At 61.5% G+C, this 55,336-nt stretch carries 56 protein-coding genes (1 of these 56 cut by a window edge); 24 read left to right on the plus strand and 32 right to left on the minus strand.

Translation table 11 applies throughout. The features are described from left to right. Positions 1-128 precede the first annotated feature (128 nt). The 5 genes from PMI26_RS13150 to PMI26_RS13130 form a co-directional block, all read right to left on the minus strand. Positions 129-380, minus strand: coding sequence for a YfhL family 4Fe-4S dicluster ferredoxin (locus PMI26_RS13150; RefSeq protein ID WP_003195146.1), 252 nt, complete (start codon positions 378-380; stop codon positions 129-131). A 206-nt stretch (positions 381-586) separates the two neighbouring features. Further along, the gene (gene coaD, locus PMI26_RS13145; protein WP_007975368.1) at positions 587-1,066 is read right to left on the minus strand and encodes a pantetheine-phosphate adenylyltransferase; all 480 of its coding nucleotides are present in this window, start codon (positions 1,064-1,066) and stop codon (positions 587-589) included. A gap of 115 nt (positions 1,067-1,181) precedes the next feature. Then, positions 1,182-2,777 carry a GMC family oxidoreductase gene (locus PMI26_RS13140; protein ID WP_007975369.1) on the minus strand — a complete coding sequence of 532 codons (1,596 nt, stop codon included), beginning with the start codon at positions 2,775-2,777 and terminating at the stop codon, positions 1,182-1,184. Between the two features lie 156 nt (positions 2,778-2,933). Next, on the minus strand, positions 2,934-3,479 hold the full coding sequence (locus tag PMI26_RS13135; protein WP_007975370.1) for a hypothetical protein: 546 nt from the start codon (positions 3,477-3,479) through the stop codon (positions 2,934-2,936). Between the two features lie 28 nt (positions 3,480-3,507). Beyond that, the gene (locus PMI26_RS13130; RefSeq protein ID WP_007975371.1) at positions 3,508-4,938 is read right to left on the minus strand and encodes a coniferyl aldehyde dehydrogenase; all 1,431 of its coding nucleotides are present in this window, start codon (positions 4,936-4,938) and stop codon (positions 3,508-3,510) included. A gap of 145 nt (positions 4,939-5,083) precedes the next feature. Here PMI26_RS13130 and PMI26_RS13125 point away from each other — a divergent pair, with 145 nt between their 5' ends. Continuing rightward, a complete protein-coding gene (locus PMI26_RS13125) occupies positions 5,084-5,755 on the plus strand; it encodes a TetR/AcrR family transcriptional regulator (RefSeq protein WP_007975372.1) in 672 nt (223 codons plus the stop codon). 34 nt (positions 5,756-5,789) lie between these two features. Beyond that, complete coding sequence (locus PMI26_RS13120) at positions 5,790-6,644, plus strand: sulfurtransferase (protein WP_007975373.1); 855 nt, start codon at positions 5,790-5,792, stop codon at positions 6,642-6,644. Positions 6,645-6,774: 130 nt separating this feature from the next. On the opposite strand, the gene PMI26_RS13115 is transcribed toward PMI26_RS13120, so the two are convergent. The 8 genes from PMI26_RS13115 to PMI26_RS13080 all read right to left on the minus strand — a co-directional run bounded on the left by PMI26_RS13115 (position 6,775) and on the right by PMI26_RS13080 (position 16,491). Next, positions 6,775-7,614: an AraC family transcriptional regulator gene (locus PMI26_RS13115; protein ID WP_007975374.1), complete on the minus strand. Its 840-nt coding sequence runs from the start codon at positions 7,612-7,614 to the stop codon at positions 6,775-6,777. Positions 7,615-7,617: 3 nt separating this feature from the next. Then, positions 7,618-8,610, minus strand: coding sequence for a hydrolase (locus PMI26_RS13110; protein ID WP_007975375.1), 993 nt, complete (start codon positions 8,608-8,610; stop codon positions 7,618-7,620). A gap of 97 nt (positions 8,611-8,707) precedes the next feature. Continuing rightward, positions 8,708-10,153, minus strand: coding sequence for a M16 family metallopeptidase (locus PMI26_RS13105; protein ID WP_007975376.1), 1,446 nt, complete (start codon positions 10,151-10,153; stop codon positions 8,708-8,710). Next, positions 10,146-11,492: a M16 family metallopeptidase gene (locus PMI26_RS13100; RefSeq protein ID WP_007975377.1), complete on the minus strand. Its 1,347-nt coding sequence runs from the start codon at positions 11,490-11,492 to the stop codon at positions 10,146-10,148. Before PMI26_RS13100 ends, PMI26_RS13105 begins: the two co-directional genes overlap by 8 nt. Positions 11,493-11,661: 169 nt before the next feature. Continuing rightward, entirely contained in the window at positions 11,662-12,900 is a 1,239-nt protein-coding gene (locus PMI26_RS13095; RefSeq protein ID WP_007975378.1) for a M16 family metallopeptidase, read from the minus strand. 144 nt (positions 12,901-13,044) lie between these two features. Further along, positions 13,045-13,653, minus strand: a complete 609-nt coding sequence (rsmD, locus tag PMI26_RS13090; RefSeq protein ID WP_007975379.1) for a 16S rRNA (guanine(966)-N(2))-methyltransferase RsmD — start codon at positions 13,651-13,653, stop codon at positions 13,045-13,047. After that, on the minus strand, positions 13,653-15,143 hold the full coding sequence (locus PMI26_RS13085; protein WP_007975380.1) for a M16 family metallopeptidase: 1,491 nt from the start codon (positions 15,141-15,143) through the stop codon (positions 13,653-13,655). The genes rsmD and PMI26_RS13085 overlap by 1 nt, the downstream gene beginning before the upstream one ends. Continuing rightward, positions 15,136-16,491, minus strand: a complete 1,356-nt coding sequence (locus PMI26_RS13080; RefSeq protein ID WP_007975381.1) for a M16 family metallopeptidase — start codon at positions 16,489-16,491, stop codon at positions 15,136-15,138. The genes PMI26_RS13085 and PMI26_RS13080 overlap by 8 nt, the downstream gene beginning before the upstream one ends. A 343-nt stretch (positions 16,492-16,834) precedes the next feature. On the opposite strand from PMI26_RS13080, the gene ftsY reads away from it, so the two are divergent. From ftsY to rpoH, 4 genes are all read left to right on the plus strand, one after another. Next, a complete protein-coding gene (gene ftsY / locus PMI26_RS13075) occupies positions 16,835-18,367 on the plus strand; it encodes a signal recognition particle-docking protein FtsY (RefSeq protein WP_007975382.1) in 1,533 nt (510 codons plus the stop codon). Further along, a complete protein-coding gene (gene ftsE, locus PMI26_RS13070; protein WP_007975383.1) occupies positions 18,364-19,035 on the plus strand; it encodes a cell division ATP-binding protein FtsE in 672 nt (223 codons plus the stop codon). The genes ftsY and ftsE overlap by 4 nt, the downstream gene beginning before the upstream one ends. Continuing rightward, positions 19,032-20,054 (plus strand): permease-like cell division protein FtsX, encoded by a 1,023-nt coding sequence (ftsX, locus tag PMI26_RS13065; protein ID WP_007975385.1) that lies wholly within the window; start codon positions 19,032-19,034, stop codon positions 20,052-20,054. The genes ftsE and ftsX overlap by 4 nt, the downstream gene beginning before the upstream one ends. Positions 20,055-20,174: 120 nt before the next feature. Next, positions 20,175-21,029: an RNA polymerase sigma factor RpoH gene (gene rpoH, locus PMI26_RS13060; protein ID WP_007975386.1), complete on the plus strand. Its 855-nt coding sequence runs from the start codon at positions 20,175-20,177 to the stop codon at positions 21,027-21,029. A gap of 160 nt (positions 21,030-21,189) precedes the next feature. Here rpoH and mtgA read toward each other — a convergent pair whose 3' ends face one another. Next, a complete protein-coding gene (gene mtgA, locus PMI26_RS13055) occupies positions 21,190-21,912 on the minus strand; it encodes a monofunctional biosynthetic peptidoglycan transglycosylase (RefSeq protein WP_007975387.1) in 723 nt (240 codons plus the stop codon). Positions 21,913-21,986: 74 nt separating this feature from the next. Here mtgA and PMI26_RS13050 point away from each other — a divergent pair, with 74 nt between their 5' ends. The 4 genes from PMI26_RS13050 to trmB all read left to right on the plus strand — a co-directional run bounded on the left by PMI26_RS13050 (position 21,987) and on the right by trmB (position 24,229). Further along, on the plus strand, positions 21,987-22,355 hold the full coding sequence (locus PMI26_RS13050; RefSeq protein WP_007975388.1) for a DUF423 domain-containing protein: 369 nt from the start codon (positions 21,987-21,989) through the stop codon (positions 22,353-22,355). A gap of 83 nt (positions 22,356-22,438) precedes the next feature. Further along, entirely contained in the window at positions 22,439-22,639 is a 201-nt protein-coding gene (thiS, locus tag PMI26_RS13045; RefSeq protein ID WP_162130286.1) for a sulfur carrier protein ThiS, read from the plus strand. 60 nt (positions 22,640-22,699) lie between these two features. Further along, on the plus strand, positions 22,700-23,494 hold the full coding sequence (locus tag PMI26_RS13040; RefSeq protein ID WP_007975390.1) for a thiazole synthase: 795 nt from the start codon (positions 22,700-22,702) through the stop codon (positions 23,492-23,494). 9 nt (positions 23,495-23,503) lie between these two features. Beyond that, positions 23,504-24,229, plus strand: a complete 726-nt coding sequence (trmB, locus tag PMI26_RS13035; RefSeq protein WP_007975392.1) for a tRNA (guanosine(46)-N7)-methyltransferase TrmB — start codon at positions 23,504-23,506, stop codon at positions 24,227-24,229. Between the two features lie 131 nt (positions 24,230-24,360). Here trmB and PMI26_RS13030 read toward each other — a convergent pair whose 3' ends face one another. From PMI26_RS13030 to PMI26_RS12985, 10 genes are all read right to left on the minus strand, one after another. Continuing rightward, the gene (locus PMI26_RS13030; protein ID WP_007975393.1) at positions 24,361-24,684 is read right to left on the minus strand and encodes a DUF3392 domain-containing protein; all 324 of its coding nucleotides are present in this window, start codon (positions 24,682-24,684) and stop codon (positions 24,361-24,363) included. Positions 24,685-24,693: 9 nt separating this feature from the next. After that, positions 24,694-25,899, minus strand: coding sequence for a radical SAM family heme chaperone HemW (hemW, locus tag PMI26_RS13025; RefSeq protein ID WP_007975394.1), 1,206 nt, complete (start codon positions 25,897-25,899; stop codon positions 24,694-24,696). Then, positions 25,896-26,492 carry an RdgB/HAM1 family non-canonical purine NTP pyrophosphatase gene (gene rdgB, locus PMI26_RS13020; RefSeq protein ID WP_007975395.1) on the minus strand — a complete coding sequence of 199 codons (597 nt, stop codon included), beginning with the start codon at positions 26,490-26,492 and terminating at the stop codon, positions 25,896-25,898. The genes hemW and rdgB overlap by 4 nt, the downstream gene beginning before the upstream one ends. Continuing rightward, entirely contained in the window at positions 26,489-26,923 is a 435-nt protein-coding gene (locus tag PMI26_RS13015) for a DUF4426 domain-containing protein (protein WP_007975397.1), read from the minus strand. The genes rdgB and PMI26_RS13015 overlap by 4 nt, the downstream gene beginning before the upstream one ends. A gap of 26 nt (positions 26,924-26,949) precedes the next feature. After that, a complete protein-coding gene (gene metW / locus PMI26_RS13010) occupies positions 26,950-27,570 on the minus strand; it encodes a methionine biosynthesis protein MetW (protein WP_007975398.1) in 621 nt (206 codons plus the stop codon). A gap of 7 nt (positions 27,571-27,577) precedes the next feature. Beyond that, positions 27,578-28,717, minus strand: a complete 1,140-nt coding sequence (metX, locus tag PMI26_RS13005; RefSeq protein WP_007975399.1) for a homoserine O-succinyltransferase MetX — start codon at positions 28,715-28,717, stop codon at positions 27,578-27,580. A gap of 180 nt (positions 28,718-28,897) precedes the next feature. Next, complete coding sequence (locus PMI26_RS13000; protein WP_007975400.1) at positions 28,898-29,194, minus strand: DUF167 domain-containing protein; 297 nt, start codon at positions 29,192-29,194, stop codon at positions 28,898-28,900. Positions 29,195-29,198: 4 nt separating this feature from the next. Further along, complete coding sequence (locus PMI26_RS12995) at positions 29,199-29,789, minus strand: YggT family protein (protein ID WP_007975402.1); 591 nt, start codon at positions 29,787-29,789, stop codon at positions 29,199-29,201. Positions 29,790-29,799: 10 nt separating this feature from the next. Further along, entirely contained in the window at positions 29,800-30,618 is an 819-nt protein-coding gene (gene proC, locus PMI26_RS12990; protein WP_007975403.1) for a pyrroline-5-carboxylate reductase, read from the minus strand. Positions 30,619-30,653: 35 nt separating this feature from the next. Continuing rightward, the gene (locus PMI26_RS12985; RefSeq protein ID WP_007975404.1) at positions 30,654-31,340 is read right to left on the minus strand and encodes a YggS family pyridoxal phosphate-dependent enzyme; all 687 of its coding nucleotides are present in this window, start codon (positions 31,338-31,340) and stop codon (positions 30,654-30,656) included. A 56-nt stretch (positions 31,341-31,396) separates the two neighbouring features. On the opposite strand from PMI26_RS12985, the gene PMI26_RS12980 reads away from it, so the two are divergent. Then, complete coding sequence (locus tag PMI26_RS12980; RefSeq protein ID WP_007975405.1) at positions 31,397-32,431, plus strand: type IV pilus twitching motility protein PilT; 1,035 nt, start codon at positions 31,397-31,399, stop codon at positions 32,429-32,431. 133 nt (positions 32,432-32,564) lie between these two features. Here PMI26_RS12980 and PMI26_RS12975 read toward each other — a convergent pair whose 3' ends face one another. Beyond that, positions 32,565-33,185, minus strand: coding sequence for a C40 family peptidase (locus PMI26_RS12975; protein ID WP_007975406.1), 621 nt, complete (start codon positions 33,183-33,185; stop codon positions 32,565-32,567). A 251-nt stretch (positions 33,186-33,436) separates the two neighbouring features. Between PMI26_RS12975 and PMI26_RS12970 the strand changes: the two genes are divergently transcribed. Beyond that, complete coding sequence (locus tag PMI26_RS12970; protein WP_007975407.1) at positions 33,437-33,856, plus strand: NINE protein; 420 nt, start codon at positions 33,437-33,439, stop codon at positions 33,854-33,856. Between the two features lie 90 nt (positions 33,857-33,946). On the opposite strand, the gene PMI26_RS12965 is transcribed toward PMI26_RS12970, so the two are convergent. The 7 genes from PMI26_RS12965 to gshB form a co-directional block, all read right to left on the minus strand. Then, complete coding sequence (locus PMI26_RS12965; RefSeq protein ID WP_007975409.1) at positions 33,947-35,218, minus strand: dihydroorotase; 1,272 nt, start codon at positions 35,216-35,218, stop codon at positions 33,947-33,949. After that, positions 35,215-36,234 (minus strand): aspartate carbamoyltransferase catalytic subunit, encoded by a 1,020-nt coding sequence (locus PMI26_RS12960; RefSeq protein WP_007975410.1) that lies wholly within the window; start codon positions 36,232-36,234, stop codon positions 35,215-35,217. Before PMI26_RS12960 ends, PMI26_RS12965 begins: the two co-directional genes overlap by 4 nt. 27 nt (positions 36,235-36,261) lie before the next feature. Next, positions 36,262-36,765: a bifunctional pyr operon transcriptional regulator/uracil phosphoribosyltransferase PyrR gene (pyrR, locus tag PMI26_RS12955; RefSeq protein ID WP_007975411.1), complete on the minus strand. Its 504-nt coding sequence runs from the start codon at positions 36,763-36,765 to the stop codon at positions 36,262-36,264. A gap of 79 nt (positions 36,766-36,844) precedes the next feature. Beyond that, positions 36,845-37,282, minus strand: a complete 438-nt coding sequence (gene ruvX, locus PMI26_RS12950; protein ID WP_007975412.1) for a Holliday junction resolvase RuvX — start codon at positions 37,280-37,282, stop codon at positions 36,845-36,847. Continuing rightward, positions 37,282-37,854 (minus strand): YqgE/AlgH family protein, encoded by a 573-nt coding sequence (locus PMI26_RS0129660; protein WP_015097200.1) that lies wholly within the window; start codon positions 37,852-37,854, stop codon positions 37,282-37,284. The genes ruvX and PMI26_RS0129660 overlap by 1 nt, the downstream gene beginning before the upstream one ends. A 182-nt stretch (positions 37,855-38,036) precedes the next feature. After that, a complete protein-coding gene (locus tag PMI26_RS12945; protein ID WP_007975414.1) occupies positions 38,037-38,936 on the minus strand; it encodes an energy transducer TonB in 900 nt (299 codons plus the stop codon). Positions 38,937-39,000: 64 nt separating this feature from the next. Further along, positions 39,001-39,954 carry a glutathione synthase gene (gene gshB / locus PMI26_RS12940; protein ID WP_007975415.1) on the minus strand — a complete coding sequence of 318 codons (954 nt, stop codon included), beginning with the start codon at positions 39,952-39,954 and terminating at the stop codon, positions 39,001-39,003. 346 nt (positions 39,955-40,300) lie between these two features. On the opposite strand from gshB, the gene pilG reads away from it, so the two are divergent. The 12 genes from pilG to PMI26_RS12880 all read left to right on the plus strand — a co-directional run. After that, positions 40,301-40,705, plus strand: coding sequence for a twitching motility response regulator PilG (pilG, locus tag PMI26_RS12935; protein ID WP_007987791.1), 405 nt, complete (start codon positions 40,301-40,303; stop codon positions 40,703-40,705). 57 nt (positions 40,706-40,762) lie between these two features. Then, complete coding sequence (pilH, locus tag PMI26_RS12930; protein ID WP_007975417.1) at positions 40,763-41,128, plus strand: twitching motility response regulator PilH; 366 nt, start codon at positions 40,763-40,765, stop codon at positions 41,126-41,128. 10 nt (positions 41,129-41,138) lie between these two features. Continuing rightward, positions 41,139-41,678 carry a chemotaxis protein CheW gene (locus tag PMI26_RS12925; protein WP_007975418.1) on the plus strand — a complete coding sequence of 180 codons (540 nt, stop codon included), beginning with the start codon at positions 41,139-41,141 and terminating at the stop codon, positions 41,676-41,678. Positions 41,679-41,830: 152 nt separating this feature from the next. Further along, the gene (locus PMI26_RS12920) at positions 41,831-43,891 is read left to right on the plus strand and encodes a methyl-accepting chemotaxis protein (RefSeq protein ID WP_033047955.1); all 2,061 of its coding nucleotides are present in this window, start codon (positions 41,831-41,833) and stop codon (positions 43,889-43,891) included. 37 nt (positions 43,892-43,928) lie between these two features. After that, the gene (locus PMI26_RS12915; protein WP_007975420.1) at positions 43,929-49,943 is read left to right on the plus strand and encodes an Hpt domain-containing protein; all 6,015 of its coding nucleotides are present in this window, start codon (positions 43,929-43,931) and stop codon (positions 49,941-49,943) included. Next, positions 49,936-50,397 carry a chemotaxis protein CheW gene (locus PMI26_RS12910; RefSeq protein ID WP_007975421.1) on the plus strand — a complete coding sequence of 154 codons (462 nt, stop codon included), beginning with the start codon at positions 49,936-49,938 and terminating at the stop codon, positions 50,395-50,397. The genes PMI26_RS12915 and PMI26_RS12910 overlap by 8 nt, the downstream gene beginning before the upstream one ends. A 247-nt stretch (positions 50,398-50,644) precedes the next feature. Beyond that, a complete protein-coding gene (gene mdcA / locus PMI26_RS12905) occupies positions 50,645-52,315 on the plus strand; it encodes a malonate decarboxylase subunit alpha (protein ID WP_007975422.1) in 1,671 nt (556 codons plus the stop codon). Further along, on the plus strand, positions 52,315-53,190 hold the full coding sequence (locus PMI26_RS12900; RefSeq protein WP_007975423.1) for a triphosphoribosyl-dephospho-CoA synthase: 876 nt from the start codon (positions 52,315-52,317) through the stop codon (positions 53,188-53,190). Before mdcA ends, PMI26_RS12900 begins: the two co-directional genes overlap by 1 nt. After that, on the plus strand, positions 53,190-53,489 hold the full coding sequence (locus PMI26_RS12895; protein WP_007975424.1) for a malonate decarboxylase subunit delta: 300 nt from the start codon (positions 53,190-53,192) through the stop codon (positions 53,487-53,489). The genes PMI26_RS12900 and PMI26_RS12895 overlap by 1 nt, the downstream gene beginning before the upstream one ends. Further along, positions 53,482-54,333: a biotin-independent malonate decarboxylase subunit beta gene (locus PMI26_RS12890; RefSeq protein WP_007975426.1), complete on the plus strand. Its 852-nt coding sequence runs from the start codon at positions 53,482-53,484 to the stop codon at positions 54,331-54,333. Before PMI26_RS12895 ends, PMI26_RS12890 begins: the two co-directional genes overlap by 8 nt. Continuing rightward, the gene (gene mdcE, locus PMI26_RS12885; protein WP_007975427.1) at positions 54,330-55,136 is read left to right on the plus strand and encodes a biotin-independent malonate decarboxylase subunit gamma; all 807 of its coding nucleotides are present in this window, start codon (positions 54,330-54,332) and stop codon (positions 55,134-55,136) included. Before PMI26_RS12890 ends, mdcE begins: the two co-directional genes overlap by 4 nt. Further along, positions 55,130-55,336, plus strand: partial view of a malonate decarboxylase holo-ACP synthase gene (locus PMI26_RS12880; RefSeq protein WP_007975428.1) — the 5' end (the start) only. Its footprint extends 414 nt past the window's final position; the window shows 207 of its 621 coding nt (coding positions 1-207); it begins with the start codon at positions 55,130-55,132; its stop codon lies off the right edge, out of view. The genes mdcE and PMI26_RS12880 overlap by 7 nt, the downstream gene beginning before the upstream one ends.

Consider the following 55,336-nt stretch of genomic DNA (forward strand, 5'->3'; position numbering starts at 1 on the left):
AATGTTGACTGACACACCGCTTTTCGCGAGCAAGCCCGCTCCCACAGGGGATTTGTGTACGGCGCAGGTCCCCTGTGGGAGCGGGCTTGCTCGCGAAGAGGCCCGAAAGAGCGCTGAAAGCCTGAAAATCAAGCCTTACCGGTAATCTTCCGATATTTCTCCATCAACTGTTCTTCAGTCTCCGGATGGGCTTCGTCCAGTGGAATGCAATCCACCGGGCAGACCTGCTGGCACTGCGGTTCGTCGTAGTGGCCGACACACTGGGTGCACAGGTTCGGGTCGATCACGTAGATCTCTTCGCCCTGGGAAATGGCGGCGTTCGGGCACTCGGGTTCGCAGACGTCGCAGTTGATGCAATCGTCGGTGATGATCAGGGACATGCTAACTCCAGCCGGGGCGGCAGGCCCGGGCGCAATAAACCAATGCGTGTAATTGTGCCGCATTGGCGCCCGTGTTGCACGCAGGTGCGACGCACTGTAGGAGCCAGCCTGCTGGCGATGAAGCCGAGAACACCGCGGGGTGTCAGGTTTCCCGCGTTATCGTTGACGTCCATCGCGAGCAGGCTCGCTCCTACAGTATTGCGGGGTTATTTCTTGAAGCGCTCGGTCAGGGCGTCCGCCACCGCAGGGTGTACGAACTTGGTGATATCGCCACCCAGGGCCGCAATTTCACGGACCAGCGTCGAGGAAATGAACGAATAACGCTCGGACGGGGTCAGGAACAGGCTTTCCACATCCGGCGCCAGTTGGCGGTTCATATTGGCCAGCTGGAATTCGTATTCGAAGTCCGACACCGCGCGCAAACCACGCAGGAACACGTTGGCATTCTGCTCTTTGGCGAAATGCGCCAGCAGCGTCGAGAAACCGACGACTTCTACGTTCGGCAGATGTTTAGTGACCTCGCGTGCCAGTTCCACCCGTTGTTCCAGAGGAAACAGCGGGTTTTTCTTCGGGCTGGCGGCGACGGCGATGATCACGTGATCGAACAGGCGCGAGGCGCGTTCGACCAGATCGCCATGGCCCTTGGTAATAGGGTCGAAGGTACCTGGGTACAACACTCGGTTCATCGCGTCGTCCTGGCGGGAATCCGTTGGGGAGTCGGATGGTATCGCAGCCTTCCCGGTCGGCCAAGTCGCCTGTTGGGTAAGAAAGCACTATAGACGATGGGAATAATCGTCATTTTCATGGGTTTTTTAAACGCTCGGCCAGGGAAGTCGCCAGTTGTGCCGTCAGTCCGTAGACCGACAATTGCGGATTGGCGCCAATGCTGGTGGGGAACAGCGAGCCGTCGTGGATCGACAGATTGCCCAACTGATGGTGTCGACCGAGGCTGTCGGTCACTGCGTTTGTCGGGTCTTCACCCATGGCGCAGCCGCCCATCACATGGGCACTGCCCAGGCGCGTGCGATACAGCTCCAGGCTCAGGCCATCGATCAGCGTACGGGCTTCGGCGAGGGTCTTAACGTAACGGGCGTCGGCGTGCATCGGCATGACGGCCCTGGCGCCACCGGCAAACTGGATCTCGGCCATGCTGTGGAATGCCCGGCGCAAGCCATCCCAGGCGTAAGGCGAGAGCTGGTAATCCAGCACCGGCGTGTCGTCGCTGCGCAATTCGACGCTGCCACCGGGGCTGTCCGGGTGAAAGCCGTCCCGCAGCAACGCCAGCATGGCGTGGGTATGGGGCAGATTGGCCATGTGTTGCGAATTCTCCTGACCGAAACCGCCGAGCAAGGTGGCGGCCAGCGCCGGATGCAATGGCGGGACCTCCAGTTTGAAGGACATCTTGCCCGTGGTGCCGTCCTGCCACTGGAAATGGTCGGAATAGATCGACTGCGGCGCGCCGTAGAACGGGTTGACGAGTTCGTCGAACAACGCGGCGGACATGTTCACCGGGTGCAGGAACGTACGTTTGCCCAGGCGCTTGTGCGGGTCGGGTGCCCCGGAGCGCATCAGCAAGGCCGGGCTGTTGATGCCGCCACCGGCCAGCACGAAATGCCGCGCCTTGACCGTGATGGTGCGCCCGGTTGGTGCGACGCAGCGTTCATCCATCGCCGAACAGTGCAGGCCGGTGATCTTGTCGCCGCTGATCGTGAGTTTTTCGGCGCGGGCCAGGTAAAGCAGCTCGCCGCCTTTTTCCAGGGTCGCCGGAATGGTGGTGACCATCATCGATTGCTTGGCGTTGGTCGGGCAGCCCATGCCGCAGTAACCGAGGTTCCAGCAGCCGCGAACGTTGCGCGGGATGACGTGCCAGCTGTAACCCAGTTCCTGGCAGCCCTTGCGGATCACATCATTGTTGGCGTTGGGTGGCACCATCCAAGGCGCGACGCCCAGGCGCTGCTCCATTTTCTCGAACCATGGCGCCATTTCCGCCGGGCTGTGACCCTTGACGTTGTGCTCTTTGGCCCAGTGTTCGAGGGTCGGCTCCGGGGTGCGGAAACTGGAGGTCCAGTTGATCAGCGTGGTGCCGCCCACCGCCCGACCCTGGAGGATGGTGATTGCGCCATCCTTGCTCATGCGGCCGATGCCTTCCTGATAGAGGCTGCTGTAGGCCTGGTCTTCAAGCAGCTTGAAGTCGCTGCTGGTCTTGAGCGGGCCTTCCTCGATCAGCAGCACTTTGTAACCGGCCGCGCTGAGGATTTCGGCGGTGGTGCCGCCGCCGGCACCGCTGCCGATGATCGCCACGTCTGCTTCGAGTGTCAGGTCCTGGGTCAGTTGTGAGCCGTTGTAGGTTTTCCAGCCTCGGGCCATGCCTTCGCGAAACGGATCGGGTACGGGCATCTTCGGGTTCTCTTTTTATTATGGTTCAGGTGCTGTGGTGATAAGACTGACGCCTTCGCGAGCAAGCCCGCTCCCACAGGATCAAGTCGTTCACAAAAGGTGCAGCCACCTCAACCTTGTGGGAGCGAGCTTGCTCGCGATGGGGTCGCCACGGTCTCAAACGGTTGGCGGCCCGGGATACCCGCAATGCGCCCACGATTCCTTGCGGCCGTACCAGGCCATCATCACCAGTTGCAGCAAAGAGCTGTGGCCCATGCGCAACAGGCTCAACGAGCTGTTTTCCCAACGATCGAGGAATTGCCGGATATCGTCGGCGCTGGCGTTTTCCCAGCTGCCCCAGATTCCGGTCAACGGTCCGCGGGTGACGGCCATGCCCAGCACATCGAACAGTTGGCGGGTCAGTTTGAGCATTTCCGGCGACAGATGCGCGAGGTTGTAATCCAGGCTTTCAAGTGTGCCTTCGACAGCCTCGGGCATCCGTTCGGAGGTCACGGCGCCATTGAGCATGACCGGAATCAACGCTCGCAAGAACAGCAGGTCGCCGCTGCGCAGCGTGACGAAGCCACTGGCCGGGACGCTCGCCGAACAGCCGCTGAGGCTGGCGCCCAACCCGGCAGTGGCGAGAAAGGCGCTGGCGCCGAGGCTGAATTTAAGCAACCCGCGCCGTGACAGCGCGGGTGTATCGGACAGACTGGGATTCATTCTTGTTATTTCCCGGCGGTGATGATCGTTAGCGGATGAACAGCTTCTGGATCAGCTTCTGGATCGATTTGCCATACGGCGGGTAAATCAGTTTCGCCGCGTTGAACCGCTGCTTGATCAAGACACCCTTGGCCTTGCTGAAGGTCAGGAAGCCTTCATGGCCATGGTAGTGACCCATGCCCGAGGCACCGATGCCGCCGAACGGCATGTCGTCCTGGGCGACGTGCAGCAGTGTGTCGTTCAGGCACACGCCGCCGGAGTGGGTTTCGTGCAGCACGCGCTGTTGTTCGCGCTTGTCATAGCCGAAGTAGTACAGCGCCAGTGGGCGCGGGCGTTGATTGATGTAGGCAAAGGCCTGGTCCAGATCCTTGTACGGCACGATCGGCAGCAGCGGCCCGAAGATTTCGTCCTGCATCACCGTCATCTCGTCAGTGACATTGAGCAGCAGGCTATGGCTCATGCGGCGGCCCTGGCCTTGGTCGAACAGCGGCATCAGCAACGCACCCTTGCTGGTGGCGTCGCTGATGTAGCCGTTGAGGCGCGCCAGTTGTCGCTCATTGATGATCGCGGTGTAGTCCGGGTTGTCGGCCAGCGTCGGATAAAACCCGCGGACGGCAGAGCGGTAGGCTTCGACGAAACCTCCCACGCGATCCTCCGGCACCAGCACATAGTCCGGGGCCACGCAGGTCTGGCCGGCGTTCAGGGTCTTGCCGAAGGCGATGCGTTCGGCGGCGTCCTTGAGCGGTACATCGCGGGAAACGATGGCCGGGGACTTGCCGCCCAGCTCAAGGGTCACCGGGGTCAGGTTTTCCGCAGCGGCGCGCATCACGTGTTTGCCGATGCTGGTGGCGCCGGTGAACAGCAGGTGATCGAACGGCAGACGTGAAAACGCCACGCCAATGTCTGCCTCGCCAAGGACCACGCACACCAGGTCTTCGGGGAAGATACGCGCCAGCAGTTGCTTCATCAGCAGGCCGGTCGCGGGGGTCGACTCACTGAGCTTGAGCATCACCCGGTTGCCCGCCGACAGCGCGCCGACCAACGGACCGATTGCCAGGTACAGCGGGTAGTTCCACGGCACGATGACCCCGACCACGCCCAGCGGTTGGTAAACGACTTTGGCAGAGGCGGGCTGGAAAGCGACACCGACCTTGCGCCGCGAAGCTCGCATCCAGCCCTTGAGGCGTTTGCTGGCGTAATGGATACCGTGCAGGCTGGGCATCAGTTCGGCAACCAGGGTTTCATCGGCGCTGCGATGGCTGAAGTCCTGGCTGATCGCGTCGATCAAGGCCTGGCGTTCGCTGTTCAATAAATCCTTCAGGGCCTTGAGCCATTGCTGGCGCTGCGCGGCGGGTGGCATCGGGTTGGCGGCGTAGGCAGCACGCTGGGCGTCGAACAGGGCCTGAAGCTCTTCCAGCGGCTGCTGTAGGTTTTGCAGGTAGGAAATGTCAGCAGTCATGGTCGGCTCCGGATTTATTGTAATGAAGTACTTTTTAGAGTCTATGCTCTAAAAAGTCAAATGACATCCTGGAACAGCTTTGTTTTATCCGCTCGCGGATAGATCTAAGATGCCCGTCAACGCACTCTGAATTTAAGCTCAAGCCATGGCCCCACGGATCAAAACCAGCGAGCGCATCGTGCAGAACAGCCTGGAGCTGTTCAACCAGCAGGGCGAGCGCAGCATCAGTACCAACCACATTGCTGCCCATATGGAAATTTCCCCGGGCAACCTGTACTACCACTTCCCTAACAAGCAGGCGATCATCGCCGTGCTGTTCAGCGAGTACGAAAGCCTGGTGGACAGCTTCCTGCGCCCGCCCCAGGGCCGCGCCGCCACGGTGGAAGACAAACGCTTCTACCTCAAGGAGCTGCTGTCGGCGATGTGGCGCTACCGCTTTCTGCATCGCGATCTCGAACATTTGCTCGACAGCGATCCGGACCTCGCCGACCGCTATCGACGTTTCTCCCAGCGTTGCCTGATCCAGGGGGCGGCGATCTACGAAGGTTTTGTCGCCGCCGGTATCCTGGAGATGGACAAAGTGCAGATCGAATCCCTGACGCTCAATGCCTGGATCATCCTCACGTCCTGGGTGCGCTTCCTGTGCACCACGCGGGAGAACTCCAGCCACTTGAGCGAACAGGCCATTAAACGCGGGGTTTATCAGGTGCTGGTGCTGGAAGCCGGGTTCGTCACGGATCAGTCCCGCGATGCGGTCAAGGCCTTGTTCGAAGAGTTTTACGTGCCCCTGGCCCAAGCGCTCGAGGAAGTGTCGTAGGATCGACGTCTGATAAAAATCACAGGAGCCCGTTATGCCCATTGCGCAACTGATCAGCCCGCAAGCACTGGACCTGAAAAAGGACCAGCCGGGGCTGGTGATTCTGGATTGTCGTTTTGCCCTTGAAGACCCGGATTACGGTCAGCGCAGCTATGCCGAGGGGCACATCGCCGGTGCGAGCTACGCCGACCTCGAGCGAGATCTGAGTGGCGTGGTGGTCAAGGGCGTGACCGGGCGCCATCCGCTGCCCGAGCCGGCGCAACTGATCGAGCGCCTGCAGGCCTGGGGCATCAACGCCGATAGCGAAGTGGTTCTGTACGACGACGGTCCGGGGGCCTATGCGGCGCGGGCCTGGTGGTTGCTGGCCTGGTTGGGCAAACGCGACGGTGTATTTATCCTCGATGGTGGTCTCAAGGCCTGGCACGCGGCCGGTTTGCCGCTGAGCCTGGATGCGCCGGCGATCACTCGTGGATCCTTCACCGGCAGTCCTGACACGGCATTGCTGATCAGTGCCGAACGGCTGCAAAAGCGCCTCTCCCGGCCGGAACTGACCCTGCTCGATGCCCGCGCACAGCCGCGTTTCAAGGGGGAAGTGGAACCGATCGATCCGATTGCCGGGCACATTCCCGGCGCTCAATGTGCGGCGTTTACCGACAATCTGGGCAGTGACGGGTGTTTTCTGCCGGCCGATCAGCTCAAGCAGCGCTTTGCCGCAAAACTGGGCGATCGTTCGCCGAAGGATCTGGTGGCGTACTGCGGTTCCGGCGTGACGGCGTGCCACAACCTGTTTGCGTTGTGTCTGGCCGGTTATCCACTTGGCTCGTTGTATGCGGGGTCGTGGAGCGAATGGATCAACGAGCCGACGCGGGGCGTTGCCACCGGCGAATGAGCACCACGAAACCTTGTGGGAGCGAGCTTGCTCGCGATGGGGCCATCACATTCAATATTGATGCTGATTGTAAGCCGCCATCGCGAGCAAGCTCGCTCCCACAGGGATGGATGGTGTTTGTGAGATCTAGTTAAGCCTCGAGTCCCCGTTTTGCACTGCGATACGCCCCCGGTCCAACCCCATACACCTGCTTGAACTGCCGACTCAGGTGGCTCTGGTCGGCAAACCCCAGTTGCATGGCGACTTCCAGCGGCAGACAACCACTCTGCAGCAACGCCCGCGCCCGGGCGATGCGCTGTTGCATCAACCAGGTGTGCGGCGGCATGCCGGTGGCCCGGCGGAACACCCGGGCGAAATGGAAGGGCGAGAGGTTGACCGCCGCCGCCAACGTCTCCAGTGAGGGCGGCGCTGCCAGTTGCGCGTGCAGCAACTCCTTGGCCAGGCTCACGGCCCGGTGTTCCTTGCCGGGTTTACCGGCATCGGGCACCGCCGCGTGACGCTGCAATAGCGACAGCACCAGTTCGCGCCAGACCGTTTGTTGCTGCAAGGCGGTGGCGGGGCTTTCCAGCAAGCGATGGAGTTGGCAGAAGCCGTTCACCAGATCCTGGTCGCGATACAGCGTGGCACCGAAAGCCGGCAGGTGGTGGGTCGGCAGTTCGAGTTCGGCCAACAGCGAGGTTATCTGCCCGCTGTCCGGATAAAACGCCCGGTAAAGCCAGCCATCCTCGGTGCCTTTGTGGCCGGTGTGCAATTCGTCGGGGTTGATCAGCACCAGCGTGCCGCTCCCCGCGAGGTGTTCGGCACCGCGATAGCGATACCGCTGGGCGCCGGCCATGATCATGCCGATCACATAGCCGTCATGCACGTGCGGGGCGAAACGATGATCGATGTAGCGGGCGGACAACAACTCGACCCCGGCCAGGGGCGGGGTTTGCCAGAAGTGGATTGACTCGCCCTGGTCAGCGTCCATGATTCAAGCGCGCCCCGTGGCGGCCAGCCACTCGGGGATGCGCCGTTCAAGGTAGTAACCCGGTTGCCTGAGCGTGCCGTCGACGAAGCCGACATGCCCGCCCTTGGCTTGCAGCTCGAATTGCGTGGATGCGGATAACTCATCGGCGTGCGGCAGGCTGTGGGGAAACACGAACGGATCGTCGGCGGCCTGAATCACCAAGGTCGGCGTACGAATCTCGCCGAGGAAGTAGCGACTTGATGCGCGGCGATAGTAATCCTCGGCATCGGCGAACCCATGCAGTGGCGCGGTGACACGGCCATCGAAATCCCAGAACGTGCGCATGTTTTCCAGCGAGCCAAGCGCAGCCAGTGCAGCCAGCCCATCCTCGCGCCCGTCGTGCTGGAACTGTCGCTGTTTGTTCTTGATGTAGGCGACCATCTCGCGCATGAAATGTGCCTGGTAAACCTTGGAGAAACCCTGGCCGATGCGGTCGGCGCACTGGTCCAGCCGGAATGGCACCGATACCGCCACGGCGGCCGTCACGCCGCTGTCGCTGCCGGTTTCGCCCAGATGCTTGAGCAGAACATTACCCCCGAGGGAGTAACCCACCGCATACAGGGGGGCGAGAGGTCGTTTGGCCCGCAAGTGTCTGATCGCTTCGGCCAGGTCTTCACTGGCACCGGAATGGTAGCTGCGTGGCAGCAGATTGGGTTCGCCCGAGCAACCGCGCCAGTTCAGCGCGACGCTGGCCCAGCCCCGGTCACCCAGGGTTTTTTGCAGGCCAGCGACATAAGGTGAGTTCGAGGACCCGGTGAGCCCGTGCAGCACCAGCACCAAAGGCGCGTCGGCGCTGTGCGGACCGTGCCAGTCCAGATCGAGAAAGTCGCCATCTTCAAGCCACAGGCGTTCGCGTTCACGGCCAATGTGCACGGTTTTACGCCACAGCGGCCCCCACAAGGTTTGCAAGTGCGGATTGCCGAGGCCGAAGGCTGGAGTGAACGGTGAGTGGGCCATTGCGGGGTGCGGGTGCACAGTGATTCTCGGAGAAAGTGCTCATGGGGCTGTCCGAAGGCGCGGCGGGACAGCGCCGCGACCGCGACGTCGGAGGTAACTAACTTGCCACAATCTCGTCAGGTGCGCGACACATGGCGTTGGTTGCGCTTTCGATTGGAGCGGGTAGCGGTTGTTGATCTGCCTTCGGCCCCAGGATGACAACGCGCCATTGGTCGGCGTGGTAATGCCGGTTGAGCGCGGTTTTGATGGATGCGAGGTTCAGCTTCAAGGCGGCTTGCGTGGAGAAGTCGAGGTCCAGCGGCAGATTGTGGGTACTGATGGCGTACAACTGGCTCAAAATCTGCGCATTGGTAGCGCTGTTCAACGGTGCGCTACCGGCCAGTTGCTGCTGGCTGTCGTCAAGTTCCTCTTGTGTCGGCCCTTGGGCCAGGAAGTCGCTGAACATCGTCTTGATATGGGCCAGCACGGCATCGACCTGCTCGGGTGGGGCCTGCAATCTAATGGTCAGCAACCCTTGTGCCTGAAGGGCTGAGAGGCCGGCTTCAACGTGGTAGGTCAGGCCTCGGCGTTCACGGAGTTCATTGCTCAGTCGGTTGGTGAAAACCCGCATGGCCATCTGCAGCGCGTCGTAGTCCGGACTGCTGCGCAGGACACTTGGCTGGGCAAGGCGCAGGTAAGCCTGGGCCGATGGTCGCTCAACGCGCAGCAGACTCGGGTCCGTTGGACTTGTCACGGGCTGGATCGCGGCAGTGGCGGGCCCCGGGGGCAAGGCCGCGGATATCTGCGCACCGATGCGCTGGGCTTCTTCCTCGGTGAGGTCGCCGACCAGTGTGATCTGGGCATTGCCTGCGGCATAAGCCTCGCGATGAAAGTCTTGCGCCTGAGTGCGGGTGATGGAGGCAAGCCCGGCCCGGGTGCCGTAGAGGGACTGAGCATAACCGTGGTCGGGAAACAGTTGGCCGAGGTTCACTTGTCGGGCTTGAGTGGCATGGGACTGATCCTCGAGGTCCAGAAAGTACTGCAGTTGGGATTTCACCCCTGACAGGGATGCCTCCGGCAACAGCGGTTTGCCGAGTACCTGGGCAAACAGTTCCAAGGCTGGAGTACGCCGTGTTTCGTCACTCAGGCTGCGCAGGGAAAACCAGGCCTGGTCCTTGCCGATACCCATGCCCATCCTTGCACCCAGATTATCGAACGTCGCCTGTATGGCATTGACGTCCTTGCCTGCCACGCCCTCATTCAAAAGGCTTAAGGTCACCGCTGCCAGGCCGGGTTGATGGGGGGTGTGGGCGCTGCCGGCAGCAAAGCTCACCAGAGCGTCGAACATCGGCAGGCCAGGCGTGCGGATGAACAGGATCTTGGTCCCGCTGTGAGTTTTGTAGCCCTTGATCGACAGCGTGCGGTGGATAGCCGGAGTCTGTGGTTCATTGAGTGATTGCAGCCCTGGCTTCTGGGGTGCCGTGGTTGCAGCGGCATGGACCTGAGTACTCAACAGCATGCCCGCCATGATCAATCCATTGATGAGGCCTTTGAACTTATCCATTGTTTTTCTCCGGCAAGATTTTCGCGGTACTGAGGCGCTCACGCGTCAGGTAAGTCTTTGCGACCTGTTGAATATCCAGGGGGGTGACCTTGTTCAGCTCATCCGTATCCTGATCGGCCAGCCGCCAGTCGAGGCCGATGGTGTCCAGCAGGCCCAAGGTGTTGGCCTGCCCTTCCAGATCGTCCTGCGCATAAACCGTGTTCGCGATCAGGAGGTTTTTCGCACGCTCCAGTTCTGCCGGTTCCGGTGCTTTGCTCTTCAGTGATTCGATCACTTGCCACAGACGGGCGAGGGCTTCGTCTGTGTCAGTGAGCTTGTCCGGGTTGAGCTGTGTGCTGATGGTCAGTAACGAGTCACCTCGTTTGAAGGCGTCGTACTCTGATTGGGCCTCAGTGAATATTGCCTCGCCCAATTGCAGTTGCTGTTTGATCCGCGCGCTACCGGATCCGGCCAGTAACATATCGAGCAGGCGCAGGGCATGGGCGGTCCGACGATCCAGGGCCGTGGCCAGGCTGGGCGCGTTGAAGCTCATGATCAGGCGTGGGGATGTTATCGGTGCATGCAGGGTCAGTGACCGTTCACCGGCTGAAGCCAGCTCGACGGGTACAGGCGCTGCAGGTGTTGCGCGTCGCTCGAGGTGGCCGAAGTACTGCTGTGCCAGGGCCTTGATCCGCTCAGGTGCAACATCGCCAACGACCACCAGCGTCGCATTGTCCGGCGAGTACCAGGCCTGATACCACTGCTGCAATTGCACGGCGTTCATTCGTCGCAGGTCGTGCATCCAGCCAATTGTCGAGGTGCGGTAGCCGCTGGTCGGGTAGGCAATGCTGTTCAGTCGTTCGTGAGCCGAAGTGGTGATTTCATCATCAACACGCATCCGACGCTCTTCCTGAATGACCTTGAGTTCCGGCGTAAAGTCCTGTGCATCCAGCTCGGCCGTGCTCATCAGGTCGGCGAGTATTTCGAAAGCGACGCCGGCGCGTCCGGAAGACAGTGTCTGGTGAAAGACTGTGAAGTCGGTGCCGGTAAAGGCGTTTTGGCTGGCCCCCAGTTTGTCCAGTATCGCCGCGAACTCTCCGGCGCAGGCTTTGCTGCTGCCCTTGTACACCATGTGTTCGAGGGCGTGGGACAAGCCCGACTGACCGGGCAGTTCGTAGCTTGAGCCGACCTTGATCCAGAGTTGGACGGTGACGATGGGGGACCGGTGGTCCTCGCGCACGACGACCTTGAGACCGTTATCCAGCAAAAAGTCTTGTGTTGCAGGGGGTGAAGTCGCGGCAGCCATGAGCGGCAACCAGGCGATAAAGGACAGCACCAGCGTGTTGCGGGAGATGTTCATCCGTGTACATCCTCAGTGGTTTGCAGGTATTTGCGCAAACCACTGTGGATCATCCGGAAAGGTGTCAGGCGGTAACTATGTAGTGCACTCCCCAAGCGGCTGCGGTTCGGCAGCCCCTTGGTTTTCTGTTCGTCTTTCAACAGCAGGATTTAAAAAATTAGCAACAGAATTATTCCGGTGAGCCCGCCATTGGAAAGATGTGGGCTGTTGTCATTCGCTGTTCTGTAAAGTATGTGTTGGCGAAATTCTGAATGTCCATGGGCGTGATGTTCAGCAGCGCTTGGTATCGTTGCGCCCTACTATCCAGAGGGAGTTTTGCATAGTGATAGGTGGTGAGGAGGTAGGGCAAAGCCGAAGGGTTGTGCTCCCATCCGGCCCATCGTGTAAGTATGTTTTCACGAGCGTGCTCCAAGCTTTGTGCATCGATTGGATTTCGCTTCAGCTCATTGAGATAAGTGCGCAATCCGCTTTCTAATTGACTTGGAGTCTGATCTGCCGATTGAGCCTTGACGCTTAAGAAAAAAATACCCGAATTTTGGTTGAGGATTTTCCGCGCAGCGCCAGATCCGCCGGGCATAAGCCGGAAGTAGTTGTTCAGAAGCTCCACGATGATATCCAGGGCGCCAAGAGCGTTAGGATTATCTTTTAAAAAATCGAAGTCAGGCAGATTGAACGCCATGATCGCTAGAGGCTCTTTAGTGTCTTTGCGCACTTCGATGTGTCGCTTGCCCGGTTCGGCAGCTTCTTTGTCGTACTTGAAGTCTTCAAGAGGTTTGTGTGGGATCGCGGAGAAATGTTGTTCTGCCAAAGAGAAAATATTGTCGGCGCTTACATTCCCAACAACGATCAGCGTTGCATTGTTGGGCATATACCATCGTTGATGCCATTGCTGTAACTGATCGAGATCAAGGCGTGACAGGCTGGTTGGAGTGCCGTCTGGATTGTTGGAGTAGCCGCTGAAAGGGTAAAGTAGTTCGGTGACTTCCTGGGGGGTGAGGTAGTTGGATATAAAAATATCCCGCGCGGCCCGATGGCTATTCTTCCGTTTAATGACTTTCTGTAAAGTTGCTTCGGTCATTTTTGGTGCGGACATCATGGTTGCGAGTTGGCTGAAGGCTACGTCTAAATCGGCAAGGCGTACACGCTGCCTGTAGCTTGTGAAGTCATCAAGGTGAAATGAGGTAAGCTCCTTTCCGTCGGGGCTTGGTATATATTCGTTGTCATTAAGTAATAAGCTGGAAAGGATGATGTTTATATCTGCGTTTTCCGGTAATTCGTTACAGCGGCTGACTTTGTAAACGAGATCGATGTAAGCATCGGTAGCTTGACTTATTTCGCCGGTAATGATTTTCAACCCATTGTCGAGAGTGAGTTCTTTTGTTGGTGTGGTGGGGTATTTTAGTTGCATAGGTTTGCAAGTCCATTTGCGGTTACGCGAGTTATTTCGCCCGCCTAAGATGGCTCGCAAGTAATAAATCTATCTAGCGTAAATATATTTCTAATTACAATGTTTGCGGAGTAATCGGGTGAGTGGATGCCCACCCGAAGTTGGCTATGCGGACAGGACAGCGTTGCGCTGCCAAAGCGAGTAATAAACCCGCCCGGATTTCTGCTCCCGGTGCAGGCGCCAATTGTCCGGCAGGCCCAGGGTCGACGGCGCGGATTCGCTTTCGGTGTACACCCAGGCATCTTCGGCCAGCCATTGACGCTCTTCGAGCAACTTGCAAACGGCGGGCAGCAGGTTCTGGTTGAACGGCGGGTCGAGGAACACCAGGTCATAGGCCGTTGCGGTCTGGGTTTCAAGATAGCGCAGGGCGTCGGCGGTCTGGACCTGGCCGTTGGTGCACCGCAGGGTGCCCAAGTGCTCCTTCAGGCTGGACACCGCGATGCTGCTGGCGTCCAGCGCCTGGCCCATGGCCGCGCCACGGGACAGGGCTTCGAGGAACAGCGCGCCGCTGCCGGTGAACGGGTCGAGCACCTTGGCGCCCGGCACGTACGGCGCGAGCCAGTTGAACAGGGTTTCACGTACGCGGTCCGGCGTCGGGCGCAGGCCCGGGGCGTCGGGGAAGCTCAGTTTGCGGCTGCGCCATTCGCCACCGATGATGCGCAGCTGGTTCACGCCGTTATGGACGTTTTTGGCGGGTTTCTTGGGACTGGCCATTAATGCTCCGGAACCCCGAGCGGCTGCTCGGAAGGTTTATCAGTAGGGGCCGGTAACGGCTTTTGCGGCACGGTCGGGCCAGCGCTGACGATGACCATTTTGTCCGTGCCCAGGTGTTTGTTCATGGCGGCTTTGACCTGTTCGACGGTCAAGGCCTGGGACTGCTGCATGAATTCTTCCAGGTGGCTCAGCGGCAGGTTGTAGAAACCGATGGCGCCCAGTTGGCCGACGATATCGGCGTTGCTGGCGGTGGACAGCGGGAAACTGCCGGCCAGTTCGCGCTTGGCGTCGTCGAGTTCCTTTTCGGTCGGGCCGGTTTCAAGGTAGTCGGCCAGGACGTCCTGCACCAGTTTCAGGGTGCCTTCGCTCATCTCTGCGCGGGTCTGCAGGTTGATCATGAACGGGCCGCGCACCTGCATCGGGGTAAAGCCCGAATACACGCCGTAAGTCAGGCCACGCTTCTCGCGCACTTCGCTCATCAACCGGGTGCCGAAACCGCCGCCACCGAGAATCTGGTTACCCATGGACAACGCCGCGTAGTCCGGATCGTCGCGATCGATGCCCAACTGCGCGAGCAACAGGTTGGTTTGCTTGGACGGGAACTCTATGTGGCCGATGCTCGCCTTCGGCTCAGTCGGCTGCGCGATTTTTGGCAGCGCCGGACCTTTGGGCAGGGCGGCGGAAACCTGCTCGGCAATTGCTTCGGCTTCCACGCGGGACAGGTCGCCGACCAGCGCGATCACCACGTTGCCCGCTGCGTAGGCTTTCTCGTGGAAAGCACGCAGTTGTGCCTGAGTGATCGCCGGTACGCTATTCGCCGTGCCGTCGCTGGAATGCGCGTACGGGTGATCACCGTACAAGCGGTTCATCAGTTCCAGGCTCGCCAGCTTGCCGGGGTTCTGTTTCTGGTATTCGAAACCGGCGAGCATCTGGTTCTTGATGCGCAGCAGTGAGTCGGCCGGGAAGGTCGGCTTGCCGATGACTTCGGCGAACAGCTTCAGGGCCGGCTCGCGCTTGTCCTTGGCACTCAGGCTGCGCAGTGAAGCGATTGCCATGTCTTTGTAAGCGCCATTGCCGAAATCGGCGCCCAGGCCTTCGAAGCCCTGGGCAATGGCGCCGACGTCCTTGCCAGCCACGCCTTCGTTGAGCATGGCGTTGGTCAGCAGCGCCAGGCCCGGTGCATCGCCGTCCTGGCTGCTGCCGGCGGCGAAGATCAGGCGCATGTCGAACATCGGCAGCTCATGGGCTTCGACGAACAGCACCTTGGTGCCTTCGGCGGTGTTCCAGGTCTGCACGTCCAGCTTGCGGTGGTCCGGCGCCTTGCCGTTGAGTTCGGTCAGCGATTGCAGTTTCTGGCTGGCCTTGGCTTTGTCCAGGGCTTCACTGGCACTGGTTTCGCCGGAGCGCGACAGATAGAACGCGGCAGAGCCGATAACAGCGGCAGCGATCAGCCCGATCAGGGCCAGGCGGGAGGGTTTACGCTCACTCATGAGTCGTCTCCAGAGGCAGTACATGGGCGACGCTGAGACGTTCGCGGGTGAAATACAGCTTGGCGGCTTTCTGGATATCTTCCGGGGTCACGCTTTCCAGGTCGGCCAGTTCGGTGTCCATCAGTTGCCACGACAGGCCGACGGTTTCCAGTTGGCCGATGGCGGTGGCCTGGCTGGTGATCGAGTCGCGCTCGTAGACCAGGCCGGCGATGACTTGTGCGCGAACCCGTTCTAGCTCTTCGGCCGTCGGCGCAGTGGTTTTCAACTGATCGAGCAGCTTCCACAATCCGGCTTCGGCCTGGGCGATGGTCTTGTGTTTCTGTGTGTTTGGCGATGCCGACAGGGTGAACAGGCTGTCGCCACGGGTGTAGGCGTCGTAACTCGACGAGCCGCCGGACACCAGTTCTTCTCCGCGCTCCAGTTGCGTCGGGATGCGTCCGCTGTAGCCGCCATCGAGCAGCGCCGAGATCAGGCGCAGGGCATTGACGAGGCGCTTGTCTTCGGCGGTGGCAATGCTCGGCACGTTGAAGGCCAGCATCAGGCTGGGCAGTTGGGTTTGCACATGCAGGGTGATCTGGCGCTCGCCCGGTTCGGCCAGTTCCAGCGGCTTTTTCGCGGCCGGTACATCACGCTTGGCGATCGGGCCGAAATAGCGTTGGGCCAGAGCCTTGACTTCGTCCGGTGTCACGTCGCCGACCACCACCAGCGTGGCGTTGTTCGGCACGTACCAGGTCTGGTACCAGTTGCGCAGTTCTTCGACCTTCATCCGCTCAAGATCGGCCATCCAGCCGATGGTCGGCGTGTGATAGCCGCTGGCCGGGTAAGCCATGGCCTTGAAGCGCTCATAGGCTTTGGACATCGGCTTGTCGTCGGTGCGCAGGCGACGTTCTTCCTTGATGACCTCGATTTCCTTGGCGAACTCGTCGGCCGGCAGGCGCAGGCTGGCCATGCGGTCGGCTTCCAGTTCGAAGGCCACGCCCAGGCGATCCCGGGCCAGCACCTGGTAGTACGCGGTGAAGTCGTCGCTGGTGAATGCGTTTTCTTCGGCGCCGAGGTCGCGCAGGATCAGCGAGGCTTCACCGGGGCCGACCTTCTCGCTGCCCTTGAACATCATATGTTCCAGAGCGTGGGACAGGCCGGTATTGCCCGGCGTCTCGTAGCTGGAGCCGACCTTGTACCAGACCTGGGAAACGACAACGGGTGCGCGATGGTCTTCGCGCACGACCACCTTCAAGCCGTTGTCGAGAGTGAATTCGTGGGTGGGTTGCGGGTCGGCAGCCAGGGCCGAAAGGGGCAGGCAAACTGTGCTGAGCAGCAGGCCTGCGGCGCGGCGGGCAAGAGCATTCATTCGTTTTCAAACCTTTGGGGCTGCCCGCTTGTTCTTAGCGTCAGCGGGCGAGAGGGTGCTAGGATACTGATCCGTTTTAGCGGCGGCCACGCCTATCAGGCCTTTATGCTTGATCAGGTTGAATGGGTTTGCGACGGAAGGTGGATATTTATCAACTGAATTCCGCGTTTTCGCCGATTTTGCTGCTTTAGTCCAATGAGAATTCGATTCCGTGAGGTGCCATTGAGCACCTCGACAAAATGTTGCGCGTGAACAAGCTGGGTGAAACACAGTCTGTTCTGCATCGATTATTTATTTGCCGGGGCGCCATTGGCGCGCCGCTACCGTGAGATAGCCGTCCTCCATGTTTGGTTCCAACGACGACAAGAAGACCCCAGCTGCGGCTGGCGAGAAAAAAAGCCTGTTCGGATGGCTGCGCAAAAAGCCGCAGGAACCCGTCGTCGAACAGCCACAAGCCATTCCTGAACCCGCGCCGACGCCGGTCACGGTAATAGAAGAAGCGCCCGCGCCGGTTGTTCTGCCGGTTGCCGAGCCGTTGCTGCAACCCAAGGTTGAAGCCGCTCCCGAACCCGTCAGCGAAATCGTCACTGAACAGCCGCTGGCCCCTACGGCCGAACCGTGGTTGACCCTGCCGGTAGCCGAAGAGCCCGTGGCATTGGTCGAAAATGACCTGGCCCCCCACGTGACCCCGCCGATTCCGGCCCCGGCAGCGTTTACGCCGACGCCGGTTCACGCGCCTGTTGTCGAAGCGATGGTTGAACCGGTCGTCGTGGCCGAGCCTGTTCCCGTTGTCAGCCAGCCAGAGGTTCCGGTATTCGTTGCTCCGGTTGCTCCGGTTGCTCCGGTTGCTCCGGTTGCTCAAGCACCGGCACCCGCTCCGATTCCTGCGCCGATCGCGACGCCCGTCGAAACCCCGATAGAACCCGTACGCACCGAAGAAACCAAAGCCGGTTTCTTCGCCCGCCTCAAGCAGGGCCTGTCCAAGACCAGCGCCAGTATCGGCGAAGGCATGGCCAGCCTGTTCCTGGGCAAGAAGGTTATTGATGACGAGCTGCTCGAGGACCTCGAAACCCGTTTGCTGACCGCCGACGTCGGTGTCGAAGCCACCTCGGTGATCATTCAGCGTCTGACGCAGAAGGTTGCGCGCAAGGAGCTGGCCGACGCCGACGCGCTGTACAAATCCCTGCAAGCCGAGCTGGCCGCGATGCTCAAACCTGTCGAGCAGCCGCTGAAGATCACCTCGCAGAACAAGCCGTTCGTGATTCTGGTCGTCGGCGTCAACGGTGCCGGCAAGACCACCACCATCGGCAAGCTGGCGAAGAAACTGCAGCTGGAAGGCAAGAAAGTCATGCTCGCCGCCGGCGACACCTTTCGTGCGGCGGCGGTAGAGCAGTTGCAGGTCTGGGGCGAGCGCAACAAGATCCCGGTGATCGCCCAGCATACTGGCGCCGATTCGGCTTCGGTGATCTTCGACGCCGTGCAGGCCGCCAAGGCCCGTGGCATCGATGTGCTGATCGCCGACACCGCCGGCCGCCTGCACACCAAAGACAACCTGATGGAAGAGCTGAAAAAGGTTCGCCGCGTGATCGGCAAGCTCGACGCCGACGCACCTCACGAAGTGCTCCTGGTGCTTGACGCCGGCACCGGCCAGAACGCCATCAACCAGGCCAAGCAATTCAACCAGACCGTCGAACTGACGGGCCTGGCGCTGACCAAGCTCGACGGCACCGCCAAGGGCGGGGTGATTTTTGCCCTGGCCAAGCAATTCGGCCTGCCGATCCGCTACATCGGCGTCGGCGAAGGCATCGACGATTTGCGTACCTTTGAAGCAGAACCCTTTGTCCAGGCATTGTTTGCCGAGCGGGAGCGTTCATGATTCGTTTCGAACAGGTCGGTAAGCGCTACCCGAATGGTCACGTCGGCTTGCATGAGCTGAGCTTTCGAGTCCGTCGTGGCGAGTTTCTGTTTGTCACCGGTCATTCCGGTGCCGGTAAAAGCACCTTGTTGCGGCTGTTGCTGGCCATGGAGCGTCCGACCAGCGGCAAATTGCTGCTCGCCGGGCAAGACCTGAGCACCATCAGCAACGCACAGATTCCTTTCCTGCGTCGGCAGATCGGCGTGGTGTTCCAGAACCACCAGTTGTTGTTCGATCGCACGGTGTTCAATAACGTCGCGTTGCCTTTGCAGATCCTGGGGCTGTCCAAGGCCGAGATCGCCAAGCGCGTGGACTCGGCACTGGAGCGTGTGGCGCTGTCGGATAAAACCGATCTGTACCCGGGCGACCTGTCCACCGGTCAGCAGCAGCGCGTTGGCATCGCCCGCGCCATCGTCCATCGCCCGGCCTTGCTGCTGGCGGATGAGCCGACCGGTAATCTCGACCCGCGTCTGGCCGCCGAGATCATGGGTGTGTTCGAAGACATCAATCGCCTGGGTACCAGCGTGCTGATCGCCAGTCACGACCTGGCCCTGATCGCCCGCATGCGCCACCGCATGCTGACGCTGCAACGCGGTCGATTGATCGGTGACGGGGAGGCCGCGGTATGAGTGCGACACGCAGCCCCAAGGTTTCCGAGCGCGTGGCCCCGAAAGCCGCCGATCCGCAGCCGCAAAAGAAAAAACACGACGATGACGACGGGCCGGACTTCGCCACGTTGTTCCGTGCCTGGATCGAAAGCCATCGCGCCAGCATGGTCGACAGCCTGCGTCGCCTGGGCAAGCAGCCGATCGGCAGTTTTTTCACCTGCATGGTGATGGCGGTGGCCCTGAGTTTGCCCATGGGGCTGTCACTTTTGCTTAGTAACGTCGAGCGTCTGGGTGGTTCCTGGCAACGCGCGGCGCAGATTTCCCTGTATCTGGACCTTGAGGCCAAACCGGCCGAAGGCGAATCGCTGCGCGATCAGATCAAGGGCATGCCGGGCGTCGCCGACGCCGAATACGTTGGCCGGGATCAGGCGCTGGAAGAGTTCCAGCAACAGTCGGGGCTGGGCGAGGCGCTCAAGGAATTGCCGGAGAACCCGCTGCCGGGCGTGGTCCTGGTGACGCCGAACGAGGTCGACAAGCCGGCCCTTGAAGCATTAAGACAAAAACTATCCGAGCTGCCGAAGGTACAGCAGGCGCAACTTGATTTAGTCTGGGTCGAGCGTCTGGCAGCCATCCTCAAGCTGGGTGACCGTTTTGTCTTCGGTCTGACCGTGCTTCTGGTTTCTGCATTACTTTTGGTGATAGGCAATACCATTCGTCTTCATATTGAAAACCGCCGCACAGAGATAGAAGTGATTAAACTGGTCGGCGGCACTGACAGCTATGTCCGCAGGCCCTTTCTGTATATGGGTGCGCTGTATGGCTTCGGTGCGGGGATTCTGTCCTGGGGCGTGCTTGCGTTCGGCCTTGATTGGTTGAACGACGCGGTGGTAGGGCTGGCCGGTTTGTACGGCAGTGATTTTGCGCTGGCTGGAGTGCCAGTTGCCGACGGTCTGTCTCTCTTGCTTGGCGCGGTGCTGTTGGGGTATATCGGTGCATGGATTGCAGTCGCACGCCACCTGAGGGAGCTTGCGCCTAAGTAGTATCATTTTGCTCGTATTGACCTTTCAGCGTTTATGGGTTTTAGGGAACTTGTCTTTCGGTTTCCGGTCAATTTTCGCAGTGCTGAACTGCACGAGTTTGTAAGTCGGAGGTTTTTTCGTATGACCAATTCTTTGCAACCTGCATATGCTCTGGTCCCGGGTGCGAACCTGGAGGCTTATGTGCACACCGTCAACAGCATTCCATTGCTGTCGCCGGAGCAGGAGCGTGAACTGGCCGAGAGTCTCTATTATGAGCAGGATTTGGGGGCGGCTCGGCAGATGGTGCTCGCCCACCTGCGTTTTGTTGTACATATCGCCCGTAGCTATTCCGGCTACGGCCTGGCCCAGGCTGACCTGATTCAGGAAGGCAACGTCGGCCTGATGAAGGCTGTTAAACGCTTCAACCCGGAAATGGGCGTGCGCCTGGTGTCCTTTGCCGTGCACTGGATCAAGGCGGAAATCCACGAGTTCATCCTGCGCAACTGGCGCATCGTGAAAGTCGCGACCACCAAGGCCCAGCGCAAGCTGTTCTTCAACCTGCGCAGCCAGAAGAAACGCCTGGCCTGGTTGAATAACGAGGAAGTTCATCGCGTCGCTGAAAGCCTGGGCGTAGAGCCTCGGGAAGTGCGTGAGATGGAAAGCCGCCTGACCGGCCATGACATGGCCTTCGACCCGGCTGCCGAAGCGGACGACGACAGTGCATTCCAGTCGCCGGCCAACTATCTGGAAGACCACCGGTACGACCCGGCGCGTCAACTGGAAGACGCCGACTGGAGCGACAACTCCAACCACAACCTGCACGAAGCGCTGGAAGTGCTGGACGACCGTAGCCGTGACATTCTCTACCAGCGCTGGCTGGCGGAAGAAAAAGCCACGCTGCACGACCTGGCGCAGAAGTACAACGTGTCGGCCGAGCGTATTCGCCAGCTCGAGAAGAGCGCGATGAACAAGCTCAAGTTGTCGATCGCTGCGTAACTGGCGGGCAGGCAGTAAAAAAACCGAGCAGTGATCCTGTGGGAGCGAGCTTGCTCGCGATGAGGTCCGAACATTCAATACATAAGTTGAATGTCAGGCCGTCATCGCGGGCAAGCCCGCTCCCACAGTGGTTTTCAGGGCCTGAAAGAATTGTGATCGGTTATTGAGACCAAGGCGCCCGGCGCGAATCGTTCAGGCCCACCAGGTAACTGTCCCCGCCCAACTGGCTCATCTGCTGCCTGATCCAGCCAGCCCGGCGTGAAACGTAGGAAGTCGGATGGCTTGCGCTCCAGACCCGCGGGTTTGGCAGTACGGCGGCCAGCAAGCTCGATTGCTGTCGGCTGAGGTTTTTCGCGCTGGTCCCAAAATGATGCCGTGCCGCAGCCTCTGCGCCAAACACCCCGTCATCCCACTCAACGCTATTCAGGTACACCTCAAGAATCCGCTGCTTGGGCCAGAATACTTCGATCAGGCCGGTGAACCAGGCTTCCAGGCCTTTGCGCAGCCAGCTGCGGCCAGACCACAGGAACAGGTTTTTCGAGACTTGCTGGCTGAGGGTGCTGGCGCCGCGGATCGAACCTCCGCGCTCGTTATGGGCAAACGCCGCCTGAATCGCGCCGATATCGAAGCCCCAGTGCTCCGGGAATTTCTGGTCTTCGCCGGCAATCACCGCGACTTTCAGGTCATCGGAGATCTCGTCCCAGGGTTTCCAGGTCCGTTGCAGGTCGATGGGTTCGCCGTCAATCCAGGATTCGATCTTGCGCTCGATCATCAGCGTCGTCCCCGGAGGCGGCACCACGCGAAAGATCAGCACCAGCAATACGCTGCCGCCCATGAACCAGAGCACGGCCTTGGAGAAATGACGGAAATAGATACGCAGCATAGAGATGGCTTGGCCGAACCCGTTGAGCGGGCCATTATACAGACCCTTTGGATCGAAACTGACTGGAGTTCTGCATGCTGCGTGGCTTTCTGATGCTGGCCGCTTTTTTCGGCTTCACCGGTGTCGGTCTTGGCGCCTTTGCCGCCCATGGGCTGAAGAACCGCCTGAGCGCCGAGTACCTGGCGATCTTCCACACCGGCGTCACCTATCAACTGGTGCATGCCCTGGCGCTGCTCGGTGTCGCCGCGCTGGCCACGCAAATTTCCGGTCGACTCGCCACTTGGGCCTGCGCGTCGTTTGCCATCGGTATCCTGCTGTTCTCCGGCAGTCTGTATGTGTTGACGCTGACGGGCATCAGCAAGCTCGGCATCATCACCCCGTTCGGTGGCCTGGCGTTTCTGGTTGGCTGGTTTTGCCTGGGCCTGGCCGCCTGGCGTTTGTAGCCTACCGCTTGACGCTTGTTGCTGACCTTTAGGTCATGATCAAGCTAGAATGCCTGCCCCAAAAAATGATGGCGGCATTCGGCATGCGCATTCAGTTGAACGGCGAATCCTTTGAACTGCCCGACGGTGAAACCGTTGCGGCCCTGCTGACCCGTCTGGACCTGACCGGACGCCGGGTGGCGGTCGAACTCAATCTGGATATCGTCCCGCGCAGCCAGCATGCAGACACCAGGTTGAACGACGGCGACAACGTCGAAGTGGTGCACGCCATCGGCGGCGGCTAGTAGTCTCGGCCGAGTGGCCACAGAATTCTGCAAGTACCTCACCCCTACAGAGGATTTCCCATGAGCATCGTTCGCAGCGACAAGCCTTTCGTCCTGGCCGGTCGTACTTACCAGTCGCGTTTGCTGGTCGGTACCGGCAAGTACCGTGACATGGAAGAAACCCGCCTGGCCATCGAAGCCTCGGGTGCCGAGATCGTCACCTTCGCCGTACGTCGCACCAACCTCGGTCAGATCGAGGGCGAGCCGAACCTGCTCGAAGTGCTGTCGCCGGATCGCTACACCTTCCTGCCGAACACCGCCGGCTGCTACGACGCCATCGAAGCTGTGCGCACCTGCCGCCTGGCCCGTGAGCTGCTCGACGGCCACAACCTGGTGAAGCTGGAAGTATTGGCCGATCAGAAAACCCTGTTCCCCAACGTGATCGAAACCCTCAAGGCCGCCGAAACGCTGGTCAAGGAAGGCTTCGACGTGATGGTCTACACCAGTGATGACCCGATCATCGCCCGGCAATTGGCGGAAATCGGCTGTATCGCGGTGATGCCGCTGGCCGGTCTGATCGGTTCGGGTCTGGGGATCTGCAATCCGTACAACCTGCAGATCATCCTCGAAGAAGCCAAAATTCCGGTGCTGGTGGATGCCGGCGTCGGTACCGCTTCCGACGCCACCATCGCCATGGAATTGGGTTGTGATGCGGTGCTGATGAACTCGGCTATCGCCCACGCCCAGCAGCCGGTCATGATGGCTGAAGCCATGAAACATGCGATCGTCGCAGGCCGCCTGGCTTACCTCGCCGGCCGTATGCCGAAAAAACTCTATGCCAGCGCCTCTTCGCCGCTGGATGGTCTGATCAAGTAAGAGCCATTGATGACTGAATCGAACGACACGCCAATCCAGACGGAAGAAGGCGACGAGCGCCAACACCGCCGCATCAAGAGTTTCGTGATGCGCGCCGGGCGCATGACCGAAGGCCAGCAAAAAGGCCTGGAGCAGGGCACGCCGCTGTTCGTGCTGCCGCTGGCCGACGCGCCGGTGGATTTCGACCAGGTGTTCGGTCGCTCGGCACCGCGCTCGCTGGAAATCGGTTTCGGCATGGGCCATTCGTTGCTGGAAATGGCAGCGGCTGCGCCGGACCAGGATTTCATCGGCGTAGAAGTGCACCGTCCGGGTGTCGGGGCGCTGCTCAATGGCGTGCTGACCCAGGGCCTTACCAACCTGCGGGTCTACGATTGCGATGCGATCGAAGTGCTCAACCGCTGCGTGGCCGATAACAGCCTTGATCGCCTGATGCTGTTTTTCCCGGATCCGTGGCACAAGAGCCGTCACCACAAGCGCCGTATCGTCCAGGCGTCCTTCGCCGAACTGGTACGTAGCAAGTTGAAGGTCGGCGGTATTCTGCACATGGCCACCGACTGGGAACCGTACGCCGAATACATGCTGGAAGTGATGAATGTCGCCCCGGGTTATCGCAACCTGGCCGAAGACGGCAAGTGCGTACCGCGCCCGGCCGAGCGCCCGATCACCAAGTTCGAACGCCGTGGCGAACGTCTTGGGCATGGCGTGTGGGATTTGAAGTTCGAGAAGCAGTCTTAAGCATCACCCAATGCAAACTGTGGGAGCGGGCTTGCTCGCGAAGGCGTCGTGTCAGTCGACATTAATGTTGTCTGATACACCGCTTTCGCGAGCAAGCCCGCTCCCACAGTTGTTTTGTATTCCGCAAAAAATCAGCGGCGATCCGCGACCACGCCAATCAACACCAACACCACCAACAACACCGGCGCCAGGCTGTAGTTGTTGAACTGGCTCAAGCCGCGCACGACCCATGGCGTGGCGTAGATCAGCGCCGCGCCGCTGCCGATCATGCACAGCAGGGCCATCAATGGCACGCGCAAGGCGCCGGCGATGCTGCCCAGGCGCTGCTCGACCCAGCCTTTGAAATCCGCACCAAACAGCACCAGCAGGCAGCCCACCAGGGCCAAGGCGATTTCCGAGAGGTTGCTGCGGCTCCAGCGAGACACGGTGGCAAGCAGGTCGAGTACCAAATCCATTCGATTTCCTTATGTCAGAAATTTCTGCAGTAAGTCGTTGAGGAAGAGTTGTCCGCGCATCGTGGCTACCAGGCGTGACGGTTCGACCTGCAACAGGCCGCTTTGTTCGGCTTCACGTCGGCCTTCAGCAAGGCTTTCCAGGGTCATGCCGGTACGTTCAGGGTACAGCCGCGATTCTACGCCTTCAGTCAGGCGCAGCGCGTTCATCAGGAATTCGAACGGCATTTCATCGTTGCCCAGCGCTTTCTCGCCGGCCCGGAAGCTTTTCGCCGGATTCAGGTAGTCCTTCGGCAGGCGGGTTTTCCAGGTGCGGACAATGCGCCCGTCCGGGTGACTGAGCTTGCCGTGGGCACCGGCACCGATGCCGATGAAGTCGCCAAAACTCCAGTAGTTGAGGTTGTGTCGCGCCGGGCGACCGGGCAGGGCATAGGCCGAGACTTCGTACTGTGCGTAACCGTGTTCGGCCAGCAGCGCTTGCCCGGCCTCCTGGATGTCCCACAGCGTGTCGTCTTCCGGCAGTGTCGGCGGCTGGTTCCAGAACACCGTGTTCGGTTCCAGGGTCAGTTGATACCACGACAGGTGTGTCGGTTTCAGGGCGATGGCTGTGCGCAGGTCGGCCAAGGCATCGTCCAGGGACTGATTCGGCAAGCCATGCATCAAGTCCAGGTTGAAGTTATCGAAGCCGGCCTGCCGCGCCATGCCGGCGGCGCGTACGGCTTCGTCGCCGTTGTGAATCCGGCCCAGGGCCTGGAGTTTTTCCTGCTGGAAACTCTGGATGCCGATCGACAGGCGATTGATCCCCAGTTTCCGGTACGCCACGAACTTGTCTTGCTCGAACGTCCCCGGATTGGCCTCCAGCGTGATTTCGATGTCGCTGGCAAAGGGGATGCGTTGTTCGACGCCTTTGAGCAAGCGCCCCAGGGAATCGGCACTGAACAGGCTCGGCGTGCCGCCACCAAAGAAGATCGAGCTCAGTTCACGGCCATAGACGGCGTGCAGGTCCTGGTCGAGATCGGCCAGCAACGCGTCGACATACTCTTCCTCCGGCAGCACAGGGCTGGCGGTGTGGGAGTTGAAGTCGCAATAAGGGCATTTGCGCACACACCACGGGATGTGGATGTACAGCGCCAGGGGCGGCAGCACAGGCAGTGCCGCCCGAGGCGATGAAGCGTCACCGCCGAAGATCAGCGGCGACGCGGATGATTCACGGGTCATTTCAAGCCCAGACGCTGGCGCAGCAGATCCATTGCACGGGCGCGGTGGCTGATCTGGTTCTTGTCGGCAGGGCTCAACTCGGCGCTGGAGCAATCGCGCTCCGGCACCCAGAACAGCGGGTCGTAGCCAAAACCGTGTTCGCCGCTGGCCTGGGTCAGGATTCGCCCGTGCCACAAACCTTCGCAGAGGATCGGCAACGGATCGTCGGCGTGACGTACCAGTGCCAGCACGCAGACGAACTGCGCACCACGCTCGGCTTCAGGCACGTCTTTCAACACGTCGAGGAGCTTGGCGTTGTTCGCCGCATCGCCCTTGCCGTCGGCATAACGCGCCGAGTAGATACCCGGCGCACCGCCGAGGAAATCCACGGCCAGCCCGGAATCGTCGGCCAGTGCCGGCAATCCGGAAATGCGTGCGGCATTACGGGCCTTGAGGATGGCGTTCTCGACGAACGACAGACCGGTTTCTTCAGGTTCGACGCTGCTGAACTCGCCGATCGAGCGCAGATGCACCGACTCGCCGAGCATGGCCTGGAGTTCCTTGAGTTTGCCGGCGTTATGGCTGGCCAATACGAGTTGCGTGAAGTTGATCATTGGCCAGGGAAGAGCTCTTGGTTGAAATTGATGGTGTTGATTTTATCGCCGGTCTGCACCTTGATGTCGAAGGTGCGGACTTCCTGCTGATCCACCGGATATTGCGCGATGTAGTAGATCGCGCCTTGTTCGGTGATCTGTTTGAACTGCAGTGGCACCGTCTGGCTGGTCAGGTCTTTGACCGAACCGCTCACCTGGGCCATCAGTGGCTTGCCTTCCTTGAGCACCGAGATATTGATCACGCCCTGGTTCTTGCTGCGGATCAGTTCGGCGGACTTGGCAATGTCCGGGGTCAGGTAGGTGGAGTTGAAGGTGTTGTAGTGCACCGTCACGTCGCCGAAGGTTTCCTGGCGCTCGCCCTTGATGGCTTCGGCGCCCATGGCGGTGACGCTCAGGCAGGCAGTGAGTAGAAACAAAGCAAGACGACCCATGATCGTTCTCCTTGAAATAGGGTGGATCAGACCGCGACCTTGTGGTCGGAAAGTCCCGGACTGCTGACGCGGTAGATTCCGATCTCACCTAACAGATTAGGCCATAGCTTACTGGCCCACCCGTGCCGATGCTGTTGATCCACGGCAAGCCGATCAATGACCTTCGCTTCACGTTCGCGACACAAGGCTTCAAAGTCCGCGAAGGTGCAGAAGTGGATGTTCGGCGTGTTGTACCAGGTGTACGGCAGGAACTCGGAAACCGGCATCCGGCCCTTGCTCGCCAGGTACCAGCGGCAGCGCCAGTGACCGAAATTGGGGAAGGTGATGATGCACTGGCGGCCCACGCGCAGCATTTCTTCGAGGATCTTGTCCGGGTAATGCACTGCTTGCAGCGCCTGGGTCATGACCACGATGTCGAAACTGTTGCTGGCGAAGTTGCCCAGGCCCTTGTCCAGGTCCTGTTCGATGACGTTGATGCCCTTGGCCACGCACTCGGCGATGTTGTCGGCGTCGTTTTCCAGGCCATAACCGGTGACTTGCTTGTTATCGCGCAGCCAGGTCAGCAGTTCGCCATCGCCGCACCCGAGGTCGAGCACGCGGCTGCCGGCGGGGATCCATTCCTGGATGATTTCCAGATCAGCTCTCATGGCTTTCTCACAGCGTAATGCGGTTCATGTAATTGCCGAATGCCTGCAGGTAGCGCGGGATCGGAATCAGGAAGGCGTCGTGGCCTTGCGGTGCATCGATCTCGAGGTAGCAGACGTCCTTGCGCGCGGCCATCAGCGCGTCCACCAGTTCCCGCGAGCGGGCAGGGGAGAAGCGCCAGTCGGTGGTGAACGACATCACGCAGAACTTAGCTTTCGCACCTTCGAAGGTTTTCGCCAGGTTATCGTCGAAGTTCGCCGCCGGATCGAAGTAATCGAGCGCCTTGGTCATCAACAGATACGTGTTGGCGTCGAAGCGCCCGGAGAACTCTTCGCCCTGATAGCGCAGGTAGCTTTCGACTTGGAACTCGACACTGTGGAAGTCGTAGTTGAGCTTCTCGCTCTTCAGGCCGCGGCCGAATTTTTCGCCCATGGAGTCGTCGGACAGGTAAGTGATATGCCCGACCATTCGCGCCAGCATCAGGCCGCGCTTGGGGATCACGCCCTGTTCCTGGAACGAACCGCCGTGGAATTCAGGGTCGGTGAGGATCGCCTGGCGCGCCACTTCGTTGAACGCGATGTTCTGTGCCGACAGCTTGGGTGCCGAGGCGATGGCCAGGCAGTGACGGATGCGGTCGGGGTAGGTGATGCTCCATTGCATCGCTTGCATGCCGCCGAGGCTGCCGCCGATCACGGCCGCGAACTGGGCGATGCCGAGGCGATCGGCCAGGCGCGCCTGACTGTGCACCCAATCTTCGACGGTCAATACCGGGAAATCGGCGCCGAACGGCTTGCCGGTGTCCGGGTTTATGCTGCTCGGGCCGGTGGAGCCGTTGCAGCCGCCGAGGTTGTTCAGACTGACCACGAAGAATTTTTTGGTGTCGATCGGTTTGCCGGGGCCGATGCAGCTGTCCCACCAACCAGGTTTGCGGTCGTCGGGGCTGTGATAGCCGGCAGCGTGGTGGTGCCCGGACAAGGCGTGGCAGATCAGTACTGCATTGCTCGCCGTGGCGTTGAGCGTGCCGTAGGTTTCGTAGATCAGGTCATAGGCCGGGAGCGAACGACCACAGGCCAAAGCCAGCGGCTCGCTGAAGTGCGCCACTTGCGGCGTCACCAGACCAACAGAATCGGGGGGAAAGGCAGCTGGCATCGACCCTGCTCTCATTGAAATGAGGCGTAAGTCTAAAGACCGCTGGGGTTAGCGGCAAGCAAAGGTCCGAGCTGATTTTTCATGTAAGACCGAGGTGTGCCATTCGCGAGCAGGCTCGCTCCCACAGGATTGATGCAGTCCATGTGGAAGCGAGCCTGCTCGCGATGAACGATGACGCGGTCAGCCTGCCGGACGCACCAGATCAGGCAAGTCCGGCAACTTCTTCGGCGAACAGATTCGCACCCGTTTCTGCCGGTTCAACTCGCCACTGATCAAGCTGACCTGGCTCTTGGACACGCCAAAGGCCTTGGCCAGAAACGCCATCAGATACGCGTTGGCCTTGCCCTCGACTGGCGGCGCGGTCAGGCGGATCTTCAGACGATCACCGTGCAGCCCGGCGAAGTCGTCGCTACGGGCTGCCGGTTGCAGGTGACACTCCAGAATCAGGTCGTCACCGTCCCAGCGAAACCAGCTCACCGGGTCAGATCAATACGCGGAGGATTTGCGGCATCATGGTCAAGGCGGCGAGGTTGTTGATCACCAGCATGTCGATCAGTTTGATCGCCAGGAACGCAAAGATCGGCGACAGATCAAGCCCGCCCAGGTTCGGCAGGAACTTGCGGAACGGCGCCAGGGCCGGCTCGCAGACGTCGTTCACCAGTTCGGCGCCCGGGTTATGGCTGCCCGGTGCGACCCAGGACAGGATCACACTGATGATCAGGGCAAAGAAGAAGATGTTCAGGAACAGCGCGGTCACACCGATGATCGACCAGATCAGCAGTTGCAGCGGATTGCCGGTGGTGCCGTAGGTCAGCAACAGGGTCAGGGCCATCAGTGCCAGTTGCACGAGGATCGCCAGCACCAGCGAGGACATGTCCAGGCCGAAGACGCTCGGGATGATCCGGCGCAGCGGCTTGAGCAGCGGCTGGGTGGCCTTGACGATGAACTGGCAGATCGGGTTGTAGAAGTTCGCCCGCACCAGTTGCAGCACGAAGCGCATCAGCACGATCAGCAGGTACAGGCTGCCGAGGGTTTGCAGCACGTAGACCGCTGCGGTGTTCAATCCAATCATGAAAAGCTCCTTATTGACCCAGTTGTTCGGCCATCTCGGCCGAGCGGTGCGCGGCAGCGCCGAGTGCTTTTTCGACCAGGGCTTCAAAACCATTGGCCTGGAACGACTTGATTGCAGCTTCAGTGGTGCCCGCAGGGGAGGTGACACGGCGGCGCAGCTCGGCTGCGTCGACGTCGCTGGAGACCGCCATGTGCGCGGCGCCCAGTGCGGTTTGCAGGGTCAGTTGTGCGGCGATGTCCGCCGGCAGGCCAAGTTTCACGCCGGCGGCGGTCATGGCCTCGATCAGCAGGAAGAAATACGCCGGGCCCGAGCCGGAAACGGCGGTGACGGCATCCAGTTGCTGCTCTTCATTGAGCCATAAGGCGATGCCGACCGCGGACAGCAGCTCCTGGGCTTGCTGACGCTGTTCGGCGGTCACTTGAGCTGTTGCGAACAAGCCGCTCACGCCCTGACGCAGTAGCGCCGGGGTGTTGGGCATGCAGCGCACGATCGGCTGGGCGCCAAGCCAGTTGTTCATGCTGGCGCAGGTGATGCCTGCGGCGATCGACACCACCAGTTGATGGGGCTTGAGGCTTGGGCGAATCGCTTCGCACACGGCTTTCATCGCCTGCGGCTTGACCGCAAGGACGACGACGTCGGCGCCTTCGATGGCCTGGGCGTTGTCGGCGAAGGTTTCGATGCCGTGTTCAGCGCTCACGCGGGCGCGGGTTTCTTCGCCCGGATCGCTGGCGCGGATCTGCGCGGCTTCCAGACCCTTGGCCCGCAGGCCGCCGATCAGGCTGGCGGCCATGTTGCCGGCACCGATAAAGGCAATACGCGTCTTGCTCATGTCAGGTCCTTATAAAGAAGAGAGTCGGTCATGGGTTATGGCCGATCGTAATCGCGGGCGCCAAACAGGGCCGTACCGATACGGACCCAGGTGGCGCCCTGGGCAATGGCCGACTCTAAGTCGTGGCTCATGCCCATGGAAAGTGTGTCGAGTGGCAGATTCAGGCTGGCTTGCAGGCTTTGCACGGCCGCAAACGCGGCGTCCTGGGCGGCGCGATCTTCGGTCGGCTCAGGGATGGCCATCAGCCCGCGCAACGTCAGGCGCGGCAGGGCGCTGATGGCACTGGCCAGGGCCGGCAGGTCAGCCGGGGTGCAGCCGGATTTGCTGGCTTCACCGCTGACGTTGACCTGAATGCAGATATTCAGGGGCGGCAAATCGGCAGGACGTTGTTCGGACAGGCGTTGTGCGATTTTCAGACGATCCACGGAATGCACCCAGTCGAAGTGCTCGGCGATAGCACGAGTCTTGTTCGATTGAATGGGGCCGATGAAGTGCCAGATCAAGGGCAGGTCGGCCAGTTCAAGCTGTTTGCCCAGCGCTTCCTGCAGGTAGTTCTCGCCAAAGTCGCGCAGGCCGGCGGCGTAGGCTTCACGCAGGTCCTGTGGGGGTTTGGTCTTGCTCACGGCCAGCAGATGGACGCTGTTTTCGGCGCGATTGGCGGCAAGTGTTGCGGCATGGATGCGCGAACTAACTTCGAGAATGTTGTCTGCTATGGTGGACATCAAGAGGCGCCAGCGGTCTGAAGGTTCGCGGCATTCTACTGGAATTGAGAGGCGCTATGGATATCACTGAACTGCTGGCGTTCAGCGCCAAACAGGGGGCGTCGGACCTGCATTTGTCTGCTGGCCTGCCGCCGATGATTCGGGTGGATGGCGATGTGCGGCGCATCAACCTGCCGGCCCTGGACCACCAACAGGTGCAGGCGCTGATCGATGCCATCATGAACGACACCCAGCGGCTGGACTTTGAGAAGCATCTGGAAATCGACTTTTCCTTTGAAGTGCCCGGTGTGGCGCGTTTTCGGGCCAATGCGTTCAATCAGAGCCGTGGCGCGGGTGCGGTGTTTCGCACCATACCGGCGAAAGTGCAGAGCATGGACGAACTGGGCATGGGAGAGGTGTTTCGCAAAATGACCGACGCTCCCCGCGGCCTGGTGCTGGTGACCGGCCCGACCGGCTCCGGAAAGTCCACCACGCTGGCGGCGATGATTGATTACCTCAATAACCATCGCCATCACCACATCCTCACCATTGAAGACCCTATCGAGTTTGTCCACGAGCCACGCAAGTGCCTGATCAACCAGCGTGAGGTCCACCGCGATACCCGCAGCTTCGCCACGGCCTTGCGCTCGGCGTTGCGGGAGGACCCGGACGTGATTCTGGTGGGGGAGATGCGCGATCTGGAAACCATACGCCTGGCGTTGACCGCCGCCGAAACCGGCCATCTGGTGTTCGGCACGCTGCACACCACGTCGGCGGCGAAGACCATTGACCGGGTAGTGGACGTGTTTCCGGGGGACGAGAAGTCAATGGTGCGCTCGATGCTCTCCGAGTCACTGCTGGCGGTGGTGTCCCAGACGCTGGTGAAGAAGGTCGGCGGCGGGCGCATCGCGGCCCACGAAATCATGTTGGGGACGTCGGCGATCCGCAACCTGATCCGCGAGGACAAGGTGGCGCAGATGTACTCGGCGATTCAGTCGGGAGGGGCGTTGGGCATGCAGACGCTGGATATGAGCTTGAAGGACCTGGTGACCAGGGGGTTGATCAGTCGTGATCATGCGCGGGAGAAGGCGCGGTCACCGGATAACTTGTGAGGATTGCAATGCTACCTGTGGCGAGGGAGCTTGCTCCCGTTGGGTTGCGAAGCAGCCCCAAAAAAGCCGGGAGCGCTACGCACTCCAGCGGGAGCAAGCTCCCTCGCCACAAGTGTTCGCTATCAGGTGTGCATCAGCGCTGAACAACCCGCATCTGATTTGGCTCTTTCGGCAGAACCCGCTTGGCAACCACGTAGTGGTTTTCCCAGTACGGTTTCTTCAAGGTGTCGATGCTCACCGACTTGCCGCGACGTGGCGCGTGGATGAAGCGGTCGTTGCCCAGGTAAATGGCGACGTGATTGACCCGACGGCTCTTGATGTTGAAGAAAATCAGGTCGCCCGGCTTCAGGTCGTTGCGATCGACTTTCTCTCCATGACCGCTGGCCATGGCGTTGGAGGTGCGTGGCAGGTCGAACGTGGCGTCGTTGAACGCGTATTTCACCAGGCCGCTGCAATCGAAGCCTTTGCTTGGGCTGCTGCCGCCCCAACGATAGGGAGTGCCAAGGACGTTCACGGCGCGGCTCAGCACGTCGCTGCTTTCCTTGGTGCCCATCGGTGGAACCAGGCCGCTTTTGCTGCTGGCCAGGCTTGGAGCATATTTGGCGGATTTCTTGTCTTTGCTCGAAGGAGCAGAGACATGGGATTTTGGGGTGTAACCATTAACGTTAGGAAGACGTTGCTCACGATTGGTGGCGTGGGCGGCCAGTGGCATCAAAAGGCAAATGGTTAGCCATGTCTTGAAAAATGAACGCATTAGGCAAGGCTCTTAATAAGTTAGCGCGCAACTTTATAACAGCTTTTTTGCCGCTTCCGAGGCCGTTGGTCGATTCAACCTGGGGGACAATGGTGGCAAAAAAGCGGCAAAATGGCGCAATTGTCGGACAGAAGTCCGGTGTTACAAGGCTTTGACGGGAGTGAAGGTAGCATTTGCCATACGTCGGGTGCCTGTAAAAAAGTCACAAAGAATTGAAGAATATTTATCTATCGCGTGAATCGAGGTCATTCATGAACCCCTATCAACAGACTTTTCCGCAGCAAGACACCCACAGCAAAGTGATCGGTTATTTGCTGTGGATTTTCGGATTTACCGGCGCTCACCGCTTCTATTACGGCAAGCCGGTGACCGGGACGATCTGGTTCTTCACCTTTGGTTTGCTGGGCATCGGCTGGCTGATCGACCTGTTCCTGATCCCGGCGATGGATCGCGAGGCTGACCTGCGGTTTACCGCGGGGCCTATCGAATACAACGTGGCGTGGATTCTGCTGACGTTTCTCGGGGTGTTCGGTGTGCACCGGATGTATCAGGGGAAATGGATCAGCGGGCTGCTGTACCTGCTGACGGGTGGGTTGTTCTTTATCGGCGTGCTGTATGACTTCTGGACGTTGAATGACCAGGTTTCCGTGCGTAACGCGCAGAGACGATAAGCGAAGCGCAAAAGATCGCAGCCTGCGGCAGCTCCTACAGGGAAATGCATATTCCTGTGTAGGAGCTGCCGCAGGCTGCGATCTTTTTTTTCAAGCCTGGTGGCTAATGCGCCCATCCACCAGGGTGTAACGCACCACACCCGGCAGGCTGTGGCCAATGAACGGGCAGTTTTCGCCCTTCGACAACCAGGTTTCGCCCGCGACGGTCGAGGCCGCCGGGTCGAACAGCACGATGTCCGCCGCATTACCCACCGCCAGTTTGCCTGCCGGCAGGCGCAAGGCCTCGGCAGGGCCGGCGCTCAGGCGTTTCAGCAACGTCGGCAGGTCCAGCAAGCCGTCTTCGACCAGGGTCATCGCCAGTGGCAGCAGCAGTTCAACGCTGCTGATGCCCGGCTCGGTCGCGCCGAACGGTGCCAGCTTGGCGTCACGCTCATGGGGTTGGTGATGGCTGGAGATGGCCGAGATCACGCCGGATTTCACCGCTGCGCGCAGGCCATCGCGGTCGGCGCGGGTGCGTAGCGGCGGCTGGACGTGATACAGGCTGCTGAAGTCGATCAGGGCTTCGTCGGTCAGGATCAACTGGTACAGGGCGACATCCGCGGTCACCTTCAGGCCCCGGGCTTGGGCCTGGGCGATCAGTTCCACGCCGCGGGCACTGGTGAGCTGGCTGAAGTGCGCGCGCACGCCGGTCTGTTCAACCAGCAGCAGGTCCCGGGCCAGGGCGACGGTTTCGGCGCTTTCCGGGATGCCCGGCAAGCCAAGGAAACTGGCGGTCGGGCCTTCGTGAGCCAGGCCACCTTCGGCCAGGTCGTGATCCTGGGAGTTGAAAATCACCGTCAGGTCGAACGTTGCAGCGTAGTCCAGCGCCCGGCACAGGGTGCGGGTGTTGCGGAAGCTTTCCAGGCCGTTGCCGAAGGCCACGCAACCGGCGTCGCGCAAGGCAACCAGCTCGGCCAGTTGCTCACCGTCCAGGCCTTTGCTCAGGGCGCCAATCGGGAAGACTTTGGTGTTGCCGGCCTCACGGGCGCGGTCGAGGATCAGTTCGGCCACCGCCGAGGTGTCCAGCACCGGTTTGGTCTTCGGCGGGCAGCACAGGCTGGTCACGCCGCCAGCCGCCGCCGCACGGGTTTCGCTGACAATCGAGCCTTTGCGGCTGTAACCCGGCTCGCGCAGGGCAACGTTGAGGTCGACCAGGCCGGGAGCGGCCACCAGGCCTTTGGCGTCGATCGTGTCGACGGCGACAAAACCGGCGGGCGCCGCACCAAGGGCGACGACTTTGCAGGCTTCAATGTGGATATCGGTCACTTGATCCAGGCCGCTGGCCGGATCGATCACGCGGGCGCCGAGAATGCTGAGCTTCACTGTGCGCTCTCCTGTTCGAATTGGCCCTGCTCGAATTGACGCTGCGCAGTCTGCCCGCTCATGGCCATGGACAGCACGGCCATACGAATGGCGATCCCGTAGGTCACCTGGTTGAGGATCACCGAGTGCGGGCCGTCGGCCACTGCCGACTCGATTTCCACGCCGCGGTTGATCGGCCCCGGGTGCATCACGATGGCATCGGGTTTGGCGCCGGCCAGGCGCGCGGTGGTCAGGCCGAACAGGCGGTAGAACTCGCCTTCGCTTGGCAGCAGGCCGCCGGTCATGCGTTCACGCTGCAGACGCAACATGATCACCACGTCGACGTCCTTCAGGCCTTCGGTCATGTCGGTGTAGACCTTCACGCCGTATTGCTCGATGCCGATCGGCAGCAGGGTCTTCGGTGCGATCACGCGAATGTCCGGGCAACCGAGGGTTTTCAGGGCCAGCATGTTCGAACGTGCCACCCGCGAGTGCAGGATGTCGCCGACGATGGCCACCGAAAGGTTTTCGAACCCGCCCTTGTGCCGACGGATGGTCAGCATGTCGAGCATGCCCTGGGTCGGGTGCGCGTGCCGGCCGTCGCCGCCGTTGATGATCGCCACTTGCGGGCAGACATGCTCGGCGATGAAGTGCGCGGCACCGGAGTCACCATGGCGCACGACGAACATGTCGGCGGCCATGGCTTCCAGGTTACGCAGAGTGTCGAGCAGGGTCTCGCCCTTGCTCGCGGACGACGTGGACACGTTGAGGGTGATCACGTCCGCCGAGAGCCGTTGAGCCGCCAGTTCGAAGGTGGTGCGGGTACGGGTCGAGTTCTCGAAGAACACATTGCACACGGTCTTGCCGCGCAGCAACGGGACTTTCTTCACGGCCCGGGCGCCGACTTCGAGGAAGGAATCGGCGGTGTCGAGGATTTCCGTCAACAGCTCACGGCGCAAACCGTCGAGCGAGAGGAAGTGGCGCAGCTGGCCCTGATCATTGAGCTGCAGCGGGCGCTTGGTGTCTAGAGGCGTCATCGCAAGGGGGACTCTCAATAGGGCGAATTAAAGGGCGAGGTCTTGCAGTTCGAGCGCGAGTTCCGGGCCGGACAGCTTCACCCGTTCGTGGGCGGCCAGCGACAGGGTCGCGCCCACCACGTTCGGGCGGATCGGCAGTTCGCCGGCGTCCAGGTCCAGCATGCACACCAGCGTCACGCTGGCCGGGCGGCCGTAGTCGAACAGTTCGTTCATGGCGGCGCGGATGGTCCGGCCGCTCATCAGCACGTCGTCGATCAGCACCAGGTGCTGGCCTTCGATCTCGAACGGCAGCGCCGAAGGGCGAACCTGCGGGTGCAGACCGTTCTGGCTGAAATCGTCGCGGTAGAAGGACACGTCCAGGGTGCCGAGGGGCTCATTGCTGCCCAATTCCTTGAGCAGGGCCTGGGCCACCCAGACGCCGCCGGTACGAATGCCGATGAAGCGCGGGTCGCTGATGCCACGGTGTTCCAGGTGGGCCTTCAGGCGCGTGGCCATCTGGCTGATCAGTTCGGCGGGATTGGGCAGGCTCATGGTTGCTCCTTCTTGGGCCCGAGCCGGTTTTTACGCAAGGTGGCTCGGGTTGTAGCTAAGAGAGACGCATCGCGGCTCTTCAGGATTCGAACAGTGCGCCATTTTCGTCGAGCCAGCCTTGCAGCAGCAGGGCGGCGGCGATGGCGTCGACCGGGTTGTCGCGGTAACTGCCTTTCTGGCCGCCACGAGCCAGGCGTTCGCCCTTGGCCTCGAAGGTGGTCAGGCGTTCATCGTGGGTATAGAAGGGCAGGTTGAAGCGGCCGTTCAGGCGCCGGGCGAACTTTTCTGCGCGGGCGCACATGTCGCTGGGCGTGCCGTCCATGTTCAGCGGCAGGCCGACCACCACGGCATCGGGTTTCCACTCTTTGATGAGGGCTTCGACCTGGTTCCAGTCAGGAATGCCGTTCTGCGCTTTCAGGGTGCACAGCTCACGGGCCTGGCCGGTAATCACCTGGCCGACCGCAACGCCGATCTGTTTGGTGCCATAGTCAAAACCCAGAATCAGCTTCAGGGCCATCAGGCGTGCCCCGCCTGGCTGGTCAGCAGGCTGAGGTTGACGCCCAGGTGCCTGGCGGCCGCTTCCAGGCGAAGTTCGCTGCTGGTGTTGAACAGGATATCGGCGTCAAACGGGCAGTTCAGCCAGGCGTTCTGCGCCAGTTCGGCCTCCAGTTGCCCGGCTTCCCAGCCGGCATAACCGAGGGCGATCAGGCTTTTTGCCGGGCCGACGCCGTCAGCGATGGCAAACAGGACGTCCTGGGACGTCGACAGGGACAACTCATCTTCCAGATCAACGGTCGCCTGGAAACTCTGCCCCTTGGGGTGAAGGACGAAGCCGCGATCGGTTTGCACCGGGCCGCCGATGAAGATCGGCACATGCTGGCAGAGCGCTGGCGGTTCGATTTCCGGGCGTAATTGCTCAAGGATATCGGCCAGGTTCAGCTCTTGCGGACGGTTGACCACCAGCCCCATGGCACCATTGGCCGTGTGCTCGACGATGTAGGTCAAGGTGTGCGCAAAGTTCGGGTCGGCCATGTGCGGCATGGCGATCAGGAATTGATGCTTGAGGTAGCTGGGGCTGACGTTTTTCATGTGCGCTAGTGTGGCGTTCGAGGGGCGAACTGACAAGCCGGGGATGCGCAGGAAATGCCGTAATTCTGTAGGAGCGAGCTTGCTCGCGATGAACCTGAGAGCACTGCGGGGTGTCAGGCTTGCAGCGTTATCGTTGGCGACCATCGCGGGCAAGCTCGCTCCTACAGGGGGATTTGTGCGGGTCAGTTGCTTGAGAGGCGATCGCCGCGGGCAAACTTCCAGGTCCGGATGATCTCCAGCCGGTCAACATCCGATAGATCCCCGGTAAAGGGTGCGAACGGCGCCGCCAGCCGGACGATCCGTTGCGCCGCCTGGTCCAGCAGCGGCTGGCCTGAGGATTCCAGCACCAGCACCTCATACAGCGAACCGTCACGGTTGATCGACACCATCAGGCGCAAATTGCCGTAGATCTGTTTGCGCCGTGCTTCGTCGGGGTAATTGAGGTTGCCGATGCGCTCGACTTTCTTGCGCCATTCGTCCTTGTACCAGGCGCCCTTGTCGCGCATGGTCGAGGCGGCGCTCAAGCGGTGGATGCGCGGGCGCTTGGCGTACAGTTGTTGTTCGGCGGCCAGTTCCGCTTCGAGGCTGGCGATGTCGCTGGACAGCCGCTCACTGTCGAACGTCGGCGCCTGGACCTGGGGTTTGACCTCGGTCTTGGGCTCCTCGGTCTTGGCGGGGGCTTTTTTCGGCTTCGGCGCCACGGTGGTCACGGCAGCCTTCGGCGGGGCTTCCTGCACTTCAGGCTTGGCGGCCGGCGGTGGCGTGACTTTCTGTACCTTGTTGTCCTGGAAGGGCGCGACCTCGGTGGTCTTGGGAATCGCCTTTTTGTCCAGGGTGCCGCTGCCTTGCTGGTTCTCTTGCGCCAGGAAATCGGCCTTTTCAGGCTTCTTTTCGCTTTTGAAGGTGGCGAGGGTGATTTCCAGGGTTTTGCTGATCTGCTTGGGCTCGACCACGGCAAACCCGACACCCAGCAGCAAGGCCAGGTGGATCAGCGCCGCCAGGAACAGAGTAAAACCGAGGCGATCGGCCGGGCGCACGCCACGGTGGGCGAGTTCGGCAGGCAGATCGGACGGGAGGGTCATGACAAGGAAACCAACATCGCGTTTTCACAGGCCGCGCATGATAACGCAATGTTGGTTTGGCTAATCAACGTGCCTTGAGCTTCTGATCGATGGCATCCATCAGCAGGCCGCCGATATCGGTGCCAAAGGCATTGTCGATTTCGCGGATGCAGGTCGGGCTGGTGACGTTGATCTCGGTCAGGTGCTCGCCGATCACGTCCAGGCCAACGAACAACAGGCCTTTTTCACGCAGGGTCGGGCCGACTTGTGCGGCGATCCAGCGATCCTTTTCGGTCAGGGGACGGGCTTCGCCACGGCCGCCGGCGGCGAGGTTGCCACGGGTTTCGCCCTGGGCCGGAATCCGTGCCAGGCAATAATCCACAGGCTCGCCGTCGATCATCAGGATGCGCTTGTCGCCATCCTTGATGGCCGGCAGGTAGGCCTGGCCCATGATCTGCTGGGCGCCGAGGGCCGTGAGGGTTTCGAGGATCACCGACAGGTTCGGGTCGCCCGCGCGGTGACGGAAGATCGACGTGCCGCCCATGCCGTCCAGCGGCTTGAGGATCACATCGCCGTGTTTGGCGGCGAACTCACGCAACACGTCGGCGCGGCGGCTGACCACGGTCGGCGGCGTGCACTGCGGGAACAGCGTGGCGAACAGCTTTTCGTTGCAGTCGCGCAGGCTCTGCGGCTTGTTGACCACCAGCACACCGGCGCGCTCGGCCTGTTCCAGCAAGTAGGTGGAGTAGACGAACTCCATGTCGAACGGCGGATCCTTGCGCATCAGGATCACGTCCAGATCGCTCAGCAGCGCGTCGCTTTCGGCGCCCAGTTCGAACCATTTTTCCGGGTTGGCGAACACCTGTAGCGGACGCATCCGCGCCCGGGCCTCACCTTCGCCCTGATACAGGTCGCGCTGTTCCATGTAGAACAGCTCCCAGCCACGCTTCTGCGCGGCCAGCAGCATGGCCAGCGAGCTATCCTTTTTATAGGAAATGCTGGCGATAGGGTCCATGACAATCCCGACGCGAACGCTCATTGGGTTTTCCTCGAAATTTGGGGGCCGGACGTTGATCTTCTGTAGGAGCGAGCCTGCTCGCGATGGCGTGTCAGTCGACATCAATGCAGCTGATACACCATCGCGAGCAGGCTCGCTCCCACAAAAAGCGATCAGGCCAAAGGGCCGTATAAAAGTGGCGTCAGAGTGGCGCTGAGTGTGTTTGCGGTCAAGGAAAAACCATCGCCCCGGTCGGCCGATAGATTGGTTCTGGAGACTGTGCTAAAAAGGCTGCCATGCCGTGCTGGCCCTTGAGTATCAAGGGTTTCGAGCCGCCAATTACCCGCAAACGGACAATTTGATTCGTAAAGGCGACGCAGAGCATCTTATGGAACAGCACCCCAGCGCCTTGAAGGTCATGGTGATCGACGATTCGAAGACGATCCGTCGTACCGCCGAAACGCTGCTCAAGAACGTGGGTTGTGAGGTCATCACGGCCATCGACGGCTTCGATGCCCTGGCCAAGATTGCCGATAACCACCCCGGCATCATCTTTGTCGACATCATGATGCCGCGCCTGGATGGCTATCAGACCTGCGCTCTGATCAAGAACAACAGTGCGTTCAAGTCCACCCCGGTGATTATGCTGTCATCCAAGGATGGCCTGTTCGACAAGGCCAAGGGGCGCATCGTCGGCTCCGACCAGTTTTTGACCAAGCCTTTCAGCAAGGAAGAATTGCTCGATGCGATCCAGGCCCATGTACCTGGTTTCGCCGCTGTTTTGCCGCAGTAGGACACGCACAGTGACGCTCGGCCATCGGGCCCTGCGTCGACAAGAATGGGGAAGACCATGGCACGTATTCTGATCGTCGATGATTCGCCGACCGAAATGTACAAACTGACCGGCATGCTGGAAAAGCATGGTCATGAAGTCTTGAAAGCCGAAAACGGCGCCGACGGCGTGGCCCTGGCCCGCCAGGAAAAGCCCGACGCCGTCCTGATGGACATCGTCATGCCCGGCCTCAATGGCTTCCAGGCAACACGCCAGTTGACCAAGGACCCGGAAACCGGACACATCCCGGTGATCATCATCACCACCAAGGACCAGGACACCGACAAGGTCTGGGGTACGCGCCAGGGCGCCAAGGACTACCTGACCAAACCGGTCGATGAAGAGACCCTGATCAAGACCCTGAACAACGTGCTGGCCGGTTGATCGTCAAGCCATGAACGAGTCGCTGACGGCTTTCGAACTGCTGCTGCAGATCGACCAGCGCTGTCGTTTGCTGGCGGCGGACTTGCCGTCCCAGCCGACCCGTCGGGACAGCTGGAGCGGCATCGGTTTTCGCCTGGGCGAGTACTGGTATGTCGCGCCCATGAGTGAGGTCAGCGAAGTCTTGCATGAGCCGCGACTCACTCAGCTGCCGGGGGTCAAATCCTGGGTCAAGGGTGTCGCCAACCTGCGCGGGCGATTGCTGCCGGTCATGGATCTGAGCGGTTTCTTCGGGCACGAACTTTCGGCGGTGCGCCGGCAGCGCCGGGTGTTGGTGGTGGACCACGATGAGGTGTTTGCCGGGTTGCTGGTCGATGAAGTCTTCGGCCTCCAGCACTTTGCCCGGGGCAGCCTGGAGCCGGTGCCGGCAGACGCGTTGAAGGGGCCGGTGGCGGCATTCGTCAAAGGCCGGTTTCAGCGCGGGCAGTGCTGGCAGGTGTTCAGCCCGTTTGCGTTGACGCGGTCTCAGGGGTTCATGAACGTCGCGATTTAACCGGAAAACCAGGGAACCTTGTGGGAGCGAGCTTGCTCGCGATGACGGACTTGCAGCCAACATTGATGTCGACTGACACAACGCAATCGCGAGCAAGCTCGCTCCCACAGGTTTCCTGGCAAGCGCAAAAGTGGGTTAACAGGCGAGGACCGATGATAAAAACAAAAGCAGGCAAGCCAATGGAAGGGTCGCGCAGCCGGTCGCAGATCATCGTGCTGTTTATCGCGCTGATCGTCTTCATCATGCTGCTGTTCGCCAACTTCGCGTACCTCAACACTCAGGCTACCTACGACAAACAGTACATCGGCCACGCCGGCGAACTGCGCGTGCTGTCCCAGCGTATCGCCAAGAACGCCACCGAAGCGGCCGCCGGCAAGGCTGCCGCGTTCAAGTTGCTCAGCGATGCGCGCAACGATTTTGCCCGGCGTTGGGGCTATCTGAAGAAGGGCGACCCGGCCACCAGCCTGCCACCGGCCCCCGCCACCGTGCGTCCAGAGATGCGCGCGGTGCAACAGGACTGGGAACACCTGCTGAAAAACACCGACGCGATTCTCTCCAGCGAGCAAACCGTACTGTCCCTGCATCAGGTCGCCGCGACGCTGGCTGAAACCGTGCCGCAATTGCAGGTCGAGTACGAAAAAGTCGTCGAGATCCTCCTGCAACGGGGCGCCCCGGCAGCCCAGGTGGCCATGGCCCAGCGCCAATCGCTGCTGGCCGAGCGGATCCTCGGTGCGGTCAATACGGTATTGGCCGGCGACGAAAACTCACAGCAGGCCGCCGATGCGTTCGGGCGTGACGCGACGCAGTTCGGCAAGGTGCTCAACGGCATGCTCCAAGGCGACCCGGCGCTCAAGGTCAGCCAGGTCGAAGACCACGACGCCCGTGCGCGACTGGCGGAAATCGCCGAGCTGTTCGAGTTCGTCTCGGGCTCGGTGGACGAGATCCTCGAAACCTCGCCTGAGCTGTTCAAGGTCCGTGAATCGGCCTCGAACATTTTCAGTCTGTCGCAAACCCTGCTCGACGAAGCCTCACACCTGGCCAGCGGTTTTGAAAACATGGTCGGCGGGCGCACCACCGACACCATAGGCGGTTATGTGCTGGGCTTGCTGGCGCTGGCTTCGATCATCCTGATCGGCCTGGTGATGGTGCGCGAAACCAATCGCCAGCTGCGCGAAACCGCCGAAAAAAACGAGCGTAACCAGAACGCGATCATGCGTTTGCTCGACGAGATCGAAGACCTGGCCGACGGCGACCTCACGGTGACGGCCTCGGTGACGGAAGACTTTACCGGCACCATCGCCGACTCGATCAATTACTCCGTCGACCAGTTGCGCGATCTGGTCGCGACCATCAACCTCACCGCCGGCCAGGTCGCCGCCGCCGTGCAGGAAACCCAGGCCACCGCCATGCACCTGGCCCAGGCTTCGGAGCATCAGGCCCAGCAGATTTCCGAGGCTTCGATGGCGATCAACGACATGGCCGAGTCCATCGACCAGGTGTCGGCCAACGCCGCTGAATCTTCGGCGGTTGCCGAACGCTCGGTGGAAATCGCCAACAAGGGCAACGAGGTGGTGCACAACACCATCCACGGCATGGACAACATTCGCGAGCAGATTCAGGACACCGCCAAGCGCATCAAGCGTCTTGGCGAGTCGTCCCAGGAAATCGGCGACATTGTCAGCCTGATCGATGACATTGCCGACCAGACCAACATCCTCGCCCTCAACGCGGCCATCCAGGCGTCCATGGCCGGCGACGCCGGTCGCGGTTTCGCCGTGGTGGCCGATGAAGTGCAGCGGCTGGCCGAGCGCTCGTCCGCCGCCACCCGGCAGATCGAGACCCTGGTGCGGGCGATCCAGACCGACACCAACGAAGCGGTCATCTCCATGGAGCAGACGACGACTGAAGTGGTGCGCGGCGCCCGTCTGGCGCAGGATGCCGGTGTGGCCCTGGAAGAAATCGAGGGTGTGTCGAAGACGCTCGCGGCGCTGATCCAGAGCATCTCCAATGCCGCGCAGCAGCAGACGTCGTCGGCCGGACAGATTTCCCTGACGATGAACGTGATCCAGCAGATCACCTCGCAGACGTCGTCGGGTTCCACCGCCACGGCCGACAGCATCGGCAACCTGGCTAAAATGGCCAGTCAGTTGCGTCGTTCGGTGTCCGGTTTCACCTTGCCGGATGCCAAGGCGCAGGTTGTGGACAAAGCTTGAACCGCCCATGGGTATCTGAATTGTGATTGGAGTGGTTATGGGTGATCGGCACGACTATGTGGCCCTCGAGTGGGTCAAGGGCGAGATTGCCGAAACGCTGAAACAGGCTCATCACGCGATTGAAAACCTGCTCGATGACCCGCAGGCGACGCACGCGCTGGATGAATGCCTTGCGTGCATCCATCAGGTCCACGGCAGTTTGCAGATGGTCGAATTCTACGGTGCGGCATTGCTCGCCGAAGAAATGGAACAACTGGCCATGGCCTTGCAGGGCAACCGTGTCAGCCATCGCGACGAGGCGTTGCACCTGTTGATGCAGGCCCTCGGGCAGTTGCCGATCTACCTGGACCGGGTGCAAGGTGCGCGCCGCGATTTGCCACTGGTGGTGTTGCCCCTGATCAACGACCTGCGCAGCGCCCGTGGCGAAAGCCTGCTGTCGGAAACCAGCCTGTTCAGCCCGCAATTACCCGAGTTGCCTGCGCTGGACGCAGAAACCCTGGCGCAGCTTGAGCCGGCCGAATTGCCCAATGTGCTGCGCAAACTGCGGCAGATGCTGCAAATGGCGTTGGTCGGGTTCCTGCGTGAGCAGGACAACGAAACCAACCTCGACTACCTGGCCAAGGTCTTCACCCGCCTCGAAGCACTGTGCGCCAATGCACCCCTGAACCCGCTATGGCAGGTGGCCTCGGCGCTGGTCGAAGGCATGCAGGGCGGTGCGATTGCCAACAGCCCGGCCTTGCGCAGCCTGTTCAAGGACGCCGACAAGGAACTCAAGCGCCTGCTCGAAGAAGGCATGCGCGGCATCAACCAACCGGCGCCACCGGAGCTGCTCAAGAGTTTGCTGTTCTACATTGCCAAAGCCGAACATCCCACCGGGCAGATGCTGACCATGAAAGAACGCTACTCACTGGACGACGCGCTGCCCGACAGCGCGATGGTCGATGAAGAACGCGCGCGGCTGGCCGGTCCCGACCGTGACGCCATGCGCTCGGTGCTGGCAGCGCTGTGCGAAGAGCTGGTGCGGGTCAAGGAGCGCCTGGATCTGTTCGTGCGCAGTGACCGCCAGCACACCGCTGACCTCGACAGCCTGCTGGCGCCGCTGCGGCAAATCGCCGATACCCTGGCGGTCCTGGGCTTCGGCCAGCCGCGCAAGGTGATCATCGACCAATTGGCGGTGGTGCTCAGCCTCGCCCAGGGCCAGCGCGAACCCAACGATGCGATCCTCATGGACGTTGCCGGGGCCCTGTTGTACGTCGAGGCGACGCTGGCCGGCATGGTCGGAACCGTGGAGCCGGAGAGCCAGGATGACAACCGCCTGCCGACCACCGACCTGACGCAGATCCATCAGATCGTGATCAAGGAGGCCCGCATCTGTTTGCAGCAGGCCAAGGACATGATCGTCGACTACATCGACGCCGACTGGGACCGCCAGCATTTGCAGGCGCTGCCGGCCTTGCTGACCCAGGTACGCGGCGCGCTGGCGATGATTCCGTTGAGCCGGGCGGCGAGCCTGGTCGACACCTGCAATCACTTCATTCGCGAGCACCTGTTGCTCGAGCCGGGTCAGCCGGGCTGGCAGGAGCTGGACAGCCTGGCCGACGTGATCACCAGCATCGAGTACTACCTCGAGCGCCTCGGCGATGACCCGCAGGCGCAGGGTGAAAACCTGCTCGATGTCGCGGAAAAGAGCCTGGCGAACCTAGGGTTTTTCCCCAGTGAGCAGCATGTGCCCGTGCTGGACGAAGTGCTCAACCCGAGCGAAGCGCAGGTCATGCAGATGATGCAGGAGCTGGATGACCCGCAGATCGTCCAGACCCTGGCCGATGTGCTCGCCAGCCCGGTTTCGAGCCTGAACCCGCCTGCCCTGGACACCCCGGGCAGCCTGCTGCCGCCACCCCCGGGCGAAGAGCCGGTGGACGAGGAACTGCGTGAGGTGTTCCTTGAAGAGACCGACGAAGTCCTGGAAATCCTGCGCGAGTATTTGCCGCGCTGGTCGGTCAACCCTGACAACCGCTCGGCCCTGAGCGAACTGCGCCGCGCTTTTCATACCCTCAAGGGCAGTGGCCGCATGGTGCGTGCCCTGGTGCTGGGCGAGCTGGCCTGGGCCGTGGAAAACCTGCTCAACCGCGTCCTGGAAAACAGCGTGGAGCCGGGCGCTACGGTGCAGCAACTGATCGGCGAAGTGCTGCAACTGCTGCCGGAGCTGGTGGCGGAATACGCCGCCAATGCCCAGCGCCAGCGCAACGATGTCGACCAGTTGGCCGCCCGCGCCCATGCCTTGGCCAAGGGCGACGAACCGGTGTCCGATGAGGATACGCAGGATGTCGCGGCCCTCGACCCGCTGTTGCTGGAGATCTTCCGCAAAGAGGCGCAAACCCATTTGGGCAGCCTCAATCGCTTCCTCGATCAGGCCGCCGAGCACGTGCCGTTGCAGGCCAGCGACGAATTGCAGCGTGCCTTGCACACCCTCAAGGGCAGTGCCTATATGGCCGGTGTCTTGCCGATTGCCGAACTGGCCGCGCCGCTGGATCAACTGGCCCGGGAATACAAGGCGCACCTGATCGCGCTGGACCTGGACGAAGTGGAATTGCTGCTGGAGGCAGAAGGGCTGTTCCGCCTCGGTTTGCGCCAGCTCAAGTCCGATCCGCTGGCGAAAATTCCTGGCGCCCGGGATTTGACCGAGCGTGCCAAAGCGCTGCTGGCCGAGCGCCTGGAAAACCTGCTGAGCACACCGAACACCGGGTTGCGGGTCAAGCGCGATCCGCAACTGATCAACAACTTCCTCGCCCAGGGCATGGACATCCTGTTGGACGCCGAGAGCCTGCTGCAACGTTGGCAGCAACACCCCGGCGAACGCCAGGAACTCAGCGCGCTGCTGGATGAATTGACCACCCTCGGCGAAGGCGCCCACCTGGCCGACCTGCACCCGGTGGATGAGCTGTGCGAGGCGTTGCTCGACCTCTATGGTGCCGTGGAAGAAAGCAGCCTGGCGGTCAGCGAGCGGTTTTTCCATGAGGCTCAGGGCGCCCACGAAGCGCTGATCAATATGCTCGACGAACTGGCCGCCGGTCAGGAAGTCAGCCCGCAGCCGCAACGGGTCAGGGCCTTGCGCGAGTTGCTCGACGAGAGCCTCGACCCGTCGGCCATGGGCTTGATCCGCAGTGATGGCAGCCGCACCCTGAGCATCCGCGAATTGGGAGCTGCCACCGCCGATCTAGAGCACACGCTACCCCCTGTAGGAGCGAGCCCGCTCGCGATGGGCGCTAACGATGCCGCGTTATCATTGGATAAACGCGGCGCCGGTGAGACCATCGCGAGCGAGCTCGCTCCTACAGGAGAGGGGCGCGAACTGGACGACGAGATCGTCGCGATTTTCCTTGAAGAAGCGGTGGATATCCTCGAAAGCGCCGGTCAGGCCTTGCAGCGCTGGTTGCGCGACTCGGACAACGCCGCGCCGCTGTCGTCCCTGCAACGGGATTTGCACACCCTCAAAGGCGGCGCGCGCATGGCCGAGGTCGGGCCGGTCGGTGATCTGGCTCATGAACTGGAAAGCCTTTACGAAGGCCTGGTGGATCGTCGCTACGCCTACAGCGACTCATTGGCGGTGCTGTTGCAGCAGAGCCATGACCGCTTGGCGCAGTACCTTGACCAGCTACGGCACAGCCAGCCCTTGGGCGATTGCGCTGAGCTGATCGAGGCCATTCGCGCCTACCGGCAGGGCCACTCGGGCGCCGCCGAGGTCAGCGAACTGGCGGCCACCAATGACTCGGTCGCCCATGATCCGGAGTTGCTGGAGATCTTCCTCGAGGAAGGTTTCGACATCATCGAAAGCTCCGGTGCGGCGCTGGAGCGCTGGCAGGCCCAGCCTTCGAGCCGTCAGGAAGTGGAAACCCTGCTGCGCGACCTGCACACCCTCAAGGGCGGCGCGCGCATGGTGGAAATCGCCGCGATTGGCGACCTGGCCCATGAGCTGGAATTCCTCTACGAAGGCCTGTCCACCGGCGTGCTGCAACCGACGGCGCCGTTGTTCGCGCTGTTGCAACGCAGCCATGACCGCCTGGCGCAGATGCTCGACGCGGCTCGCGCCGGTGAGCCGATGCCGCCCGCCGACCGTTTGATCGATGCGATCAAGAACTTCAGCCACCCAGCCGTGCCCGAAGCGCTCGCGCCGGTTGCGTCGCCGGCCACGCCCAAGGCCGAGCCACTGACGCCGCCGTCCGATGCCGGCGCCGACATGGTCAAGGTCTCGGCGGAACTGCTCGACGATCTGGTCAACCTGGCCGGTGAAACATCGATCTTCCGTGGTCGGATCGAACAGCAGGTCAACGATGCGCACATTGCCCTGAGCGAAATGGAGACCACCATCGAGCGCATGCGCGACCAGTTGCGCCGCCTCGATACCGAAACCCAGGGGCGGATCCTCAGCCGCCAGCAAGTCGACGCCGAACGCCTGGGCTATGAAGAGTTCGACCCGCTGGAAATGGACCGCCACTCGCAATTGCAGCAACTGTCCCGCGCGCTGTTCGAATCGGCCTCTGACTTGCTCGACCTCAAGGAGACCCTCGAGCGACGCAATCAGGACACGGAAAACCTGCTGCAACAGCAGGGCCGCATCAACACCGAGTTGCAGGAAGGGCTGATGCGCACGCGCATGGTGCCATTCGAACGCATGCTCCCGCGGTTACAGCGCATCGTCCGCCAGGTGTCCAGCGAGCTGGGCAAGGACGTGGATTTCATTGTCGATAACGCCGAAGGCGAGATGGATCGCAACGTGCTTGAACGCATGGCCGCGCCGCTGGAACACATGCTGCGCAACGCCGTCGACCACGGCCTGGAGTCCGTCGAAGCGCGGCTGGCGGCGGGGAAGCCGGCCAAGGGCAAGATCACCCTCGATCTGCTGCGCGAAGGCGGCGACATCATTTTCGACATTCGCGACGACGGCGCCGGTGTGCCGCTGGACGCGGTGCGGCGCAAGGCGATCAAGCGCGGCATGCTCGCCCCGGACAGCGTCATCAGTGATCACGACGTGTTGCAGTTCATCCTGCAACCGGGGTTTTCCACGGCCGAGAAAATCACCCAGATCTCCGGTCGCGGCGTCGGCATGGACGTGGTGCATGAAGAGGTGCGGCAACTGGGCGGCACCATGAGCATCGACTCGGTGCCGGGGCAGGGCGTGCATTTCCGCATTCGCCTGCCGTTTACCGTATCGGTCAACCGGGCGCTGATGGTGCAGTGCGGTGAGGATCAATACGCGATCCCGCTCAATACCATCGACGGTATCGTTCGCGTCTTGCCCAATGAGCTTGAAGGCTATTTCCGTTTCGATTCGCCCACCTACGAATACGCCGGGCAACGTTACGAGCTGTGCTACCTGGGTGAGCTGCTGAAAACCATCCCGCGCCCGAAACTGTTGGGCCAGAGCCTGCCATTGCCGGTGCTGCTGGTGCAGTGCAACGAACGTCACATCGCGGTGCTGGTGGACGCCATGGCCGGCACTCGCGAGATCGTGGTCAAGAGCCTGGGGCCGCAATTTGCGGCACTGCAAGGGGTGACCGGGGCGACGATTCTCGGCGATGGTCGGGTGGTGTTGATTCTGGATCTGCTGGCGCCGATCCGCGCCATGCAGGCCCGCGTACCCCAACATCCCGCGGGGCAGGAGATCGAGGTCGAACCGCATCGGCCGTTGCTGGTGATGGTGGTCGACGACTCGGTCACCGTGCGCAAGGTCACCAGCCGCTTGCTCGAACGCCACGGCATGAACGTGCTGACCGCCAAGGACGGGGTCGATGCCATGTTGCTGCTGGAAGAGCACATGCCCGACCTGATGCTGCTGGACATCGAGATGCCGCGCATGGACGGCTTCGAGGTCGCGACCCAGGTGCGCAACGACGAACGCCTGCAGCACCTGCCGATCATCATGATCACCTCCCGCACTGGGCAGAAACACCGCGATCGCGCCATGGCCATCGGCGTCAACGACTACCTGGGCAAGCCGTACCAGGAATCGGTGCTGCTCGAAAGCATCGCCTTTTGGAGCAAGACCCATGCTTGAACACCGCACCAGCAACCTCACCGGCCTGCTGCTGCCGTTGGCCGACCGCAACCTGATCCTGCCCAACGTCGCCGTGGCCGAGCTGATCGATTACCAGCAACCGGGGACTTTCGATCTCGACACACCGCCGTGGTACCTGGGCCTGGTGACATGGCGCGAACGGCAGATACCGCTGCTGAGTTTCGAATCGGCCTGCGGGCAGAAAATCGTCATCGGTGAACGCGCGCGGATCGTCATCCTCAACGCCCTTGGCGGGCGCCCCGAACTGAAGTTCATCGCGCTGCTGGTGCAGGGAATTCCGCGCTCGTGCAAGCTCGACAGCCAGTTGAGTTACGTGGATGTGCCGTTGTGTGCGCTGGAGCAGGCGGCGGTGCAGGTGGGGGAGCAGGTGGCCAAGGTGCCGGATCTGTTGGCGCTGGAGGCGTTGTTGGTGGATGCCGGGTTGGCTAACTGATCGCTGCCTTGCGTTGACTGCACCGGCCTCTTCGCGGGCAAGCCCGCTCCCACAGTGTCCGTGTGTTGCCCAAATTCAACGGCAACCACTAACCCTGTGGGAGCGGGCTTGCCCGCGAAGAGGCCAGCATGAGCGACGCAGATCTCGATCATTAACCTGAGCGTAACGATCCACCACTCTGCTTGATTGATGCCCCCACCCAACACTCCTAATGTGACCTCCACGACAGCGAACCCGTGGAGTGGTCATGACAACAACAATATCCCCCGACTCGCGATGGACGCGGCGGCGCAGCGAAAAGCAGCGGCGTCTCGAGCTGGTGCGAAGTCTTGCCGACGGTGTGGTGCTGCCCACCGATAACATCGTCGCGGCGCTGGAGGCGTTGATCCTGCCGGGCGACCGCGTGGTGCTCGAAGGCAACAACCAGAAGCAGGCGGATTTCCTTTCACGCTCCCTGGCCAAGGCCGACCCCGAGAAGTTGCATGACCTGCACATGATCATGCCCAGCGTCGGGCGCGCCGAGCATCTGGACCTGTTCGAACGCGGCATCGCGCGCAAGCTCGACTTCTCTTTCGCCGGCACCCAAAGCCTGCGCATCAGCCAGTTGCTCGAAGACGGCCTGCTGGAAATCGGCGCGATCCACACCTACATCGAACTCTACGCTCGGCTGGTGGTGGACCTGATTCCCAACGTCGTGCTCTCGGCCGGCTTCATGGCCGACCGCGCCGGCAACATCTACACCGGGCCGAGCACCGAAGACACCCCGGCACTGATCGAACCGGCGGCCTTCAGCGACGGCATCGTCATTGTCCAGGTCAATCAGTTGGTGGACGATGTCAGCGACCTGCCGCGCGTCGACATTCCCGCCTCCTGGGTCGACTTCGTGGTGGTGGCCGACAAGCCGTTCTACATCGAACCGCTGTTCACCCGCGACCCGCGGCACATCAAACCGGTGCACGTGCTGATGGCGATGATGGCGATCCGCGGCATCTACGAAAAACACAACGTGCAGTCGCTCAACCACGGCATCGGTTTCAACACCGCGGCCATCGAGCTGATCCTGCCGACCTACGGCGAATCCCTCGGGCTCAAAGGCAAGATCTGCCGCAACTGGACACTCAACCCGCACCCGACCCTGATTCCGGCGATTGAAAGTGGCTGGGTCGAAAGCGTGCATTGCTTCGGCACTGAACTGGGAATGGAGAACTACATTGCGGCGCGGCCGGATGTGTTCTTTACCGGGCGCGACGGTTCCCTGCGTTCCAACCGGATGTTCAGCCAACTGGCCGGGCAATACGCCGTGGACCTGTTCATTGGCGCGACCTTGCAGGTCGATGGCGACGGCCATTCCTCCACCGTGACCCGCGGGCGCCTGGCCGGTTTCGGTGGCGCGCCGAACATGGGCCACGACCCGCGCGGTCGTCGCCATGGCACCCCGGCCTGGCTCGACATGCGCAACACCGACGTGGCCGAGCCGATGCTCGAGCGCGGCAAGAAACTCGTGGTGCAGATGGTCGAGACCTTCCAGGAGGGCGGTAAACCGACCTTCGTCGAAACCCTTGATGCCGTTGATGTAGCGAAGAAAAGCGGCATGCCGCTGGCGCCGATCATGGTCTACGGCGACGACGTCACCCATTTGTTGACCGAAGAAGGCATCGCCTACCTGTACAAGGCGCGCTCGCTGGAAGAACGCCAGGCGATGATCGCCGCCGTCGCCGGGGTGACCGCCATCGGCCTGCGCCACAACCCCAAAGACACCGCGCGCATGCGCCGCGAAGGCCTGATCGCCTTGCCCGAAGACCTCGGCATCCGTCGCACCGACGCCACTCGCGAACTGCTCGCGGCGAAAAGCGTGGCCGATCTGGTGGAGTGGTCCGGAGGCCTCTACAACCCGCCCGCCAAGTTCAGGAGCTGGTAATGCACGCATTCAACCTGCAACCCAAAACCCTGAGCCTGGCCGAGCGGCTGGCGGACCAGGCGGTGGACGCGCTGATCGACGAGGCTGATCTGTCGCCGAAACCGGCACTGGTCGACCGCCGCGGCAATGGCGCCCACAGCGATTTGCACCTGGGGCTGATGCACGCTTCGGCGCTGTCCCTGTGGCCGGCCTTCAAGGCGATGGCCGATGCCGCGACAGCGTTCGGTGAGATCGGCTTGCCCCTGCGCGAAGCCGTCGGTCGCATCGGTCGCGAAGGCGAGCAAGCGATGCTCGACACCACGGGCGGCGTGAACACTCATCGCGGGGCGATCTGGGCCTTGGGCCTGTTGGTCACTGCCGCTGCGCTGGACCCTGAATCCACGGCTGCAAGCAGCGTATCGATTCGTGCGGCGCGCCTGGCGCTGCTCGACGACCGTTACGCGCCGCGTCCACTCAGTCACGGTGCTCAAGTCGCCCAACGCTACGGCGCACGGGGCGCCCGTGAAGAAGCGCAACTGGGGTTCCCGGCGGTGTTGCAACGCGCGTTGCCGCAACTCAAATGCAGCCGCGCCGCCGGCCATGGAGAACAGAACGCCCGGCTCGATGCGCTGCTGGCGATCATGACGAATCTGGCCGACACCTGCGTGCTTTATCGCGCTGGAGAACAAGGCCTGCACACCATGCAACTCGGCGCCCAGGCCGTGCTCGATGCTGGAGGTAGCGCCAGCCTCGCCGGACGTCGCCGCCTGCATGAGCTGGACCAACAACTCATCGCGTTGAATGCCTCGCCCGGTGGTGCTGCGGACCTGCTCGCAGCCTGCCTGTTCATCGACCGTATCGAGTCGGGCGACAGCCTCAAACAGGGAGCTTTCTGATGGAAACCTTATCTTTTGAATTTCCCGCCGGACAGCCGCCACGTGGCCGCACCCTGGTGGGTTGTGTCGGCTCGGGCGATCTGGAAGTGCTGATCGAACCGGGTCAGGCCGGCAAGCTGACGATCAACGTGCAGACCTCGGTCAATGGCAGCGAACAACGCTGGCAGCATCTGTTCGCACGGATGTTCGACGGCCAGACGCCGCCGGCGATGGACATCGACATCCACGATTTCGGCGCGACCCCCGGCGTGGTGCGCCTGCGTCTGGAGCAGGGTTTCGAGGAGATCGGCCATGACTGACAGCGCATCCCTGCTGAACAAGCACAGCTTCGTCGAACTCGGTGCGCGGCAACGGGCCAAGGCCCTGCTCGACGCCGGCACCTTTCGCGAACTGCTCGACCCCTTTCAACGGATCATGTCGCCGTGGCTGTCGCGCCAGGGCGTGGTGCCGCAAGCCGACGACGGCGTGGTGATCGCCAAGGGCAACCTTGATGGTTTGCCGGTGGTGATCGCCGCCATCGAAGGCGCGTTCCAGGGCGGTAGCCTGGGCGAAGTCGGCGGGGCAAAAATCGCCGGCGCACTGGAACTGGCCGCCGAAGACAACCGCAACGGCATCCCGACTCGCGCCGTGCTGCTGCTGGAAACCGGCGGCGTGCGTTTGCAGGAAGCCAACCTCGGCCTGGCAGCGATTGCCGACATCCACGCGGCGATTGTCGATTTGCAGCAGTACCAACCCGTGGTCGGCGTCGTGGCGGGCAGTGTCGGTTGCTTTGGCGGCATGTCGATTGCCGCCGGGTTGTGCAGCTACCTGTTGGTGACCCAGGAAGCGCGACTGGGCCTGAACGGCCCACAGGTGATCGAGCAGGAAGCCGGACTCGAGGAATACGACTCTCGCGACCGGCCCTTCATCTGGAGCCTGACCGGTGGCGAGCAGCGCTTCGCCAGTGGTCTGGTGGATCGCTATGTTGCCGACGACGTGGCGCAGATTCGCCAGCAGGTGGGTGAGTTGCTCCAGCAGGGTTTGCCGGCGCAATCACGCAGTCGTCAGGCCGAACTGTTCCTGCAACGCCTGGCGCGTCTGGACGCCGAACCGCAAATCGAGCCGTCCGTGGTTCGCGATCTGTACCAAGGAGAACGCCCATGAGCTCGTATTCCCTGCGTGGTTTGAACTGGTTCAACGCCTTGAGTGCCGGGGCGCAAGTGGTCGTCGAGGGTTTGCCGGCTTCGCTGAAGGTCGCGGACGGTGCGCTGGGCGATCAGCCTGTGCGTTTCATCGCGGTGGTGGCCGACCCGGAAAACCGCTTCGTCCGTGCACGCAATGGCGAAGTGGGTTTGCTAGAAGGCTGGGGCCTGGCCAAGGCGGTGGATGAAGTCATCGCCGCCGATCAGAACAAGGCCCGCAAACGCGCCCTGATCGCCATTGTCGATGTGCCAAGCCAGGCTTATGGTCGCCGCGAAGAAGCCCTCGGCATCCATCAGGCGCTGGCCGCAGCGGCGGGCAGTTACGCCCGTGCTCGTCTGGCCGGCCATGCAGTGATCGGTTTGCTGGTGGGCAAGGCAATGTCCGGGGCGTTCCTGGCCCACGGTTATCAGGCCAATCGCTTGATCGCTCTGCGCGATCCGGGGGTGATGGTGCATGCCATGGGCAAGGCGTCGGCGGCGCGGGTGACCTTGCGCAGCGTCGAAGAACTCGAAGCCCTGGCGGCCAGCGTGCCGCCGATGGCCTATGACATCGACAGCTATGCCAGCCTCGGGCTGCTGTGGGAAACCTTGTCGGTGGAGCAAATCGAGCAGCCGACTAAGGCGGATCTGGCGCGGGTGACCGAGTGCCTGGGGCAGGCGATGGGCGATATCGCCGAGAAGGGTGCAGATCTCAGCGGTCGTCTCGGTGCGGCCAATCGTGCGGCGTCGAGCAAGGTTCGCCAATTGCTGAGAGCACAGTGGTGAATGCGCTTCTGGCTCACGACCTGCTGTGGGGCATGACCCCACGGCAGTTGCCTGTGGATGCCCCGGCGTGGGTGATCGACTCGATCAGTGCCGGCCAGCCGGTGGTGGTCCGTCGCGCCTTGAGCGCGGCGGGGCAGGTGGCGGTGGGCGTGCGCGGGCCGTTGCGCGAGCAGCGGTTTGCCGCAGAGATGGAAGTTGCC

This window comes from Pseudomonas sp. GM33 (assembly GCF_000282295.1).
GTDB classification, from domain to species: Bacteria; Pseudomonadota; Gammaproteobacteria; order Pseudomonadales; family Pseudomonadaceae; genus Aquipseudomonas; species Aquipseudomonas laurylsulfatiphila.

Excerpts from the sequence above, each read along its gene's own strand:
- PMI26_RS13040 (WP_007975390.1), top strand. The coding sequence starts at position 22,700 with ATGAGCATCGTTCGCAGCGACAAGCCTTTCGTCCTGGCCGGTCGTACT.
- rdgB (WP_007975395.1), bottom strand. The coding sequence starts at position 26,492 with ATGATCAACTTCACGCAACTCGTATTGGCCAGCCATAACGCCGGCAAA.
- PMI26_RS13105 (WP_007975376.1), bottom strand. The coding sequence starts at position 10,153 with ATGGATAAGTTCAAAGGCCTCATCAATGGATTGATCATGGCGGGCATG.
- metW (WP_007975398.1), bottom strand. The coding sequence starts at position 27,570 with ATGAGAGCTGATCTGGAAATCATCCAGGAATGGATCCCCGCCGGCAGC.
- trmB (WP_007975392.1), top strand. The coding sequence starts at position 23,504 with ATGACTGAATCGAACGACACGCCAATCCAGACGGAAGAAGGCGACGAG.
- PMI26_RS13095 (WP_007975378.1), bottom strand. The coding sequence starts at position 12,900 with ATGCAACTAAAATACCCCACCACACCAACAAAAGAACTCACTCTCGAC.
- PMI26_RS13140 (WP_007975369.1), bottom strand. The coding sequence starts at position 2,777 with ATGCCCGTACCCGATCCGTTTCGCGAAGGCATGGCCCGAGGCTGGAAA.
- ftsX (WP_007975385.1), top strand. The coding sequence starts at position 19,032 with ATGAGTGCGACACGCAGCCCCAAGGTTTCCGAGCGCGTGGCCCCGAAA.
- proC (WP_007975403.1), bottom strand. The coding sequence starts at position 30,618 with ATGAGCAAGACGCGTATTGCCTTTATCGGTGCCGGCAACATGGCCGCC.
- PMI26_RS13130 (WP_007975371.1), bottom strand. The coding sequence starts at position 4,938 with ATGACTGCTGACATTTCCTACCTGCAAAACCTACAGCAGCCGCTGGAA.
- ftsE (WP_007975383.1), top strand. The coding sequence starts at position 18,364 with ATGATTCGTTTCGAACAGGTCGGTAAGCGCTACCCGAATGGTCACGTC.
- PMI26_RS12920 (WP_033047955.1), top strand. The coding sequence starts at position 41,831 with ATGATAAAAACAAAAGCAGGCAAGCCAATGGAAGGGTCGCGCAGCCGG.
- PMI26_RS12945 (WP_007975414.1), bottom strand. The coding sequence starts at position 38,936 with ATGACCCTCCCGTCCGATCTGCCTGCCGAACTCGCCCACCGTGGCGTG.
- PMI26_RS13085 (WP_007975380.1), bottom strand. The coding sequence starts at position 15,143 with ATGAGTGAGCGTAAACCCTCCCGCCTGGCCCTGATCGGGCTGATCGCT.
- PMI26_RS12915 (WP_007975420.1), top strand. The coding sequence starts at position 43,929 with ATGGGTGATCGGCACGACTATGTGGCCCTCGAGTGGGTCAAGGGCGAG.
- PMI26_RS12980 (WP_007975405.1), top strand. The coding sequence starts at position 31,397 with ATGGATATCACTGAACTGCTGGCGTTCAGCGCCAAACAGGGGGCGTCG.
- PMI26_RS13030 (WP_007975393.1), bottom strand. The coding sequence starts at position 24,684 with ATGGATTTGGTACTCGACCTGCTTGCCACCGTGTCTCGCTGGAGCCGC.
- thiS (WP_162130286.1), top strand. The coding sequence starts at position 22,439 with ATGCGCATTCAGTTGAACGGCGAATCCTTTGAACTGCCCGACGGTGAA.
- gshB (WP_007975415.1), bottom strand. The coding sequence starts at position 39,954 with ATGAGCGTTCGCGTCGGGATTGTCATGGACCCTATCGCCAGCATTTCC.
- PMI26_RS0129660 (WP_015097200.1), bottom strand. The coding sequence starts at position 37,854 with ATGAAAAACGTCAGCCCCAGCTACCTCAAGCATCAATTCCTGATCGCC.
- rpoH (WP_007975386.1), top strand. The coding sequence starts at position 20,175 with ATGACCAATTCTTTGCAACCTGCATATGCTCTGGTCCCGGGTGCGAAC.
- PMI26_RS13115 (WP_007975374.1), bottom strand. The coding sequence starts at position 7,614 with ATGGACGCTGACCAGGGCGAGTCAATCCACTTCTGGCAAACCCCGCCC.
- PMI26_RS12995 (WP_007975402.1), bottom strand. The coding sequence starts at position 29,789 with ATGATTGGATTGAACACCGCAGCGGTCTACGTGCTGCAAACCCTCGGC.
- PMI26_RS13080 (WP_007975381.1), bottom strand. The coding sequence starts at position 16,491 with ATGAATGCTCTTGCCCGCCGCGCCGCAGGCCTGCTGCTCAGCACAGTT.
- pilH (WP_007975417.1), top strand. The coding sequence starts at position 40,763 with ATGGCACGTATTCTGATCGTCGATGATTCGCCGACCGAAATGTACAAA.
- PMI26_RS12985 (WP_007975404.1), bottom strand. The coding sequence starts at position 31,340 with ATGTCCACCATAGCAGACAACATTCTCGAAGTTAGTTCGCGCATCCAT.
- pyrR (WP_007975411.1), bottom strand. The coding sequence starts at position 36,765 with ATGAGCCTGCCCAATCCCGCCGAACTGATCAGCCAGATGGCCACGCGC.
- PMI26_RS13125 (WP_007975372.1), top strand. The coding sequence starts at position 5,084 with ATGGCCCCACGGATCAAAACCAGCGAGCGCATCGTGCAGAACAGCCTG.
- mdcA (WP_007975422.1), top strand. The coding sequence starts at position 50,645 with ATGACAACAACAATATCCCCCGACTCGCGATGGACGCGGCGGCGCAGC.
- PMI26_RS13015 (WP_007975397.1), bottom strand. The coding sequence starts at position 26,923 with ATGGGTCGTCTTGCTTTGTTTCTACTCACTGCCTGCCTGAGCGTCACC.
- PMI26_RS13150 (WP_003195146.1), bottom strand. The coding sequence starts at position 380 with ATGTCCCTGATCATCACCGACGATTGCATCAACTGCGACGTCTGCGAA.
- PMI26_RS12895 (WP_007975424.1), top strand. The coding sequence starts at position 53,190 with ATGGAAACCTTATCTTTTGAATTTCCCGCCGGACAGCCGCCACGTGGC.
- ruvX (WP_007975412.1), bottom strand. The coding sequence starts at position 37,282 with ATGGCCCTGAAGCTGATTCTGGGTTTTGACTATGGCACCAAACAGATC.
- PMI26_RS13050 (WP_007975388.1), top strand. The coding sequence starts at position 21,987 with ATGCTGCGTGGCTTTCTGATGCTGGCCGCTTTTTTCGGCTTCACCGGT.
- PMI26_RS13100 (WP_007975377.1), bottom strand. The coding sequence starts at position 11,492 with ATGAACATCTCCCGCAACACGCTGGTGCTGTCCTTTATCGCCTGGTTG.
- metX (WP_007975399.1), bottom strand. The coding sequence starts at position 28,717 with ATGCCAGCTGCCTTTCCCCCCGATTCTGTTGGTCTGGTGACGCCGCAA.
- PMI26_RS12925 (WP_007975418.1), top strand. The coding sequence starts at position 41,139 with ATGAACGAGTCGCTGACGGCTTTCGAACTGCTGCTGCAGATCGACCAG.
- PMI26_RS13110 (WP_007975375.1), bottom strand. The coding sequence starts at position 8,610 with ATGGCCCACTCACCGTTCACTCCAGCCTTCGGCCTCGGCAATCCGCAC.
- hemW (WP_007975394.1), bottom strand. The coding sequence starts at position 25,899 with ATGACCCGTGAATCATCCGCGTCGCCGCTGATCTTCGGCGGTGACGCT.
- PMI26_RS13120 (WP_007975373.1), top strand. The coding sequence starts at position 5,790 with ATGCCCATTGCGCAACTGATCAGCCCGCAAGCACTGGACCTGAAAAAG.
- PMI26_RS12960 (WP_007975410.1), bottom strand. The coding sequence starts at position 36,234 with ATGACGCCTCTAGACACCAAGCGCCCGCTGCAGCTCAATGATCAGGGC.
- PMI26_RS12890 (WP_007975426.1), top strand. The coding sequence starts at position 53,482 with ATGACTGACAGCGCATCCCTGCTGAACAAGCACAGCTTCGTCGAACTC.
- rsmD (WP_007975379.1), bottom strand. The coding sequence starts at position 13,653 with ATGGCCAGTCCCAAGAAACCCGCCAAAAACGTCCATAACGGCGTGAAC.
- ftsY (WP_007975382.1), top strand. The coding sequence starts at position 16,835 with ATGTTTGGTTCCAACGACGACAAGAAGACCCCAGCTGCGGCTGGCGAG.
- PMI26_RS13135 (WP_007975370.1), bottom strand. The coding sequence starts at position 3,479 with ATGAATCCCAGTCTGTCCGATACACCCGCGCTGTCACGGCGCGGGTTG.
- PMI26_RS12910 (WP_007975421.1), top strand. The coding sequence starts at position 49,936 with ATGCTTGAACACCGCACCAGCAACCTCACCGGCCTGCTGCTGCCGTTG.
- PMI26_RS12970 (WP_007975407.1), top strand. The coding sequence starts at position 33,437 with ATGAACCCCTATCAACAGACTTTTCCGCAGCAAGACACCCACAGCAAA.
- PMI26_RS12900 (WP_007975423.1), top strand. The coding sequence starts at position 52,315 with ATGCACGCATTCAACCTGCAACCCAAAACCCTGAGCCTGGCCGAGCGG.
- coaD (WP_007975368.1), bottom strand. The coding sequence starts at position 1,066 with ATGAACCGAGTGTTGTACCCAGGTACCTTCGACCCTATTACCAAGGGC.
- mtgA (WP_007975387.1), bottom strand. The coding sequence starts at position 21,912 with ATGCTGCGTATCTATTTCCGTCATTTCTCCAAGGCCGTGCTCTGGTTC.
- pilG (WP_007987791.1), top strand. The coding sequence starts at position 40,301 with ATGGAACAGCACCCCAGCGCCTTGAAGGTCATGGTGATCGACGATTCG.
- mdcE (WP_007975427.1), top strand. The coding sequence starts at position 54,330 with ATGAGCTCGTATTCCCTGCGTGGTTTGAACTGGTTCAACGCCTTGAGT.
- PMI26_RS12975 (WP_007975406.1), bottom strand. The coding sequence starts at position 33,185 with ATGCGTTCATTTTTCAAGACATGGCTAACCATTTGCCTTTTGATGCCA.